This window comes from Sphingomonas aliaeris (genome assembly GCF_016743815.1).
Taxonomy (GTDB): domain Bacteria; phylum Pseudomonadota; class Alphaproteobacteria; order Sphingomonadales; family Sphingomonadaceae; genus Sphingomonas; species Sphingomonas aliaeris.
The window spans coordinates 57,672-113,406 of sequence record NZ_CP061037.1 but is presented as its reverse complement, the minus strand read 5'-3'; the positions used below and the strand labels follow the sequence as shown (position 1 = coordinate 113,406).

Annotated in this window: 55 protein-coding genes and 5 pseudogenes (2 of these 60 only partly in view); 34 read left to right on the top strand and 26 right to left on the bottom strand. The window is 64.7% G+C overall.

Going from position 1 to position 55,735, the window contains the following annotated elements:
* From H5J25_RS20300 to H5J25_RS20235, 14 genes and pseudogenes are all read left to right on the top strand, one after another.
* Positions 1-1,001: the 3' portion of a ParB/RepB/Spo0J family partition protein gene (locus H5J25_RS20300; RefSeq protein ID WP_202096685.1), read on the top strand. Its footprint begins 1,102 nt before the window's first position; only the last 1,001 of its 2,103 coding nucleotides appear in the window; its start codon lies beyond the left edge, outside the window; the stop codon is at positions 999-1,001.
* Positions 1,002-1,142: 141 nt separating this feature from the next.
* Entirely contained in the window at positions 1,143-2,066 is a 924-nt protein-coding gene (locus H5J25_RS20295) for an ArdC family protein (protein ID WP_202096684.1), read from the top strand.
* Positions 2,063-3,033, top strand: a pseudogene (locus H5J25_RS20290) (phosphoadenosine phosphosulfate reductase domain-containing protein). Before H5J25_RS20295 ends, H5J25_RS20290 begins: the two are co-directional and overlap by 4 nt.
* Complete coding sequence (locus tag H5J25_RS20285) at positions 3,030-3,239, top strand: hypothetical protein (RefSeq protein ID WP_202096683.1); 210 nt, start codon at positions 3,030-3,032, stop codon at positions 3,237-3,239. Before H5J25_RS20290 ends, H5J25_RS20285 begins: the two are co-directional and overlap by 4 nt.
* 73 nt (positions 3,240-3,312) lie before the next feature.
* Entirely contained in the window at positions 3,313-3,948 is a 636-nt protein-coding gene (locus H5J25_RS20280; RefSeq protein ID WP_202096682.1) for a hypothetical protein, read from the top strand.
* Positions 3,949-3,972: 24 nt separating this feature from the next.
* A complete protein-coding gene (locus tag H5J25_RS20275) occupies positions 3,973-4,584 on the top strand; it encodes a DUF6927 domain-containing protein (RefSeq protein ID WP_202096681.1) in 612 nt (203 codons plus the stop codon).
* Positions 4,577-5,683, top strand: coding sequence for a hypothetical protein (locus tag H5J25_RS20270; RefSeq protein WP_225883595.1), 1,107 nt, complete (start codon positions 4,577-4,579; stop codon positions 5,681-5,683). The genes H5J25_RS20275 and H5J25_RS20270 overlap by 8 nt, the downstream gene beginning before the upstream one ends.
* 224 nt (positions 5,684-5,907) lie before the next feature.
* Positions 5,908-6,066 (top strand): hypothetical protein, encoded by a 159-nt coding sequence (locus H5J25_RS20260; protein WP_202096679.1) that lies wholly within the window; start codon positions 5,908-5,910, stop codon positions 6,064-6,066.
* 50 nt (positions 6,067-6,116) lie between these two features.
* Positions 6,117-6,605, top strand: coding sequence for a hypothetical protein (locus H5J25_RS20255; RefSeq protein ID WP_202096678.1), 489 nt, complete (start codon positions 6,117-6,119; stop codon positions 6,603-6,605).
* A gap of 226 nt (positions 6,606-6,831) precedes the next feature.
* Positions 6,832-7,790, top strand: a pseudogene (locus tag H5J25_RS20250) (DUF2493 domain-containing protein).
* Between the two features lie 90 nt (positions 7,791-7,880).
* A complete protein-coding gene (locus H5J25_RS21040; RefSeq protein ID WP_225883594.1) occupies positions 7,881-8,105 on the top strand; it encodes a hypothetical protein in 225 nt (74 codons plus the stop codon).
* A gap of 58 nt (positions 8,106-8,163) precedes the next feature.
* Positions 8,164-8,364: a hypothetical protein gene (locus H5J25_RS20245; protein ID WP_225883593.1), complete on the top strand. Its 201-nt coding sequence runs from the start codon at positions 8,164-8,166 to the stop codon at positions 8,362-8,364.
* Positions 8,361-8,654, top strand: coding sequence for a hypothetical protein (locus H5J25_RS20240; protein WP_202096677.1), 294 nt, complete (start codon positions 8,361-8,363; stop codon positions 8,652-8,654). Before H5J25_RS20245 ends, H5J25_RS20240 begins: the two co-directional genes overlap by 4 nt.
* A 734-nt stretch (positions 8,655-9,388) precedes the next feature.
* On the top strand, positions 9,389-9,793 hold the full coding sequence (locus H5J25_RS20235) for a single-stranded DNA-binding protein (RefSeq protein WP_202096676.1): 405 nt from the start codon (positions 9,389-9,391) through the stop codon (positions 9,791-9,793).
* A 47-nt stretch (positions 9,794-9,840) separates the two neighbouring features.
* Here the strand turns inward: H5J25_RS20235 and H5J25_RS20230 are convergent, their stop codons facing one another.
* Together H5J25_RS20230 and H5J25_RS20225 are read right to left on the bottom strand one after the other, a co-directional pair.
* The gene (locus H5J25_RS20230; protein WP_225883592.1) at positions 9,841-10,863 is read right to left on the bottom strand and encodes an Abi family protein; all 1,023 of its coding nucleotides are present in this window, start codon (positions 10,861-10,863) and stop codon (positions 9,841-9,843) included.
* A 171-nt stretch (positions 10,864-11,034) separates the two neighbouring features.
* Entirely contained in the window at positions 11,035-14,649 is a 3,615-nt protein-coding gene (locus H5J25_RS20225; protein ID WP_225883591.1) for a type ISP restriction/modification enzyme, read from the bottom strand.
* 75 nt (positions 14,650-14,724) lie between these two features.
* Between H5J25_RS20225 and H5J25_RS20220 the strand changes: the two genes are divergently transcribed.
* Complete coding sequence (locus H5J25_RS20220; RefSeq protein WP_202096675.1) at positions 14,725-15,219, top strand: hypothetical protein; 495 nt, start codon at positions 14,725-14,727, stop codon at positions 15,217-15,219.
* A 169-nt stretch (positions 15,220-15,388) separates the two neighbouring features.
* Here the strand turns inward: H5J25_RS20220 and H5J25_RS20215 are convergent, their stop codons facing one another.
* On the bottom strand, positions 15,389-17,179 hold the full coding sequence (locus tag H5J25_RS20215) for a competence protein CoiA family protein (RefSeq protein WP_225883616.1): 1,791 nt from the start codon (positions 17,177-17,179) through the stop codon (positions 15,389-15,391).
* Here H5J25_RS20215 and H5J25_RS21035 point away from each other — a divergent pair.
* The gene (locus tag H5J25_RS21035) at positions 17,060-17,311 is read left to right on the top strand and encodes a hypothetical protein (RefSeq protein WP_225883617.1); all 252 of its coding nucleotides are present in this window, start codon (positions 17,060-17,062) and stop codon (positions 17,309-17,311) included. The genes H5J25_RS20215 and H5J25_RS21035 overlap by 120 nt on opposite strands.
* Positions 17,312-17,971: 660 nt before the next feature.
* Positions 17,972-18,136 (top strand): hypothetical protein, encoded by a 165-nt coding sequence (locus tag H5J25_RS20210; RefSeq protein WP_199743313.1) that lies wholly within the window; start codon positions 17,972-17,974, stop codon positions 18,134-18,136.
* 82 nt (positions 18,137-18,218) lie between these two features.
* Here the strand turns inward: H5J25_RS20210 and H5J25_RS20205 are convergent, their stop codons facing one another.
* Together H5J25_RS20205 and H5J25_RS20200 are read right to left on the bottom strand one after the other, a co-directional pair.
* Positions 18,219-18,761: an SOS response-associated peptidase family protein gene (locus H5J25_RS20205; RefSeq protein WP_263973992.1), complete on the bottom strand. Its 543-nt coding sequence runs from the start codon at positions 18,759-18,761 to the stop codon at positions 18,219-18,221.
* A gap of 135 nt (positions 18,762-18,896) precedes the next feature.
* Positions 18,897-19,223, bottom strand: coding sequence for a hypothetical protein (locus H5J25_RS20200; protein WP_202096673.1), 327 nt, complete (start codon positions 19,221-19,223; stop codon positions 18,897-18,899).
* Positions 19,224-19,477: 254 nt separating this feature from the next.
* Here H5J25_RS20200 and H5J25_RS20195 point away from each other — a divergent pair, with 254 nt between their 5' ends.
* Complete coding sequence (locus tag H5J25_RS20195) at positions 19,478-19,870, top strand: DUF3768 domain-containing protein (protein ID WP_202096672.1); 393 nt, start codon at positions 19,478-19,480, stop codon at positions 19,868-19,870.
* Positions 19,871-19,902: 32 nt separating this feature from the next.
* On the opposite strand, the gene H5J25_RS20190 is transcribed toward H5J25_RS20195, so the two are convergent.
* Positions 19,903-20,142, bottom strand: coding sequence for a hypothetical protein (locus H5J25_RS20190; RefSeq protein ID WP_202096671.1), 240 nt, complete (start codon positions 20,140-20,142; stop codon positions 19,903-19,905).
* Between the two features lie 1,328 nt (positions 20,143-21,470).
* Here H5J25_RS20190 and H5J25_RS21030 point away from each other — a divergent pair.
* The 3 genes from H5J25_RS21030 (at position 21,471) to H5J25_RS20180 (ending at position 22,480) form a co-directional block, all read left to right on the top strand.
* Positions 21,471-21,878, top strand: a complete 408-nt coding sequence (locus tag H5J25_RS21030; RefSeq protein WP_225883589.1) for a ParA family protein — start codon at positions 21,471-21,473, stop codon at positions 21,876-21,878.
* A 98-nt stretch (positions 21,879-21,976) separates the two neighbouring features.
* Positions 21,977-22,150: a hypothetical protein gene (locus H5J25_RS21025; RefSeq protein ID WP_225883588.1), complete on the top strand. Its 174-nt coding sequence runs from the start codon at positions 21,977-21,979 to the stop codon at positions 22,148-22,150.
* 42 nt (positions 22,151-22,192) lie between these two features.
* On the top strand, positions 22,193-22,480 hold the full coding sequence (locus H5J25_RS20180) for a hypothetical protein (protein WP_225883587.1): 288 nt from the start codon (positions 22,193-22,195) through the stop codon (positions 22,478-22,480).
* A 479-nt stretch (positions 22,481-22,959) separates the two neighbouring features.
* Here the strand turns inward: H5J25_RS20180 and H5J25_RS20175 are convergent, their stop codons facing one another.
* The 3 genes from H5J25_RS20175 to H5J25_RS20165 all read right to left on the bottom strand — a co-directional run bounded on the left by H5J25_RS20175 (position 22,960) and on the right by H5J25_RS20165 (position 24,914).
* Entirely contained in the window at positions 22,960-23,820 is an 861-nt protein-coding gene (locus tag H5J25_RS20175; RefSeq protein ID WP_202096670.1) for an NmrA family NAD(P)-binding protein, read from the bottom strand.
* A gap of 65 nt (positions 23,821-23,885) precedes the next feature.
* On the bottom strand, positions 23,886-24,569 hold the full coding sequence (locus H5J25_RS20170; protein WP_202096669.1) for a helix-turn-helix transcriptional regulator: 684 nt from the start codon (positions 24,567-24,569) through the stop codon (positions 23,886-23,888).
* Between the two features lie 63 nt (positions 24,570-24,632).
* Positions 24,633-24,914 carry a hypothetical protein gene (locus H5J25_RS20165; RefSeq protein WP_202096668.1) on the bottom strand — a complete coding sequence of 94 codons (282 nt, stop codon included), beginning with the start codon at positions 24,912-24,914 and terminating at the stop codon, positions 24,633-24,635.
* 297 nt (positions 24,915-25,211) lie between these two features.
* On the opposite strand from H5J25_RS20165, the gene H5J25_RS20160 reads away from it, so the two are divergent.
* From H5J25_RS20160 to H5J25_RS20145, 4 genes are all read left to right on the top strand, one after another.
* Positions 25,212-25,790 carry a ribbon-helix-helix protein, CopG family gene (locus H5J25_RS20160; RefSeq protein ID WP_202096758.1) on the top strand — a complete coding sequence of 193 codons (579 nt, stop codon included), beginning with the start codon at positions 25,212-25,214 and terminating at the stop codon, positions 25,788-25,790.
* On the top strand, positions 25,787-27,223 hold the full coding sequence (locus tag H5J25_RS20155) for a relaxase/mobilization nuclease domain-containing protein (RefSeq protein WP_202096667.1): 1,437 nt from the start codon (positions 25,787-25,789) through the stop codon (positions 27,221-27,223). The genes H5J25_RS20160 and H5J25_RS20155 overlap by 4 nt, the downstream gene beginning before the upstream one ends.
* Positions 27,220-28,014 (top strand): hypothetical protein, encoded by a 795-nt coding sequence (locus tag H5J25_RS20150; RefSeq protein ID WP_202096666.1) that lies wholly within the window; start codon positions 27,220-27,222, stop codon positions 28,012-28,014. Before H5J25_RS20155 ends, H5J25_RS20150 begins: the two co-directional genes overlap by 4 nt.
* A 305-nt stretch (positions 28,015-28,319) precedes the next feature.
* Positions 28,320-28,772, top strand: a complete 453-nt coding sequence (locus tag H5J25_RS20145) for a hypothetical protein (RefSeq protein ID WP_225883586.1) — start codon at positions 28,320-28,322, stop codon at positions 28,770-28,772.
* Positions 28,773-28,809: 37 nt separating this feature from the next.
* On the opposite strand, the gene H5J25_RS20140 is transcribed toward H5J25_RS20145, so the two are convergent.
* From H5J25_RS20140 to H5J25_RS20130, 3 genes are all read right to left on the bottom strand, one after another.
* On the bottom strand, positions 28,810-31,482 hold the full coding sequence (locus H5J25_RS20140) for a TrlF family AAA-like ATPase (protein ID WP_202096665.1): 2,673 nt from the start codon (positions 31,480-31,482) through the stop codon (positions 28,810-28,812).
* 71 nt (positions 31,483-31,553) lie between these two features.
* Positions 31,554-32,459, bottom strand: coding sequence for an antitoxin (locus H5J25_RS20135; RefSeq protein WP_202096664.1), 906 nt, complete (start codon positions 32,457-32,459; stop codon positions 31,554-31,556).
* Positions 32,459-33,550 (bottom strand): hypothetical protein, encoded by a 1,092-nt coding sequence (locus H5J25_RS20130; protein ID WP_202096663.1) that lies wholly within the window; start codon positions 33,548-33,550, stop codon positions 32,459-32,461. The genes H5J25_RS20135 and H5J25_RS20130 overlap by 1 nt, the downstream gene beginning before the upstream one ends.
* A 276-nt stretch (positions 33,551-33,826) precedes the next feature.
* On the opposite strand from H5J25_RS20130, the gene H5J25_RS20125 reads away from it, so the two are divergent.
* Positions 33,827-34,300, top strand: coding sequence for a hypothetical protein (locus H5J25_RS20125; protein WP_202096662.1), 474 nt, complete (start codon positions 33,827-33,829; stop codon positions 34,298-34,300).
* A gap of 169 nt (positions 34,301-34,469) precedes the next feature.
* Entirely contained in the window at positions 34,470-35,645 is a 1,176-nt protein-coding gene (locus H5J25_RS20120) for a PDDEXK family nuclease (RefSeq protein WP_202096661.1), read from the top strand.
* A 103-nt stretch (positions 35,646-35,748) separates the two neighbouring features.
* On the opposite strand, the gene H5J25_RS20115 is transcribed toward H5J25_RS20120, so the two are convergent.
* From H5J25_RS20115 to H5J25_RS20075, 8 genes and pseudogenes are all read right to left on the bottom strand, one after another.
* On the bottom strand, positions 35,749-37,221 hold the full coding sequence (locus tag H5J25_RS20115; protein ID WP_202096660.1) for a hypothetical protein: 1,473 nt from the start codon (positions 37,219-37,221) through the stop codon (positions 35,749-35,751).
* Positions 37,222-37,303: 82 nt separating this feature from the next.
* A pseudogene (locus H5J25_RS20110) lies at positions 37,304-37,707 on the bottom strand (integrase); the annotation flags it as partial.
* A 409-nt stretch (positions 37,708-38,116) separates the two neighbouring features.
* The gene (locus H5J25_RS20100; RefSeq protein WP_202096659.1) at positions 38,117-38,890 is read right to left on the bottom strand and encodes an alpha/beta fold hydrolase; all 774 of its coding nucleotides are present in this window, start codon (positions 38,888-38,890) and stop codon (positions 38,117-38,119) included.
* Between the two features lie 149 nt (positions 38,891-39,039).
* The gene (locus H5J25_RS20095; RefSeq protein WP_202096658.1) at positions 39,040-40,215 is read right to left on the bottom strand and encodes a zinc-dependent alcohol dehydrogenase; all 1,176 of its coding nucleotides are present in this window, start codon (positions 40,213-40,215) and stop codon (positions 39,040-39,042) included.
* 162 nt (positions 40,216-40,377) lie between these two features.
* Positions 40,378-41,011, bottom strand: a pseudogene (locus H5J25_RS20090) (tyrosine-type recombinase/integrase).
* 327 nt (positions 41,012-41,338) lie between these two features.
* Positions 41,339-42,232 (bottom strand): dihydrodipicolinate synthase family protein, encoded by an 894-nt coding sequence (locus tag H5J25_RS20085; protein WP_202096657.1) that lies wholly within the window; start codon positions 42,230-42,232, stop codon positions 41,339-41,341.
* 16 nt (positions 42,233-42,248) lie between these two features.
* Positions 42,249-42,862: pseudogene (locus H5J25_RS20080) on the bottom strand (LysE family translocator).
* Between the two features lie 10 nt (positions 42,863-42,872).
* Complete coding sequence (locus tag H5J25_RS20075) at positions 42,873-43,190, bottom strand: DMT family transporter (protein WP_202096747.1); 318 nt, start codon at positions 43,188-43,190, stop codon at positions 42,873-42,875.
* A 156-nt stretch (positions 43,191-43,346) separates the two neighbouring features.
* Here H5J25_RS20075 and H5J25_RS20070 point away from each other — a divergent pair, with 156 nt between their 5' ends.
* The 7 genes from H5J25_RS20070 to H5J25_RS20040 all read left to right on the top strand — a co-directional run bounded on the left by H5J25_RS20070 (position 43,347) and on the right by H5J25_RS20040 (position 50,597).
* On the top strand, positions 43,347-44,243 hold the full coding sequence (locus tag H5J25_RS20070) for a LysR family transcriptional regulator ArgP (protein WP_202096756.1): 897 nt from the start codon (positions 43,347-43,349) through the stop codon (positions 44,241-44,243).
* Between the two features lie 107 nt (positions 44,244-44,350).
* Entirely contained in the window at positions 44,351-44,521 is a 171-nt protein-coding gene (locus tag H5J25_RS20065; protein ID WP_202096746.1) for a hypothetical protein, read from the top strand.
* Positions 44,522-44,543: 22 nt separating this feature from the next.
* Complete coding sequence (locus tag H5J25_RS20060) at positions 44,544-45,227, top strand: B3/B4 domain-containing protein (RefSeq protein WP_202096755.1); 684 nt, start codon at positions 44,544-44,546, stop codon at positions 45,225-45,227.
* Between the two features lie 32 nt (positions 45,228-45,259).
* Entirely contained in the window at positions 45,260-46,405 is a 1,146-nt protein-coding gene (locus H5J25_RS20055) for a trans-sulfuration enzyme family protein (protein ID WP_202096745.1), read from the top strand.
* A gap of 11 nt (positions 46,406-46,416) precedes the next feature.
* Positions 46,417-47,511 (top strand): NAD(P)H-dependent flavin oxidoreductase, encoded by a 1,095-nt coding sequence (locus H5J25_RS20050; protein WP_202096744.1) that lies wholly within the window; start codon positions 46,417-46,419, stop codon positions 47,509-47,511.
* A gap of 474 nt (positions 47,512-47,985) precedes the next feature.
* Complete coding sequence (locus H5J25_RS20045) at positions 47,986-48,147, top strand: hypothetical protein (protein WP_202096743.1); 162 nt, start codon at positions 47,986-47,988, stop codon at positions 48,145-48,147.
* Entirely contained in the window at positions 48,144-50,597 is a 2,454-nt protein-coding gene (locus H5J25_RS20040) for an AAA family ATPase (protein ID WP_202096742.1), read from the top strand. The genes H5J25_RS20045 and H5J25_RS20040 overlap by 4 nt, the downstream gene beginning before the upstream one ends.
* 443 nt (positions 50,598-51,040) lie before the next feature.
* On the opposite strand, the gene H5J25_RS21020 is transcribed toward H5J25_RS20040, so the two are convergent.
* The 6 genes from H5J25_RS21020 to virB10 all read right to left on the bottom strand — a co-directional run.
* Positions 51,041-51,238 carry a DUF5818 domain-containing protein gene (locus H5J25_RS21020; RefSeq protein ID WP_404829631.1) on the bottom strand — a complete coding sequence of 66 codons (198 nt, stop codon included), beginning with the start codon at positions 51,236-51,238 and terminating at the stop codon, positions 51,041-51,043.
* Positions 51,239-51,257: 19 nt separating this feature from the next.
* The gene (gene rpsU / locus H5J25_RS20035) at positions 51,258-51,458 is read right to left on the bottom strand and encodes a 30S ribosomal protein S21 (protein ID WP_202096741.1); all 201 of its coding nucleotides are present in this window, start codon (positions 51,456-51,458) and stop codon (positions 51,258-51,260) included.
* A gap of 44 nt (positions 51,459-51,502) precedes the next feature.
* Positions 51,503-51,652, bottom strand: a complete 150-nt coding sequence (locus tag H5J25_RS20030) for a hypothetical protein (RefSeq protein ID WP_202096740.1) — start codon at positions 51,650-51,652, stop codon at positions 51,503-51,505.
* 221 nt (positions 51,653-51,873) lie between these two features.
* Positions 51,874-53,781, bottom strand: coding sequence for a type IV secretory system conjugative DNA transfer family protein (locus H5J25_RS20025; RefSeq protein ID WP_202096739.1), 1,908 nt, complete (start codon positions 53,779-53,781; stop codon positions 51,874-51,876).
* Positions 53,782-53,794: 13 nt separating this feature from the next.
* Positions 53,795-54,817 carry a P-type DNA transfer ATPase VirB11 gene (gene virB11 / locus H5J25_RS20020; protein WP_202096738.1) on the bottom strand — a complete coding sequence of 341 codons (1,023 nt, stop codon included), beginning with the start codon at positions 54,815-54,817 and terminating at the stop codon, positions 53,795-53,797.
* A 4-nt stretch (positions 54,818-54,821) separates the two neighbouring features.
* A protein-coding gene (gene virB10 / locus H5J25_RS20015) for a type IV secretion system protein VirB10 (RefSeq protein WP_202096737.1) crosses the window boundary here: on the bottom strand, positions 54,822-55,735 show its 3' portion. The gene runs 415 nt beyond the window's last position; the window shows 914 of its 1,329 coding nt (coding positions 416-1,329); its start codon lies beyond the right edge, outside the window; it ends in the stop codon at positions 54,822-54,824.

Below are 55,735 nucleotides of genomic sequence, written 5' to 3'. Positions count from 1 at the left end.
GCGGTGACGGCGAGCCCCGCGTTCACACCGGCCTGTTCAGCGAGAAGCCGGTTGTCGACCCCGACGCACCTCCCAAGGCGTCGGGCGGCGCAGCCGGTGACGGTGATGCCGGCGAATCCGATCAGGGGCCGAAGCTGAGCGCGACGCTGATCGACGAACTGGCGACCCAGCGCCGCCAGATCCTCGTTGCGCACCTCGCCAGCGATCCCTCGATGGCGCTCGACCTGACTATCTTCCTCATGGCCCAGAATGTCGTGTTCGAGCAGAGCTACATCCCCAATCACTCGACACTGAAGTCGGGTGCAGCCGCCTTCCCGATCTTCGCCTTCCGCGACGAGGGTTCGATGGCGTCGCAGACCATCGACGACCAGCGCCAGCGGCTCGACACAAGCTGGGCGGGCCACAAGACCATGACCGAACGGTTCGACGCCTTCCGGGCGCTCGATGACGAGGCCCGGGGCGCATGGGTTGCATACTCGATAGCACGAACTCTCGAACCGACGCTCAACGTCGCCGAGGGCTATCGCAGCAACGGCTTCCACGACCATCTCGGCCGCCTCCTCGACATCCAGGTCGAGAATTGGTGGCGCCCGACGGCCGAGAACTTCTTCGGCCGCGTCAAGAAGGGCGTCATGCTGGAAGCGCTCGAGGAGATTGGCGGGCCGATCCTGCGCGGCCGCTACAAGGACGCCAAGAAGGGCGACCTTGCCGCAACCTGCTCGTCGCTCTGCAACGGTCAGGGCATTGTCGAGGCCGAGATCCGCGAGAAGGCGACCGCCTGGTTGCCCGAGGCGATGCGCTTCGACGCGGTTGAGAAACCCGCCAGGACGGCGCTCCGCTCCAGCTTCGTCGACGACGAGAGCGGCACGGACCTCGACGAGGACGAGGACACCGACACCGACACTGACGTCGATGCCGACAGCGACGCCGGCGACGACATCGACGATGATGGCGCTGACCACGATCAGGAGGATGGCCAACATCTGAGCGAGGCGGCCTAGCTCCTCCCTCCCACGCAGTTCGAGGCGACTGGGGGCGGCACTCTTCGCGAATGTCGCCCCTCTTTTTGTGACCCGGCACCGCCCTTTCCAGAGGGGAGGAAGCTGACGCGGGTTGCCTCAACCAGATCAGGAGAACGTGTCATGGCACAGACCAACGACAAGCTGTCGCCTGCCGACATCATCACCAATACCATCATCGACAAGCTGGAATCGGGTGTGCGCCCTTGGGTCAAGCCATGGCGCCCCGGCCTTGGCGGCCGTCCGCTGCGCGCGACCGGCGAACCCTACAAGGGCATCAACTGCTTCTGGCTGTGGCTGTGCGCCGAGAGCGCTGGCTACAACTCGCGCACCTGGATGACGTACAAGCAGGCGCAGGCGCTTGGCGGCCAGGTCCGCGAGGGCGAGCGCTCGCAGATCGCCATCTTCTACAAATCCTACAGCAAGACCGTCGAGTCCGTCGTCACCGGCGATAGCACCGACGAGATGCGCCGCGTGCTGCGCTCCTACGCCGTGTTCAACTGCGACCAGATCGACGGTCTTTCGCCGGAATACCACCCGAGCCCGGTCAGCATCGTCCCTCCCGCTGACCAACTTCCCGACCGCGCGCAGCGCTTCATCGACGCGCTGCCGGCGAAGCTCCAGATGCGCGGCGATCGCGCGTTCTACGACCGCATCGCCGACAGCATCACCATGCCGCCCGTCGAGCTGTTCTCGACCCGCGCCTATTGGGCCTCGACGCTCGCTCATGAGGCGGGCCATTGGAGCGGCCATCCCGACCGCCTCGATCGCACCTTTGGGAAGCGTTTCGGCGACGACGCTTACGCGTTCGAGGAGCTGTGCGCCGAGATGACCTCCGCGCTGCTCGGTGCCGATCTCGGCCTACCGACCTCGCACATGGACGACCACGCCGCGTATATCGGCTCGTGGTTGAAGGTCCTGCGCAAGGACAGCCGCGCGATCATGACCGCAGCCGCCAAGGCCGAAGTCGCAGCCGGCTACCTGCTCCGCGCGACGGGCCTCGACGTCTCGGCCGAGCCCGAGGATCAAATTCGTGAAGCGGCATGACCGGGCAGGCCGCCCGCCCCGACCTTGGCGCCTACCGGCGCTTCGTCGTGGCGTTCAGTGGCGGCAAGGACAGCCTTGCCGTCCTCCTGCACCTCCTCAGCCTCGGCGTGCCCCCGCACGCCATCGAGCTGCACCATCATGATGTCGATGGCCACGGCCCGACCTTCATGGATTGGCCTTGCACGCCCGGCTATGTCCGCGCGATCGCCGAGCATTTCGGCATTGCGCTCTACGTCTCGTGGCGCGAGGGCGGCTTCGCGCGCGAACTGGCGCGCGACGACGCGCCGACCGCGCCGATCGCGTTTGAGACGCCGACCGGCATCGGCCGTGCCGGAGGTAACGGCCCTGCCGGCACGCGCGGGCTCTTTCCCCAGACGTCTCCCGATCTTCGGGTGCGCTGGTGCAGCCCCGCGCTGAAGATCGACGTCCTCGCGGCTGCGGTCCGCAATCAGTCACGCTTCCTTGACGGCCGCACGCTCGTCATAACCGGCGAGCGCGCCGAGGAAAGCCCGTCCCGCGCGCGCTATGCGGCCTTCGAGCCGCACCGCACGTCCACGCTCGCTCGCGCCGTCGACCATTGGCGTCCGGTCCACGACTGGACCGAGCGGCAGGTGTGGGATTTGATCGCGCGTTCGCGGATCCGGCCCCACCCGGCCTACGTCCTGGGATGGGGCCGGCTATCCTGCCGTGCGTGTATCTTCGGCTCCCCCGCCCAATGGGCGACGCTTCGCCTCGTCTTCCCAGCCGCTTTCCAGCGCGTCGCCACCTGCGAGGCGGCGAGCGGAAAGACCATCCATCGCTCGCTTAGCGTATCGCAGCTCGCCGAGCGCGGCACGCCCTTCCCGGCCGCGCTGATTAACCCGGACGAACTCGCCCAGGCGGACGATCCGACGTGGTGTCTTCCGATCCTTGCGGATCGTTGGACACCCCTGCCGGCGCCTTCGGCGACCATGCAGGTCCGCCATGAAGTCGCTGCGCCGCTTTGACCTCATGCGGCTCCTGGCTCCCGGCCCGGAAGATCCGCTGTGGGAAGCAGAGAAATCGGGATGGCGCTGCTTCGTCATGGGCAACGACCGTTGCCATTACCGCCGAGGGAGCAAGCTCCGCACGGCTTGGCAGAACGGATACGACGCAGCGTCACGCTCGACCGATCCTGCGGGCCTGATGCTGTGACCATCGGCCCTCCAAGAGAGGGGAGGAAGCCTTCGGCCTTTTGGGCGCGCCCTGGCGCTCAGGAGGTTCGGCCATGTTCTACGACACGCATTACCGCCACAACGAGGCGCTTTCGCCCGAGGCACTCACCACCCTCCCCGCGGCGCTCCACGCTCTGAACGCAGGCGTCGACGACTGCCGGCGCGCCGGCAAGCCGATCGACCGCGACGCGTCGATCATCCTGCTGATCCGCAACCTGGCCGCTGTCGCTGAACGCGACGCGCCCAGCACCAACGATCTGCGGCTCCGCTGCGCGGAAGACCGCATGACCGTCATCGCCGGCTCGGCTCTGCTCACCATCGCCGGCAACAGCGTCGCCGGCGACGCCGCGGCGAAGCGGACCTTCCATCGTCAGGCGCGCCTCGCTCTGGCTTCGCTCGCCGAGGCGATCGGGATCCCGGCACACGACGTCCGCATCAACACCGACGCAGGCGGTATCACCGACGACGGCACGACCGAACTGCGCCACGCCGATTTGTCGATCCGCGTGCGTCCGCACAGCTTTCTCCCCGACAGTGAAATCACCTTCAACCGCTGCCGAGGCGGCGAACACGCTGGCCCCGTCCAGCGCGCGCCGATCGCCGAGTTGCTGGACGCTGCCGCGTTTCTGCGCCGGCTCGCAGCCACCGTCGGCGACGTAGGCGCTCCGCGCCTCGCCGCTGCCGCCTGATCCTCTAATCCCGGGAGCATCGTCATGGGTTGGCTCTTCATGCGAGATATGGGCGGCCACGCCACCCCGCGCGCCTATCTCGACAACCAGTTCAGCTACTCGCACGAGGATCACCGTCTCACGGTCCTCGCCTCGTCCATGGTCGGGTCGACCTATTACGCCGCGTGTGAGCGCGTTGAAAGCAACAAGGATCGCGAGGTCTTCGCGGTCGTGTGCCTCACCAAGCACAACCCCCGCTCTACCGACGGTCACGTCTTTGGGTACAAAGACATGACCGAACATATGGGACCGTGCGAGAGCGACTGCCCCGCCTCGATCCTCGACGCGCTCACCGACACGCACAGCGAATACGCCGTCGATTGGCGCGCGCGCTGCCGCGCCAATCTCATCCAGCGCAAGCTGGAGCAGGCCAAGCCGACCCCGAAGCCGGGCCAGACCATCATCTTCGATGAGCCCATGCGCTTCAGCGACGGCAGCGACCGCGCCCGCTTCGAGATCGTCGCCAATCCCAAGGGCAAGACGCCACTTTTCCGCGACCCGGAGAGCCGCGCGATCTGCCGCATCCCGGCCTTCCGCAAGCGTGCCTACCGCATCGTCCACGCCGCGATCGTCGTCAGGGACGCGGCCAATGGCTGATCGCCCGCCCGTCATCGCCGCCTGGGGTGCCGGCGTCGATTCCACCGCGATGATCGTAGAGCTCGCCGAACGCGGCGAGCCCATAGATATGGTTCTCTTCGCCGATCTCGGCGCCGAGAAATCGAACACCTATGCCTTCATCCCGCTGTTCCGGGCGTGGATGGCAGAGCGCGGCATCGCGTCCGAAATCGTCCGCTACCAGCCCCGCAACTTCAAACACTGGCCACCCTATGCGGGCATAGCCGAGAACATGCTCACCAACGCCACGCTGCCCTCCGTGGTATTTGGTGGGGGGTCCTGCTCGCAGAAATGGAAGGCGGCCCCGCAAGATGCGTGGACCGCCAAGTGGGAGCCGGCGCGCCGCTGCTGGAACGCAGGCGGCCGCGTCGTGAAGCTGATCGGCTATGACGCATCGGGACGCGACACGCAGCGTTATCACCACGCGATCGGGTGCGAGGATCCTCGCTACGCCTATCGCTACCCTCTGCGGGAATGGGGTTGGTCTCGCGCCGACTGCGAGGCACGCATTGCGAGCGCCGGCCTGCCCGTCCCGCCCAAATCGAGCTGCTTCTTTTGCGGCAGCATCAAGCCCGACGAGGTGCTGGAGCTTTCGATTCCGGAGCTGCGCGTCATTGTGCTGATGGAGGCACGGGCCAAGCCGCGCCTCCGCAACGTCGACGGCCTTTGGCGCAAGCCGGTGCTTGGGCGTCGCGGTTCGACGCCGCGCCCCGGCAGCATCACCGAGTTCATCCGCGAACGCGGCCTCCTTCCCCGGCCGAGATCGACCACATCATCGAGACCGCGCCTTTGGCGCTGCTCGACTTCCATCGCGCGACCGACGCGCTCGAAAGGAACTGGCTCCATGCCTAGCGCCGTCATCAAGCAGTTCGTCGTGGAAGGCGCAGCCGACTTCCCACTCGCGATGTTGACGGCCGACGAGTGCTGGCCGGCGCGCGCCGCTGATGCGGCTGCGATCGCCGCCCTGCAGCTCGGTGTCGGTGCGGCTACGCCGCCCCGCAAGATCATCCTCGCGACGGTCTCGAAATATGCGCCCAACCGCCAGCGCTGGATCGCCGCTGGCTGGCGCGTGATCGCCTGAAACAGCCCCCGGAGGGGAGGCGTCGTTTGGAAAGATGAGCCTTCGGCTCCTGGTCGAGAAAGGATCATCATCATGCGCAGCGTTGCCGTTTACCTCACCCAACGGCTCTATGGCGGCCCCGAGGAAGGTGGCTGGTGGTACGACGCCGGTGAACTCTGCACCGACCCGGTGCTGACCGCCTTCGGCGTCACCTTCCCGACGGTCACGAGGACCGTGCTTGGCGAATGTCGAACGAGGTTCAGGCGCTTCTCGATCGCGACTGGAACACCGGCGACCACGCGCGGCCGATCAGCAGCGTCCTCTCCGCTGGACGCTTCGAGGCCCGCGTCCACGATGGCTGGCCCCCTCTCGCCTATCCGGCCGAGCGTCCCCGCTATGAATGACCCGAACCGCTTGGGTCTCCCATTTTGCCACCCTTCAGGAGTCCGGTTCCATGAAGACCTTCACCGTCCACTGCGAATACCCTGCCCATTACCGTGCGGAAATCACGGTCGAGGCGGAGGATGTCGTCAGCGCCTGCCGCTCCGCGATCGATGCGTCAAACACGACCGACGGGTGGACGAGCCTGGACACGGAGCATCCCACCTATGTCAGCGCAATCGCAGAAGGTGCCGACGTCGATCCTTGGCGCTTCGTCCCCGACGGAGGCGACGCCTCAGCCCTGCCCGTCCCGGGCGTGTTCTCTGGTGTGGCGGCCTGCGCGGGCTATGCCGCAACCCGGAGCGAGGATCTGGTGGACCAGCTCCGCATCATGATCGACGCGATCGACGCCAACGGAGAGTTGAGGATCACCCCAGCGGTTTTGGTACGTTTGTGCGGAACGGGGCAGACCATTCTCGACGACATCGCGCGGTGTGGGCTGAGCCCGACAGGTTCGAAGGCGGCAACGATTATGGTCCCGGCCGCGCCCGACGCCACCTGACGCCCGACAGCCTTCCGCCAGAGAGATGCGGCACATGGGCGACCGCGAGACCCCCGCAACCGCAAAAATCCGGGCCGAGTTGCCGCTCTGCGGCTGCCCGCACCACCCCGGTTTTTGCGGTTTCCCTGCGCTGCGCTTCGGTGCGGGCGGCTCTTATTCGGCCGCCCAGGAGGTGCGCATCCGGCGGATAGGCCGCCGGCCTCGATCAGATGAAGGGCTTGACCCCATGACCACTTCCCTCGCTGCCGCACTCTTTGCTCTGGAGCTGGGACACCTCGAACCCCGCGCCGAAGATGTCTCGGGCATGTGCCCTCCCTCGACCGAGGCACTCGAGCAGACCACCGCCGCTATCTGGAGCGACCTGTTCGCAACCCTCCAGAATACGTCGCTCGAGCGCGACATCGAGGAGATGGGCTGGGGCCTGGTCAATCTTTTCCACCGAGCGGCGGCGAAGAAGCACGCGACGATCGACCGTCTCACCGACGAGATCAGGCTCCTCCTGGCCGAGCAGGACGGATCGGAGATCAACACCTCCAATCTCGAGGACAAGATCGACCTTGCCAAGAAGATCGAGGAAGCCGCCACCTGTTACGAGGTCATGCGCGACACCGCAGCGGCGCACTACATCCGCGAGACCGGACGTTCATGGATCCCGTCGACCGGCAACCGCATTTCGCTCGGGGTCACGTCGGCCATCGTCGATGGCCGCGCCTTCCTCCAGGCTCGACGCGATCGGTTCCGCGACGCCAACACGGCACAGGGCACTCCCGTCGTGTTTGCCGGGGGACGGCTGACCTTCCGGACCGACGAGGACATGAAGGCGTTCGGCGACAACCTGCTGCGCACCCTCAATGCGGTTCGGGAGCGCGTCGGCGACATGTATCTCGTCCATGGCGGGGACATGAAGGGGATCGAGCGCATCGCGGCATCGTGGGCCGAACAGCATGGCGTCCAGCAAGTCCGCTTCGGTCTCGATCGCAAGCTCGGAGATCGCGCCGGCTTCCGTCGCAACGAGCAGATGCTCTCGCTGAAACCCCGCTACGTCATCGCCTTCCAGGGCAACGGCGTGACCGAGCGTCTGGTGATCGACGCCAAGAAGGCCGGCATCCGGGTCGTCGATCGCCGCGGCCCGCTCGGCACTCCCCCGCTGCACAGAACCCTCAGCGCGACCCCAAGGTCGCCTGAGTTTCGGCGAGGCTGCTGGCTGACGCCAGCGGTCTCGCCCTTGCGGCTTCGCCGCAGGGCTTACCCATTTCACCCTTCAAGGAGACCGTCATGCCATGCCCAAATCTTTTCCAGACTGCGGACCATTGCTGGCGCTTTGCTTGGCGCAGGGCGGCGGCTGACGGCGACACCTTTCACATTGTCACGACCGGCAATCCAGCCGCTCCGCGTGCAGTCCTATCCGATCGCGACCTGTTCGCGCGCGAGGATCTGACTCCCGAGGACATCGAGGCGTCCGTCGATCCCTTCTTGTCGGACATCGGAAACGCCGGTTAGTCGGAGACTCTGCGGCGAGGCCATTCGACGACCTTTCCCTGAATGGGAGAGATCAGCCATGAAACCGCTCCGTCATGCCACTGACATCATGGGCCTACCGATCGGCAGCAACACCCAGCGAGCGCCTGCTGGCCGCGCGACGCCGACCACTAGGCGGCGTCAATCGCAAGGCCGTTATCGGCAGGCATTGGATGGCGGAAACGTCCTTGGACCATTCCGCGACGGGCGCGGCAGCTTCATCGCCGAGACGCTCGAATGAGCCGCCAAGATTTTTCAAACGGTCAAGCCCGGGTATCGATCGGGTGGGATGCCCCGCTCGCCTCCTTCTTCCTCCAGGTCTGGACTGGCGACGGACGGGACGAGGACGAGAGCCCCGCCATCTGGCTCGGCGCATTCTATGGCGAGGTCCGCGTTCCCGATCCGCTGCTCGTCGTCGCACGCCGGCATATCCCCGACCTTCCAGCAACACTTCATCGCCAGCTTATCATCGATCAACTCGCCGCACCGGCGCGTCCGCGCCGTGCCGGCCTGACCGATCCTCCGCGATAGGCACTTCGTGGAAATCGCCAATCTATCAAGTCCCTCGTCCTGTAGGGCGGGTCGCGCCTGAATTCGCGGCACCGACGCGCCCGCATTGATCTGAGACGCGGAGCGGCTTCCCTATTTCGAGGCGCGGGAACCCGCCGTCCACCCTAGTCAGAGGGAGCGCGTCATAGCACCACCGATCGTCCGGGTGCGCAGCTCTCGCCCGTGCGGAAGCCCTGATCGGCATCACGACAGCCGCGCTCGATTCTCACAGTCCAGCGGCGTGGATCGCGTGGGACCGACCTGTCGGCCTATCGACATCGGGCACGCCACGCGCGCCGTAGGCAGGAAGGCGGTGCCTGGTCCTTCAAGGGTGGCGGTCATCCTTCGTGAAGCCCCGCGCGCCCAGCTTAAGGATGTGGCGCAACGGCAATCGAAGCCGCCCCGGCCTAGGGATCATGCGAATGGCAATGCCGGACGAAGACAGCGACGAGGGTGTCCTGCTCCTCGGATCCTCGGCGTTTGCGCGCCCGTGGGGTTCATCCCCTCTCTTTCCTGAACGACCTAAGCCGGCCGTCCACCCCTCCAACCCGCGATCATTCGGGCCGAGTTGCCGCTTACGCGGCTGCCCGCACCACCCCTCTGATCGGGGTTCCCCTCCGCGTCTTCGCGCTCCGGTGGAGAGGTCGTCCTGACCGTCTTTGACGGTGTTCAGTCGAGGGGACGATCCCCCGGCGAAGCAAAAAAGGAACCTCGAAATGCAGAACCTCGTCATCCTCGCCGGCAACGTCGGCGCCACGCCCGAGACCCGCTCCACCCAGGGCGGCACCAAGATCACTCAGTTCAGCCTCGCGACCTCGCGCCCGAAGCGCGACAGCGAGGGCAAGGTCCTCAAGGAGAACGGTCGCCGGGTCGAAAATACCGAGTGGCACCGGATCACCTGCTTCAACGGCGTCGCCAAGACGGTCGCCGAGTATGTCGAAAAGGGGCAGAAGGTGATGGTTCGCGGCCGCATCCACTATACCCGCTGGACCGACCAGGAGAACATCGAGCGCTACGGCGTCGAGATCATCGCCGACGAAGTGACGTTCCTCTCCTACGGCAAGTCCCGCCAGCAGCAGGACAATCGGCAGGACAACGACGACGACGACATTCCCTTCTGATCGAGGCGGATTGGCCCGGGAGCTTCGCTTCCGGGCCTTCGTTCGCGTTAGTAACCCACCTCGGCAGGCTGAACCTCCGGGAACCGCGCGAGGATGCGGCCGACATCAGCGACGATCCCCACTGGCGCGCCACGCTGGGTCAGAAGATGGTCGAGGCATTCGAGGATCGCCTTGAGCTTGTTTCGCGGCGCTGTCGGGACAGCTGCACGCCTGAGGCTCTGGGGCTGTTTCTGGAAGCTGCGATTGAACAGCCGGTCGTGGTGCGCGCAGATGTTGCGCACGTCGACGAGACACTCGAGCCAGCTGGTGAACACCTGATCGCTCGGCACCCCAAACTGTGTCGCGATATGCGTTCGGACCGAGCCCTCGAGACATTTGAAGATGCGCACCGAACGCCCGAAGGTGAGGAACTCCTTCATGGTCCAGATCGGGGGTAGAATGGGCGTCGCGTAGGTTTGCCGGTAATGTGCCACACGCTGGTCCTTGGACTGGCTATAGGCGGTCATGAAGCTCTGGAGTGCCTCGAGATTGGCGCCCGCGTCCTTGAACGCTGCCAGATCAAAGTACGGATGACTGCCAAAGCCGTCGCTCAACGCCTCCGACATGGCGTTGCGCAGCAGGAGTTCGAACTGTCCGACAGCGGCGAAGCACGCGTCGCGCAGCAGGCTGTCGCAGTCGTAGAGCCGCAGGATCTGCTGGTAGGTCGTTCCCGGGCGGAACGGTCTGTTGGCAACGCCGAGCTGGCGTCGGCTGAGGAAGTAGATCCGTAGCCGCTCGTATCCGACAAGGTCTATCTTGCGCGCGGCTACGTTGGGCCGCTTGACGATCAGCCCGCGGCTTCGCAGATGAGCGACGCGCTGGCCAGCCGTTGCATGCGGCTTGATATATGGTGGAAGCGTCATCTGAAAACGCGAAGGGCCGCCCTTTTGCACTCCTCGAAAGGACGTGTGGCGACCCGTGACGCGATCGATGTAGCGTGGTGTGGTGATTTTGGCAAGAGGCTTGCTCCAAGCTCCCGCCCGGCGAGATCCTAAAATGGCCTTCTCGCCTGCGACAAACAGCCGCGGCATCGGAGCCGATCGCTACGATGGAGATCTGTTCGCCGGTCCAAAGGACTTGGCCAATCTGTCCATGACCGCTCGAGCGCTTACGATCATGCACACCGACGAGCGCTGACCTACTGCTCAGCGTGCCGACGCTAGGCGTTGCCGACGGTCGCAGCGACCTTAGTGGGCGACGTTTCACCAGTCGAACGCCTGCGCGCGGATGGCAACGTAGCTGGCATCGAGCGCCGGCTGCAGGAGCACATAGGCACTTAGACGACGCACGATCCCGACGGCCTCGCGCACCTCCGCCACCGCAAGGGGACGACCGATGACTTCCTGATCTCGGTAGGAGAGCCATTTTTTCAACACTTGATATCCGCCGACAAGCTGCTCGTAGACCGCCGATGGAACGCCCTTGAGGTAGGCCGTGTCGTTCAGGTGCACGTCTACGGGATTGCCGAGACGGTGTACCAGCGCGTCGATATCTTCCTCCAGCCGCTCCGCCGCTGTCGTCAGCGCTTCCATTTCTTCGGCATCGTAGGCGGGACGGACCCGCGCATCGCCGTTCCCAGGCATGACCGCCGCCCCGCCACCGCCGCTTCCCCAGCCAAGAACGGCAAGATCCGCTGGACCCAGCGCTCCGCCGCCGACGCGCATCAGCCGACCGAGCATTCCGTACGGAGCATCGTAAGGGGGTATGGTCACGCCGGTATGGGTACGCTCGGTATCCAACAGCGCCGCCACTTGGCGCCCAAGCTGCGCCGAAGCCTGCAGCCGCGTTAGATCCGCCGGCAGCGGCACCTTGGGCCAGCCGCTCAGGATAGCGGCGTGGTTCTCCGTTAGCCACGCCGGTGAGGCCGAGGTGGCGAGCGCATGGTACCAAGGCGCATCGCCGAGATCATGGTCAGTGTCTGGATCGCCGGAAGTCAGCCCAATGAGCCAGGCACGTGCGCGGGCGGAGAGGTTCGCACGTACGCTCGACGTCGCCAGAAGATCGCCCTGGGGTCCGTCGACACCGAGCAGCCGCAGTGGAAAGGCGCGGATATTGGGGCGCAGAAGGTGATAATCCGGTAGCGCAGTGACTGGCAGGACCGGCAAACCCTCACGCGGCCGCTCGGCCATCATTCGACTGACGAGAAATGAATTACCATCCCGTGCCGCAGCTACGAGATCGGGACGTGGCTCATTCCAGATCGGTCGAGTAGAAGTGTAGTACGCGTAGCGGGTATCTAAAGGCAGCAGCGCGTATCGTACGATATTGTCCGGCTGAAACGTCTCTCGCGCCAACAGACGCGTTCTCGCCGGCTCAGGATCAAACCGGCCGGCCGGCCGAGTTGGCCCGGTTCCCTCTGCTGCTAAGGTTTCGAAGCTAACAGTCGGGTCCATGTATCGACTCATGCGCTCGGCCAGCTTGTCGCGATCTGAGTCGATCAAGCCGCCCCTACGCATTTCAGCAAGTCCACTGAATGGTTCTGCTTCGGCGAGCGCGAGGAAGTCCGGCCAATTGTCGTAAGCCGACGCAGGCCCGAGAGGGCGGAAGTTATACCGGTTTGCCGGCGTTGGCGCCGTTACCTCAAATCCCGCATCGAGGTCGCCATCATCTAGCGTCGCGAGGAGCTCCTCGCGCTTACTGCTGCCCCAGAACTGCCGATACCTCACCTCAGCCTGTTCCGTGGCTGGGCCTGTGCGCACGAACATGCCTACCGCCGTCCCCAGCTTGATCCCCTCACGGTTGAGCGGGGTCGAGAAGACGGACGGGTCGGGAGACCCATCGGGCGTCCGCTTGCCCGTTTCGCGGCTGTCGCCATTGAGGCTGTCGACCCAGATGCGCTGGAATCCCTCTAGAAGATGACGCCGCACCACCACGAACGACGGGTCGCTCAGATAGGAGTAACTCGAAATGAAACTGATGATCCCGCGTCCGGACCCCTCGACGATCCGTCGCTCCGCCACTCGCAGAAAGCGGGCATAAAGCTCGTCGAGGTTGAATTTCTTGATTTGCCAGTCGGACCGCAAACCCGCCTTGTACGGATCGACGAGCTGTTCCTCTTCGTCGGGGCTGACGCCGGCGAAAGCATTGTAGGGCGGATTGCCGATGATCACGAGGATCGGGTCTACCTGCTTGACCCGCTCGGCCGCATCGCGCTCCGGCTGCAGTTCGGGCAGCAAAAGCTGCTCGACCGGTCCTGTGGGTGGCGTCCAACCAGTCAGCGCGTTCGTCAGATAGATCGACGCGCGCTGATCGCCGGACAGCGGCGCGCCGGCCTGAGCGAGCAGCATCCCAATCTGCCAATGCGCGACGACGAAGGGCGCCGGCATCAGCTCGAAGCCGAACAGGCGGTTCCGCGCCGCGACGCTTAGGTCATGCGCAACAAGCGCGTCTTCGCCCTGATCCCGCAACCGCTGCTCAACGACGCGAAGCACCTCGACGAGAAACGATCCGGTGCCGCAACACGGGTCAAGAACGTGGACAGCCGGACTCGCCAAGCCTTCCGCAATGCCGAGTTCCTCGCGCAGCGCCAGGTCTACCCGTGCGACCATATAGCGGACGATCTCGGGGGGCGTATACCAGACGCCGAGCTGCTTGCGCAGCGCCGGATCGAAGTGAGCCAGAAACGGCTCGTAGAAATACTGGACGGCTTGTCCTTCGTCGAAGGCAGCAAAGAACTCCGTTCGGTCAACGCGGTTGAGCGCGTTGCCCGTCCAATCCAGCACCTCGACCAACCCCAATGGCCCGAGCCGGCTCGGCGTCGCCACCTGCTCGAAAAGAGTTCGAACCATCGGCACATGCAACGTCCAGCCGGCCGCGTGCCAATCGAAGCGCGCCACGGTGTTCGGTGGCTGCAGCCGGGCCCATTGCACCCACGCACTGAAGATGCCGTAGAAGATGGTCTGAACGAGTGTAGACCGGAAGAAGTGCTCGCCCTTGGCAGCCTCGAAGCGCAATCCGAGCGCCTGTTCGAGGCCCGAGCGAACGGTCTGAAGAGCGGGCAAGCCGGCACTTGCCTCGACGCGGCGCAGAGCGTCGCGAGCATATGAGGCGAGAAGCCACGCCAAATCGGACGCACGCGTCAACGGCGCCATATAGCTTAAGGCACGCCTCAAATAATCGATCAGCGCCTCCCCCAGCCCGTCGAGCACGCTATCGGCTGCGTAGCGAAGATCCCAAAAGTCAGTCTCGCTGGCGGCGAGACTGAACGGCTCCAGCCGAACCGGCTGACCCTGTGCGTCGCGTCCGATCAATAGGAAGGCTCGGTAGTTGGTAACGAGAACGAGACCGTAATGGTCCCAATATTGAGAAACCTGCGTCGTGCCGGCCGTGAACCATGTCTCCTCGGCTAAGCCCTTTACTTCGACTACGCCTCGCTCGGGTAAGGCCCCGCTGCCGCTCACCGGCTCCGACCCTCGGCATTGCGATTGACCGTAGAGGCCGAAATCGGGGTGGCCCGCCCCTTGATTGCGGATCTGACCGTTGGCGATGACTCGAGGCTTGAGCTGGCGTCCAACGCCGTTGAGCAACGTTTCGAGTGCGCCGTAGTAGGACGTCTCGTTGGTAGCGCCCCCAGTCGCCCTTATCTCACGCATCCGGTCAAGGTAGGCATCCAGCATCTCGCGAGACGTATCGGGCAATTGAGCGTTCCGTTCTAAAGCGCTTCTGTCATCAACACGTCCTAGCATGACAATCGTTGGAATCGGCGTCAAAATGGCCATCTGGGCAAGGCGACGTTCTTGCACGTCGAACCCGACGATCAGGCCGTTTGAAGCTACGCGCTGCTTCGCGCTACGAAGGTCGAATGGTGGTACCGGCATTATTGTCAGGAGTCCGGCGGACCTTACGAGAAGCACACTCCCACCGCGGCTGGAGGACGATCTTGATGGACTTGCATGCGTAGGCCGAGCCGCCGGGTTGAGCTCGACGACATCATCTCAAATCAGATCCTCGGCGATGATTCAGAGGTCATCGCCCTGGTAATGAAGATTCATCTCGCGCTGGAGGCCATCCTGCTCGAGTTTATCAGCACGGTTCGGGCCGACGACAAAATTTACAGATTGAGCTTCCCCGCAAAGACCGAGTTGCTTGAAAAGCATGGCTTGATCGATGCCTCAGATCGCGAGGCATTCGATCGGTTCAACGACTTCAGAAACGATTTCGCTCATATCTTTGGGCATCGCGTCTCCCTCGAAGACGCGCTTGACCTTGCGCGCGATCTCGAGGCCTGCGGAGTCGAATTCTCGGACTCGATCGGTCACTATTCGCCAGAAGAAGCCGCCCGAAACTACGGCGATATGATCGGCGTGCTGGAGGAAGTCGGCTGGTGCATTCTCTTCCATGCCGGTTATCTGCTGTTCGAGGCAGGCGGGCGCAGCGTCATCAGTTAAAATTTGTCGAGAAAGCAGCGGCGCAACGCCCACGGCGTGATCGTAACCGCCACCCAACCGCGTCCTTTGCGCTCCTGCGGACGACGATTGTAGCATTCGGGCTTGAAACAGGCCGCTCACTGAGACCGGTCTACAGCGTCCGGAGAGCAGCCCTAGCGAACCCGAACTATCAGCGTCGCCGTCGCGTCCCTGCCTGTAGGGTCAGCGTACGGATCGCGAGTTCGAGGCCATGATTGGTCCCGCAGGCCTCCCATGGCGAGCAGCCGAGTGCGGTCGCGTGATTCCTGACGGCGAATTCGCGCAACTCGGACGGGTAGAGTTTCGCCACCGCAACGCTCAGCTTCTCGCGTCGGGCGGCAATCGCTACGGCCTCAGCACGATCTGCCTCGCGACGCTCGCCGATCCTGGCGAGCGTCGCGATACACAGATTCAGACCGGCTTCCGCGCGGCTGCCTAATGCCAGCGGCGTGTCGTCCGATCCCTCGAGCGGTGTGAGCAGCCATGAGGCAGCCTCTGCCGCCAGTGTGCGTGTGGCCGCGCTGCGCAGTCGTTCCACCCGGTCTGCGGCCTCGCGTGCCCGCCGCGCCGTGCCCCGCTCGATCGCCCGGTAGCGGGCTCCCTCGAGCGGCAGGCCCAAAAGGTCATCGACTGCCTCCTCACCGCCGGCGACCATTGCGGCAAGCGCGCGCAACGTCGTCATCAGGTCGCTACAGGGAGTGCCGCCTGCCACCAGCAGATCGTCAGGCGAATGGACGTCGCCCGGGAGAGCGCGCTTCAGCCAATCCTGTGGCTCGAAATCGACCGTCTCCGCGATCGGCAGGTCGGCGAGCATTTCATCGATGAGCGAATGCGCGGTTTCGGTGCGCCGATCGATCTCGAGCAGACGGCGCTGCTCCCGCTTCAGCTCCTGCGAGAAGTCCTCGGGCAGGCCATAAACGCCGCTTCCTTCCGACTGCAGGGCACCGGCCATGCAAAGCGCCTCGAGATAGTCCTCCACCGCCTCGCGCGGGAGCCGAATCTCGGGATAATGCCTGCGAACCCACGCGTGTATCGACGCGTTTGGCGGTTCGACGAACGAAGGCGCGATCAACGGTTCGAGGTAGTCGATCGTACTGTCCAGCGAGAACGTCCGATCTTCGAATGTGCGCGGATCGGAGACGACGACGAATTGCTCCAGCAGCCTGGCCTGCCATTCCTCTCGCGTGACGGACCACCCCGCGCCAGCATCCGAGATCCCGATCAGCTCGCCGCCATCGTTCGCGATCAGCTGCGCAAGCGCGCTGTCCGCAACAGGCCGGACGTGCCGACGTGCGACCGCCACGGCGTCCAGCAGGTCCCTGCCCGCCGCTTCGATCGCCGCGGCCTCGCGGCGTTTCCGGTCGGCTTCCTGCGCTGCCCGGCGTTGCAGAGCCGATGCCCGTTTCGCGGCAGCAGCGGCCAACTCCGCGCGCAGCCTCTCCTCCGCCCGATCGCGCCTGGGGTTGCAGAGCCAAGTTCGCGGCGCTTCCTGCAGCAAGCCGCGCTCGATCGCCGTCATGTCCTGGCTCGTCCGCAAATGGCGCAGGTTGATCTCGATCGCGGGCCAGCCCCTGGACTGGATCAGCGCGATTTTGTCTTCGCCGCACGGATGCGTCACGCAGATCTCGACGATCAGCTCGCGCCCGTCGGCCAGGATCAGCACGATGTCCGGGACGATCCGCTCGAGACCACGCTCGGAGCGCACGTCGCTGAACTCCATCCATCTCGCCGCGCTTTCCTCTCGCGAGATCCCGTCGACGACCGCGGTCACCACCGGCGTCCAAATTCGCTTTCGTTCTATCAGGAGCTGCTTGGCCCAGAAATGCGCGTTGGTTTCTCGGCCGCTTCCGCAACCGGAGTTGAGGCCCTGATGCGCGAAGTGCGCGGCCTTCTTCGTTCCCTTGCGAGCGATCAGCTTGGCCTTGCAGGCAGGGCAGCTCAATCGACACTTCAATCCGCGTCGCGCGGCGCTGATGTGGACGACGTCGCCATTGTCATCGACGCCCCAGACAAGATCGACGCCGAAACCAGCAAAGGCGGCGTGATCGACGAAACCAAAGGGATTAGGACTTAACCGTCCATGCCGACCCGGCAGCTCCTCCATGGTTCGAACACTATACGATCGCCTGGATGTTTTCGAGAACTTCACACGTGGGTCCACGCGTAGCTCTTTGATGCCGGTTCTGAGCGATGTGTCACGTCCAAGCGAACGGACATGATGGCAAAGCAAGGTCACGGGGCGTCTCCCGGCCTGGCGGCCGGGACCGTCGCTCTACTCCGCTGACGCTCCGCCGAGCCCGCGGGCGGTCTCGGCCCATTCGGGTGACGATCGACTGACGAGAGCGCTCGTCTACGGAAATCTCTTTCCGAGAACCGGAAACATCTTTCCGCCAACGATGCCGCTGGGACCGGCCGTGCGGCGCGGTGCAATGCCTGATCGACAGAGACGCGGAAGGGCGCGCAGCCTGAGGTGGTGATCGATGCACCGGGTGGGGTGCGCGTGTCGGGCGGTCCAGCGCTGCCCAGGCGGCGTCCGGCCGTCGTGCTTCACCCCGCTCTTGGAGGCGCAATCCTTGGGCCGGGTCGGGGCCTTGTTCGATCAACCCGCAAGGGGTCCGGGCGCTTCGCTACGGCTTTCTTGCGTGCCGCAAGAAAGTGATCGCGGCCCCTCCCCGTCCTGTCGGGCGCCTGTCGAGCGGGGATGAACCCCGCCGGCTTCACAGGAGCCTCGAACATGTTCAACGACATCTGGATCGCCCGCAAGAACGCCCTCAACCTCGCCCGGAGCCTGATGGTCGCCACCATGGTGATCGCCGTCGGTACCCAATATGCGGTCATCACCGCCGAAGACCACGACAGCTCGCTTACGATCGTCAACGAGTACGATCCCTTCGCCTGATCTGCACGGGGGCCGAAAGGCCCCTCCCCTCTCGTCACCCTAGAGGCATCAGGGCGGGCATCGAACCCGCCCCGATGCCTTGTCAGGCGTCGACCTCGATCAGGTCTCCCCGCGGCGTCTCGACCTGGTGATGCATCGCCCCGTCATAGGGCCGCACCAGTGCCGACGCTTCTTCGGCACTGCCGTCGAGCCAGGTGAGCAGATCGCGAAGATGCAGGATCACCGGCATCGCCTTGGGATGCCAAGGCTTCACGGTCTCGTTGGGTTCGGTCGTGCCGAAGGCGAACGCCTCGCCGCGCTCGGTCGGCCGCCACAATCCGGCGAAGAACCCGATCGGCTGGTCCGGCAGCGAGAACCACATCTGTTTCGGTAGATTGTCATCCCCCTTGCCGCCGTCCGGATGCGGCTCCGCGAAATGCGTGAACGGCACGATGCAGCGTCTGTCGGGTGTTTTGAGCGACCGCGTCCACATAGTCGACGACAGGTTGCGCGCGTTGGTCACGTACTTGTCGAGCTTGACCTCTGGGTTTCGCTTGCTCGGTATCTTCGTCGGGAAACCCCATTCCATCAGAACGATCTCGAGCGGCCGGTTTCCGCCGGCCGCTCGCCGTACGACAGGGGCCATGTCGAGCGGTCTTCTTCCCCGTCGGGAAGATCTCTCGCGCCGGCGGGAACTCCTCATCCGGCGCATACGGGGCATCGAACCCGCACGCCCGCACGACGGCCGCCTGCTTTGCCGAGATGCGATACCGATTGCACATCAGCCCGTCGCCGTTTGCGAAGGAGGCAGCGCGCCCAGGCTCCCGATCAGAACCGGATCGCGCAGCAGCGTCGTCCAGTGGCCACCATAGGTTCTGGAGGCCAGGTAGATCGTCGAGCCGAGGCAGCCGACCATCCGACAGCGCTCCAGTCGGTCGACGAGCGAGTGGCCCGCCCCATGTCGCGCCACGACATCGGCAAGCTCGACGCGGAGAAGCGTCCCGCACTTCACGCAACGGCTCCGGACCAGCGCGTTCAACCGCAGCATCGCGCCCGCACTGTCCATCCAGCGAGGCCACAGGGCAATGATGTCGGCGCCGTTCTCCACGGGAGGCACGATAGTCCTACGGTGCGGCGGGCGTCCAGCATCCAGGATTCTCGGTCGGTCCCCCCTCCCCCCACCGTGCCCGGTGTATTTTTCGGGCTCCGATGTCCTCGCCGCGGCGCGCACCCAGGCAAGCCCGCGGGCGGGCTTCTCCACTCTCGTTGCGACCCTTCGGGTGCATGGGCGCGCTATGCCCCGGCGGTCCTGTCGCCTGTCGAAAGGCCCCGATCGGCGGGGTTGAAGGCAAGGAGACCATCATGGCCCAGGATACACCCCAGCCCGCGCGCGCACCGATCGATCACGCCGAGATCGCCCGGCTGAACGACTGGCTGCGCGCCAACATTACAAGCCCAGGAGCCAACCGCATCGTCATGACAGCGGGGGTCGCCAACCTGATCGGCGACGTGGCGCTGTTCCGGGGGTTCCGCAAGCGCGCGGAACTGCTGCGCACCGTCCGTGACCACGAGACCTTCGAGCGTAGCATCGACCCCCACGGACACCGCGATATGGGTGCGTTCGACTTCGAGGGGACGCCGTGCCTGTGGAAGATCGACTATTACGACCGCAACCTCGACAATGGCTCCGAGAACCCCGCTGACCCGTTCGAGACCGTGCGCGTCCTCACCATCCTGTGCGCCGACGAGTGGTAGCCTCGATGCCCCGGCGGCTAGCTGCCGGGGCCTTACTCCGCTCTCACATAGGGGTGCTCGCCGCGGAGCAGCTCGACCGCCTTCTCGATCACGTCGCGATCATCACCCTCGCCCCGCACCGCGACGCGCCAGTTGCTGCGCGGATTGAACACGATCGGAAGAATTTCGACCTCCCCGATCAGCTTGTCCCAGCGGCTTGTGCGGGTCTCGGTCGCGCCGGCAATCAACGTGACCAGTGTCGCGCGGAGTTCGGTCGGGGTCGGCGTACTCATCTTCCTCCCCTACCCTTTCAAGATTGAGATTATGCGTTCTCAGGTCCCGGACAGTCTGACGGCTGGTCGGAGCCGGCGTCAAGGATGCGCGGTCCCCCCCAAGTTGCGCATCCGTCCGCTTCGCTGCCTGACCCGCAATTCGGCACCCCCGCGCCCGGAGCCGCGTCTGCTACGCGGTCCTGTGACCCCGGACCTAGCCATCCGTCCCGCCCACTCCGTCCGAGACCTACCCCATGAGGTTCCCATGCTCAGTCCGACCGCGCGACCACCTTCATGACCCGTCGGTATCGCAGCGATCGACGCCGGAGTCGCCGCAGATAGCCCCCTGCCCTGCGGCCGACCCGGAAGCATGCGTGCACGCTCGGGTCTCTCTGGGTGGAGCTAGGGCGCGGGTTCGAGGTGACGGACGACATCGCCGGCTCTTTCTGGACGCATGCGGTGTTCGGGCTCGATAAGGCATCATTGCCTCTCCCGAGGGGAACGTTCGAATAGGCCAAAGTAGCCCTTCGCTCCCCGCGACCCGCCGTAACCGACGTCTCACATGTAACCGCTGCCTGTTGTCTGGCTCATTAACAGCTCTGGTACCATCGCTCAGGGTCTCGAGCACGCTCGTCCGGATGCACACGGGGCGGATCATCACTCTGAAGGCCTGAACCGCGGCAGTCTCCTAACGCCGATACATTCACGCACGAGCGACTGGTTACGTGTAACCGCTGTCTCGCAGGTGTTACGCGGGTTCGCCTGAGGTATGAGGCGTCCGCGTCGATAGAGGTCCCGTGGTGGGCGGCTTCCCGCTGGCGTCTCGGAAGCGAACCGCTGTATCCGTTGCGAGTGCTGTAACTGCGGAGAGCGTCGTAACCGCTGGGAGCGAGGCGTCCGCTGCGTCAGCTGCGTCCCCTACAACCGCCGTAACCGCTGAAGTGGCAGGGGTAGCGAGGTTCCGCAGCGCTTTCGGTCTCGTGGCCTCGACTGGTCCGTGCACGACTTAGTTACAGACGTTGAGGTCATCGAGGCTGCTTCTACGTGATAGCATGTAACCGCGCGATCCGCGCGAACCGTGCGACCCGCGCGGAGCGGTGGCGGCATAGTGGCTCGTTGACCCGCAACGCCTGACCCTGTCGATTGAAGTGTTACGCGATGCCGCGGGTGCCTGAGCGCTGCGTTGCTCCGTCACGAACGAGCTCCGCGTTAAGTACCTGACGGAGCGCTGTAACCGCTGCGCCGCATCGAACCGTTGTATCATTCATAACCGTTGTGACTTGCCGAACTGCGAGGAGCGTCTTAACCGAACGGTTCGTCACGCCTCACTCGCTCCATCGGAGACTCGAATGCCTGTTATCACGCTGCTGTCTCCGAAGGGGGGCGTGGGCAAAACCACGACAGCGCTCCTGCTCGCGACGGAGCTCGCCGCCCAAGACGCGAACGTGATCCTGATCGATGCCGATCCGAACTTCCCACTTTCGAAATGGGCGGCGCTACCCGGCAAGCCCGACAACATCGAGGTTATCGAGGAGGTCGACGAGGAGACGATCATCGATACGATCACGGAAGCGCGCAAGCGGGCCAAGTTCGTAATCGTCGACCTTGAGGGCAGGGCGTCCGGCCGCGTCACCAATGCTCTCCTCGTCTCCCATCTCGCACTGATCCCGATGCAAGGGTCGGCCTTGGACTCGAACGAGGCCGCTCGGGCGTTCAAGAACGTGCGTCAGGTCTCGAAGCATCGAGAAACCCCCTGAAGTTCGCCGCGGTACTCGCCAAGACACAGGCATCCGATCGTCTCTGGCCCCGTGACCTGAAGCAGATCATCGCCGGTCTTCAGGAAGCGGGCATTCCGGTGATCAACACGGCTCTAGCCGATCGCGGCGCCTTTCGGGCGCTCTTCAGCCTCGGGGGAACGCTCGCCAGCCTGAAGAATACCGATGTCGGCTCGCTGACCACGGCTCGCTCGAACGCGGCGGCTTTCACGCTCGATGTCCTCAACCTCCTGAATGAAAAGGTTCCGGCATGACCTCCGGCACTGGCCGCCCCGGGCTCGCAAGCTTCTCACTCGATGAGGACGACGACATCCCTGTGCCGACACCGCAGCAGCGTGCTGCGGCGAGGGCAGGGGGAGAAGCTGGGCTTCAAGTCGGAACCTGTAGAAGCGCCAAACAAGCGTCCGAGCGCTCCCGCGCGCGAGGCGGTCTACACCGCTAACTTCCATATCCGGACCACGCCGGAAGACCGTGAACGTTATGACGATTTTGCCTATCGGCATCGCATGAAGAAGGGCGAGGCCATGCGCCTGCTGCTCGATCTTGCAGAGGAAGCCGAGGCCGCGCGCGCCAAGAAGAAGTAGGGAACGTCTGTGGCTTGATCCATCCGCTTGATATCGAGGGGGCAGGGGAGGGGGGAAGACGCCGCACGGCGCCACCCCAGCTACGGAGCAAGCGGTTACAACGAACGCAGGTAACCGCACGCTCCCAGCCAGATCGTTCGTTCCGCCAGGGGGTAAGGTGATGGCACCACAAAGCCTCCAGGGATGCCTTGATAAGGCTTCCTGTCGGCGTCAGCCGTCGATGATGCCCACCTCGGCGTGCCGGCTGGGGTCACGGGCACGAGCCAACGCGCCGTATCGGCGCAGGGAAGCAGCCGACGTTTCCTCCAGCTTGGCTCGAGCGCCGCAGACACGCCTTGCGTAGACTTTCATGCTTTCGCTCAATGGGGCTGGGCTCGCCGAGATAAACCGGCCAGTTGATTTCAACGCGTACCGGATGGTCGGAAGAGCGCTCGCCCACATCGGCTGGCAGCTGCTCGTTCGAAGCCAGCTCGGCAGTCTCAAAGCTTCGAACAAAGAGCATCGACATACGCTTGCAGCGTTATCGTGCCGCGGATCGGATTGTCCGGCATCTCGAAGTTTCCATCGACGCTGACACCGGTCATGCGGGCATATGATTTGGCAGCAGGCTCGGAGAAGCCCAGTTGCCGATAGGTCGATTCCCACTGGCTACGCGGGGTTACGAGCGGGTTCACGGGCTTGCCGAGCGCGCTGGCAAACGCGTGGGCAACGTCGGTCGAGGAATAGCGCTCCGGCCCCTCGACAAAGCGGATACCGGTATGCCTTGCCGGTTCGACGAGCAGCCTGGCTGCTACCCTGCCGAGGTCCGCCGGTGCCACCATCGGGATCCTGAGGTCGGCCGGGAACATGGTCGGCAGTGTGCCGCTTTCGCGGGCCGACGCTGCCATCATGTCCCAGCTGCTCATGTAGTAGGCGGCTCGGATAACGCTGTGTGGGATCGGCTGCGCGCCCAGACCCTGCTCCAGTTCGTGGAGAGTGTTGAGGTCGCCGAGGTGGTCGCCGGCTTGTGCGCCGTAGGTGGATTCCGCGACGACCTTCTCGAGACCGGAGCCGTCGAGCGCGGCCAGCAGATGGCGCACTGTTTCCTTCTCGACGCAATCCGTGTCGGTGTCGGGCGCGGCCGGTGGATTGAGCAGGAACAGTCGCCTTCCGAGGCGAAAGACATCCCTTATTGTCGCGATGTCATGGACGTCAGCAACCGCGACCTCTGCGCCCAGCGCGCGAAGATTGCCGGCCTTCTCTGCGTCGCGGGTCACGACCGTGACGGCTTCACCTTGCTCCAGCAGCGTTCGAGCGGTTGCCGATCCGACATGCCCTGTCGCGCCCAATATAACGAACATTGCTCACTCCTCGATCCAGATCTTCCGGGATATGCCAACCGACTGACAATTCTTGTCAGGAGGCGTCACAGCGCGACATCAGGTTCGACTTCACGGCAGCGGGACATCAGACGATGGCTGCCGAGTGGAATGCGATGATCAGTGACCCGTGCATCACGCATCCGGTCGAGACGGAAGTGGCGGAATGCTTCCCGGTCTTCACACCAGCCGGCGAGCATCTCGAGATTGTCGAAGAAACCGAGAGCGACGGGCCACACCGTCCGTGATGATGATCGCTCCTCCGCATCGGTGTAGGCAAACGTCAGCTTGCGTCCACGGCGGATAGCGTTCCGGATTGTGGCCAGCACGTCGCCATGCGGCGACCCGGCCGGTCCCACTACCAGACCATTGGACCGCGCCTGGTTCGCTGCACCATCGGGCATGACGTCGGCAATTTTCGCCATCGCGCTACGGGCGCCATCGCTCAGGGCGGCATCTCCACGCCGCATAACGTAGCGCAGGCCGAGCACGATCGCGTCGGCTTCATCCGGGGCGAACGTCATTGGTGGGAGGAAGTTACCCGGCTTGAGTATGTACCCGTAGCCGGCTGCCCCCTCGATCACGACACCTCGGCTGATCAAGACACCGACATCGCGATAAATCGTGCGCTCGGATACATCGAAGTCGCTCGCCAATGCGGCGGCGGTGACCGGGGTATGTCGACCCCGCAGCGTCTGCACGATAGCCAGCAGGCGTTCCGCTCTCGTCATGACACCAGAACTGCCGAGATCGCCCTTCGTTCGGAAAGATACCAAACTTGCGACTGGCCTTCCTTAGCCGGGCTGCGCCGAGGCCGCCTGGAGCGAGGACAACTGCGCTGCGATCACCTTACCTCCATATTGCCCGATGGCGTTGGCGATGGACCGTGCTTCATGCTTGCTCATCGCGGCGATCTTAACGCGGTCCAGGGCTTCCAGGAGCGTCGATCGCCCGGCGTCTCGCGCGGCCTGTTCCGCCGCCTTCGCCCGCGTATCGAGGTCCGCCAACTCCGCACGCAGTACCTCGCGGCGTGCCTCGATGGATGCGAGATCATCGAGCCTTTGTGGTCGCGCCATTGTTCAACTCCAATCCAAGCACAGTGCGGTGACCTCCTTCGATGACGCGCTGCTGGACGAACGATGTCATGCGCTTCGAGTCCAGTTCGCGTGCAACCATCCGCACTGCGGGTTCCGGAGGCCATTGACGAGGTCGCACACTCCGCATCTTCCTTCTACTCCGCGTCTGGAGTGAATTTGCTCCATAGGAATGATTGTTCGAGGGAGGATGGGTTTTTACTAGGGATGGCAGGATATGCCATCTGGCACCAATGTAGACATTGGTTCTCGATAGCGCCGCTGCACGGGGCTTCGAAGATGATCGTGTCGGCCAGGGTGTCGAATGAATTATCAGCCGAGATCGACAGGGTAGCGGCTGCGCAAGGTCAATCGCGCGCGGCGTGGGTGGCCACGGTCATCGCACGGGCCGTGTTGCTGCCGGAGAACGATCACCTGCCGATCGCTGCAGCAGGCGAGGGCCATGCCAGCGACCTGGTCCGCGTCACCGTCCGTCTTTCCCGAAGCGAGATCGAGGCGATCGATCGCGTCGGTGCCCCGATGGGTCTGTCCCGCAACGAGTGGATCAAGCGAGCGCTGCGATGGCAGCTCTGGGACAAAGCCGCCCGGCTACGGCTTGCGCCGGCGACGAGCCTCGAACTCGGCCGATTGCGGAAGCAGGTCCTCGCGATCGGGCGCAACATCAACCAGGCGGTCCACGCTATGAACGCCGCGAACCAGCCGGACAGCACCCTTGACCTCGGTCGGATCGCCGAGCCGTTCCTCGAAACGTGCGCAGAGCTACGTGCGCTATTGGTGGCGACGAGACGTTCTCTCGCGAGCCACATCGGCGGCGAGGTAGCCTATTGGACCGGTGCCTATGCCGAGGCACGACGATGAGCTTCCATCTGTCTTCCGGGACGCTGGACTCGATGGCGGGCGTGTTCTCGCCAGCCAAGAAGGACCGGCTGGGAGCCGGGGGAGGGAAGAGTGGAGCGCTCAAAAGTGGCGGCGCCATGTTGGCACTCGCCGTGGCTTCCATGTTTCCCAAGGCTGCGAAAACAAGCGGAGCATATCGCGCTTCAGCCAAAACGAAGCAGGCGTTCGGCGGAAGTCATCAGGCAGCAGTGAGCCGGCGTGCGATCGCAACCATGGAGCGGACGGCGCGACGCGTACCCGAGGTCATGGTGCGCGTCACCGGTCGCCAGCATGGCGCCGGACACGTCCTCGCTAACTTCGCCTACATCAGCAGATTGGGGCATGGCTTGGAGAAGGAATTGGAACTTCACACCAGCGAGGGCGACGTCATCAACGATGGTCGCGAGATGCAGGAACTCGCGCGAGAGTGGCACGAATACGAGATGGGCGACGATGCCCGCCGAAAGGGTGCAACCTCGCTGTCGATGATCCTCTCGATGCCGGCCGGCACCGATCCGGAAAGGGTGCAGGCCGCGGCGTTAAACTTTGCCCGGGACGAATTCGCGAACCGATGTTGGGTCGCCGCGCTCCACATCGACCGCGATCATCCGCACGTTCATCTTACCATCGCGCGCAGAGACCACGACGGTCGTCGGTTCCATCCGAGCCGCGAGGACCTCTTCCGCTATCGCCAGCGGTTCGCGGAGAAGCTGCGGGATCGAGGCGTCGAGGCGAACGCTACGCCGGCCAAAGCAAGAGGACTCGATCCGACGCGCGAGCATATTGCCGCGCAAAAGGTGCGAGAGAAAGGGCAGGTTCCTCGCCTCGACCGGACGCGTGAGGCCCGGGCCGATCGCTATCGTTCCGCCGGCAGGATCGATCCAGTTGGCAGCGTGCTCGCCGAGCAGCGGGCCGTCGTCCGCGCCGCTTATGAGCAGTCGATCCTCGAGCTGTCCACGTCACCATCGCTCGTCAACAAGACGATCGCGCTGAGCCTGCAACGGTTCGTCGACGCGATGCCTGAACCAGAACCAAATTCGACCCGAACTGCGAGCCGCGTCGAAAAACAGCACGCCACAGGCAGCCGCGATCGCGCGCCGCTGGAGCGGGGAGAAGCGGTTGACCAGTCCGACGTCCTCGCCACCGCGATGACCAGATTGAGCGATGCAACCGCGCGGAGCAGGGGAGCTTTTGATCCATCCCGGACGAGGGGAACAGCGGTTGATGCGGATGGTGACCAGGCCCTTGCCGTGGACGGGAACAGACGGTCGCACCGCGCGACGGCTGAAGTCCCTCCTCAAACTGTGAGCGAACCGCCGCACAAAGTCGCAGCGCTTCTCCATGAGGTCGAAGAGCGCGACCGCGCCCGTCGTGATCGGGACCGCTCGCACGATCGTAGTGGACCTCGCCGATGACGGGGGATGCGAGTGCCACCGCGCTGGCGACTATCGCCGACGCGCTCGCGCGCATGCACGACCAGGTGGACGAGTTGACGCGCGCGAACCGGCGCATCGAGGCGAACCAGGACGAGATCCTGCGCCGCCTCGACCAGATCGGCGAGGGTCAGGCGACGATCGCGCAGATCGCCGCCTACGCCCATGCCGCCTCGATCGGCAACAGCGCGGCCCTGCCCACCGAAGTGATAAGCGATCCACTGTTGGAGCGCTTCGTCCTCAACCAGCCGGCAGACCGGCGATCGACCACTAGGGCGCTCGTAGATTGGCGCCGAACCGCGAGCAGCATCGGCTCGGCCGAACTGGCTCGTCTGCTGACTAGCCAATATCGACCGTCGCCCAGCGACACCTCGGAGACTCGCCTCCTGCGCTACCAGCTCGCAGCGATTGGACGCGAGGAGCTGCGGGGCAGGGGGGAGAACCCTCCCGCGCCTCCGTCGTCAACGTTGGCACAGGATCGGTCAACGGATGCGGTACAGGTGCGCTCGGCCGAACTCGCGATGCTTTGGCGGGCGGGCGGAAGCGCTGCGCTATATGCCGAGCCCGAGCTTGCCGGGGCGCTTGATCTGTTTGCGGCGGCCGAGCTTCGCGGTCTTGGTATTCCCGATGGCAATTTGTCGGTTGAACTCGCGCAGTTGCATCGCGTGCTGGGCGATCGCATTGCCGTTGGAGACCGACCCTCCGCATCTAAGTTAGCGACAAGTCTCTCTAAGGAGATTGTTGCGGCCCTCCAAGGAGAGAAGCCCCGGTAGATGACCTGTGTGAGATCCGGACGAGGCTGCTGGGAGGGTGCCTCCTGTCAAGGGATGTGGATAGCGGAATGTCCGCTTTGGAGCTCTAATTTGACTTAGCGGCCCTTTAAACACCCCTCCGATCGCCAAGCTGAGCGCTCGCGCGGAGATGGTCCAGCCCTTGCCCGGAGAGGGGCGGCGTCCCCCTCGTTCAGCGCGGCGGGCGCGGCGCTTCCGACGGCCTGGGCCGTAGGCCGTCAGCGAGTGTCGGCCGACGTTCAGCAGTGGATGTTACAAGACCGACGCTGCATGGTGTCGACAAGGGGGTGAGCTTTGTGATCAAAACGAAGAAATATTCTCGCATTCCGACCGCTGCTGAGCTCGCTGCATTCACTGGAATGCACTGTCGAATCCTTTTTCTCGAGGCGGTCCGCAGCAAATGGAGGTGCCCCTCGTGCAACCGTACTGCGCCGGAACTAGTCCGATGGACTGAAATCCGCGGGCCATCCTGGCGCGCCCGCTATGGCGACGAGCATGGCATGGGGTTCACCGTGACCCTGACTGGACATCATTGTCATGGGGCAGGGCGGTTTCCTCAGACGCTCATCTGCGGAAACTGTAACTCCGCAGATGGCGCCGCCAAGCGCAAGCTCGGGCTGCCGGAAAGCTGGTCGTTCACGCCGGCCGAAATCGGCTCGTTCGTCACGGTCGCACCCCATAGCGGCGCGACGAAGATCGACTACGACCGCGCGCGGCAGATCTACGATGCCGCCCGCTAGCCCGGCTCCAGCCTATTCGGCGGACGCCAGGCGGTCTCTAGCCTACGCCGTAAATCGCGGCGCGGCGCCTGAAAGCTTCGGCGGATCCTTCCAGGATGTCGCAGGCAAATTGCCGCGTCGCCCCATAATCGATTGATCCGCGCGAGACGATCTGGCCGTTGTCGTCCTGTGCCTTCAGGACGATGATCTGCTCGGCATCGCCGAGAACCGCGATATTCGCGTTATGCGTCACGATGATCACCTGCCGGCGCTCCTTCGCCCGGCGGAGGACCGGGACGAGCGTCTGGTAGATAAACTCGCTGTCGAGATGATCTTCCGGCTGGTCGATGATCAGCGGCCGGTTGGAATCGGCGGAGAGCATCAGCGCCAGCAGCACCGACTGCTTCTGCCCCAGGCTCAGCCGGCTGAAGTCGCGAACCATCGGACGGAGTTGACCTGTCACGGCTTTGGTCACGACCAGCTGGGGCAGGTCGCTGACCTCGACCGCCTGCAACTTATGCATCACCTCAGGTGCGGACAGATTGTCGATGATCGTCTGGGCATCGGCATCGGCGAACACCGTGGCACCGTCGCTTGCCTTCACCGCCTTAATCGTCGCCTTGTCCTTCTTGAGGACTGCCTGCACGAGGCCGGGCAGAGACAGCTTCTCGATGAGAAGCGGCGCCCTGGGAACCTGGGAGGTTCGCCAACCCATGGCTTCGGTTATCACCGCGCAACCCGATGGCGAATGGGCGCTGTGCAGGAACTTGAGCGACACGATCAGGTCGGTCAGCACCGACTTGAGCGTCCGACTCGCCTTCACGCCATAGGCGCTACGCTTGGTCGCGATGCGATCCCGGATATCCCAGCGCTTCCTGACGAGGTCGGCGCGTTCCTTGCGGCGACGCTCCAACCCAGGCTCCCACGTCTTCAGCTTGCGCAGATTTTCAGCCAAGCGGGCCTCGTCAGTCGAGAGGCTGTTGATGAAGACCATGTCCAGCCGCACACCGTTCGCCTCGAGGGCGGCGCGCTTCTGGTCGATGTCGGTCTTGGCGGCTGCCTCCTTGGCGCGCCACGCTGTCAGCTGCCGCTCGATCACGTCGCTGAGCAGCTTGGCCGCGGCCTGGAGATCGGTCTCCGCGACGGCAACCTTGCCCTTGAACGCCGCCGCCTGCTGCGCGATCGCCTGATATTCAGTGCCGCCGATCGTCAGAGCGGTCGGGTCGACCGACGTCTCGATGCTTTCGATGCGCTCGCGCAAGGCTTCGTTCGAGGTCAGGCCGAGCAGCTCCTGCAGGTCGCGGCGCAGCGACATCCGCACCTCCTTCTCCTGCTCCAGCTGGCGGATCAGTCCGATCACCTCCTTGCCGCGCTGCGCCTCAAGCGCGGCAAGCTGCGATCTCTTGTATTTGAGGTCGCGCTCTACCTGAGGGATCTTGGCCACGTTTTCGGCCGCTGTTTTGAGGTCGGCTTCGGACTCAAGGAGCGCCTGGCGCACCTCTCGCTCCTCCTTCAGATCGGCGGCGACGCCGATGAAGCGATCAAGGAAGCTCAGCAGGCCGGCGGGATCGCTCGTGGCATTCTGGCTGATCGTGGCCGCCTCGCTCTGGGCATAGCATTCGACCGGGAATTCCGGCAGCAGGGCGTCGGGGTCGTCCGCATCTTCAACCTCGCCGTTCATCCGGCGACGCAGCCTCAGCTCGTGCCCCGACTGATCTTCGGCAACAAGATCGATCAGTTCGGGCCAGACCTCGGAATCGACGACATCGCCGGTCCCCGATTGTCCGGTGAGGCACCGGATCGCCTCGAAGGTCGTCGACTTGCCCGTGCCGCGTCCGCCGATGATGCAGTTAAGGTTCGGGCTGAAATTGATGCCCTGACCGCTCAAGAAGCCGCCGTTCATCGCGAGGGCGCGAACAATGGGGACGCGGTTCGGCACTTCCTCCTCGATGCGAACACGCGCATCGCTGTCCTGCAGCGCGAGGCGCAATGCCTCGAAGGTTACCTCCTGCATTTTGTAGCGGGTCACCTTACGGTCACCTGCCGCATTTCGGCCGAGCGCTGCCAGCGTGTGCGAGTCCGAGTTCAGCAGGCGCGCGAGATACTGCTTCTTGCCTAGGCCCAGGACCTCGATCCGCTGGCGGCCGAGCAACTTGCGGTCGGCATCGGCGTCGAGATCCGAGTAGGACACATCGCTGTCGCCGCGCTTCAACTCGATGCCGAGAAGTGAAGGGTGGCAGATGATATCGCGCTTGTGCGGCGGACTGCCCGGCACCTCGGTTTCAAGGCCCTTGCCGCCGTCGACGTGCGCCAACACGGCAAAACCGCGGCCCTCACGGACGAGATTGAGGATATCGACCACGCCGTTCGAACACCGCGAATTTGCCTGTCCGCGATCGACCAGCGACAATCTGGCGTGGAAGCGCGTCAGCGCGTCCAACGTCGGCAGGTAGCAAAGGACATGCCCATGGGCGGTCGACAGCTCGACCGCCGGCACGACGAGCAGCGAGGTGCCCCTGGCGGCCTCGATCGCCGCGCCGATCCCGCTGATCTCATTGTGATCTGCGATGGCGATCAGATCGAGGCCTTCAGCCAGCGCGGTCCGCACGATCGCCTCGGGCGTGGCCGCCGCATCCGTGACATCGTGCGATCCGGCAATGCTGTGGATGTGCAGATCGCCCCGGAAGAACCGGGCGCCGCGATCAAGTCTGAGAGCCTCTGCCATGTCCATCGTGTCGGTCTCTCTTTTGCCACCCTACCGATGCTGGAGTAGGCCCGGTTTCTTTTACCTACCAGTCATCGTCATTCCAAGGGCGCCAGGAAGCGCTGCATCACGTCGGCCGTGCGGCGCTGGCGAAGGATCCGCCTGTCGCGGGCATCTTCATCTTCCTCAGCGTCGATATCATCTTCTTCGAACCGGGCGACCGCTGTCGGACCATCGCGCAGGTGGCTCTCGTCCGGATTGGAATCAACGAAGCGGACGCGCAGCTTCGCCAGCGCGTCGCGGATCACGCCCTCGTGGCTGCCCGAGAGGGCTTCCTTGAAAGCCGCCTGAAGGCCGTCCGCCCCACCTTCATAATGCTCGATGCAATAGACCAGATCGTGCGCATCCTTGGGTTCGGCACGGTGATCGAACGCAAACGCCTTGAGGCAGGTGAAGCTGACGATATCGGCGTAGCGCACAACCTCGGTCGCCCGGCCGCCCCCGTTTAGGAGCTCGGCTGTGATCTCGACTTTGTCGTGAAGATCGAAGACCATCGAGGCGTGGGGGATGTTGATCGCGGTGACATTGCCTTCGGTCGGAAGCTCGGTCACGCGGCCGCCGCTGAGCTCCGGCGCGTCTGCCAGGAACTCGATGATCATCGTCGCGCCGCCCTCGATCTGCGCCCGCCAACGCCAGGACTGCTTCTTACCGGCTTCGTTCTCGGCCCGCTCGAACCCCATTGCACGCAGATTTTCCTCAAGGGACTGATAGGCCTTGGTGTCGGTGAGCATCGCGATGTCGACGACGACATCAACGTCGCCGGTTCCAGCATGCCTTGGGATCGCGGGCGGTCGGGCGGTGATGATGTAGCGCGGCGCGAGGCCGCCAACGAGGAAGACCGAATCCTTCCAGGGTCCGAGTCCCCGCAAGAGCGTCACCAGGACGCGTTCGCAGCCTTCGGTGACGGCGGCGGCGTAGCCGCCGATGGTGCGCGGCTTACCCATCAGCGGTCGAGCCTTTCCTCGCGCAGATGCGCCGCCATCTCCTTGGCGCGCCCCGAGCCCTGCAGAAGATCGAGGTAAACCTGCAGCGGCTGGGCAAGTGCTACACCATCGATGCGCTCCCCGACGGTCACATCGCCGCGCGCCTTCGTCTCGATGACCCCGAGGTTCCAACCCTCCGTGACCCGGCGCGCGTCAAGCACCTCGAGCGCCCGATCCTGCGAGGGACCGGGCGCAATCCGGCAGCGCAGCTGCGAGATACTGGAAAGATAGGGCGCATAGGCCTGCGCCGCAGCCTCCCCGGTCACCGCATAAGCGGCATCGGCATCGCGGCACGCGCGGTCGAGCTTGCGGGCCAGTTCGTCCGTATTGGCGCACGAGACATAATAGCGGCGCACCTTAGGCGGCTTCTGGTCGACCAGGAACGCCGCCCAGGCATCAAGCACGGGAGTGGGCGCGCAGAGGCGGCGAAGCTTCGATGGCCCCGACCCCTCGACCTCGATCCATTCGCGGCGCTCCATATCGCGCAGCGTATCCGAGGCTGTCGCAGGCGACACCTCGGCGTCCTCGGCGATCTGCTTAACGCTGACCCATTCGGGGCGGCGCGCGAAGACTTCCTGAACGACCCGGGCCCGCTGACCCTGGAAGATCGAGCCGAGGGCCCTGGTGGTCTTCCGGGGAACAGGGCGGTCGATATAGACGAAGGCGCTGAGGGAGGGGATATAGAGCGTGCCCCCGAGGTCGTAGAAGCCGATCTTCTCTTCGCGCAGGATCTCGCGCGCGCCGGGTGAAATCGCGCGGGCGACGAAGAATGGCACGACTTCTCGATCGAGGCCGGTCTGGTGCGCGAGATGGTTGCGCAGCTGCCAGATCGCCTCGCGCACATCGCGCGGGAAGGCTTCGCGCTTGGCCTCAATTAAGAGCTGAAGCGACCGGCCAGCGATCATCGCCTCGACGATCGCATCGACCCTACCGCCCCGCGGCGCGACCGTAACCTCGCGGCCTTCGATCCATGCCTGACCCTCCGGCAGGCCACCGATGGCCTCAATGAGCCCCTCCAGAAGCTCCTGTTCGTCCTGTTCAAATTGCAACATATTTCCTGTCCAGCAAATAAGGTTCATCTATCGTATATTCGACAATATGTCAATATTCACTGACCAGCAGTTATTGCTACACAGCTGGCGGGGAGAGGATCTGCGGGTTACCGATAAGCTGCTCTAGCACCGCGTTGAGGCGTCAATCCGAATGAGTCTCACACCCGACACCTTGCCGTGGATAAAGCGAGTGCATCGGTCGGCCACGTCCCCCTATAGCCTCGCCGGAAGGATGGGATCTAGCGGCATGGTGCCGGGCAAAAAGGGAGGGGCCTCATGGATCTGCAGGCAAAGGACTGGCTCCCGCCGCTGATCGGGCTTGCCGGCGGAACGCTCGCCGGCCTGATCGCGGCCATGTCGGCCGTCATCGGCAAGGAGAATAAGATCAGCGAATTCCGCCAGGCCTGGATCGACGATCAGCGCGAGGATCTCGCAGCGGTCGCGGCGCAAGCCCTCGCCTATGTGGAAGAGCCTGACGTTGCCAAGAAGGTCGAGCGCCTCGCCGCCTTTGATGCGGCCCGAGCGAGGATCGAGCTGCGCGAAAATCCAAAGAAGGAAGAGTGGACCCAAATCCGGGCCGAAATCGGGACGCTGCGCGACCGCATGATCGCCACCGACGCGGCGGCGCTCGCCACGTCGGTCCCATCGATCCTCGCCGCTGCGCGCCTGCCCCTCAAGGCCAACTGGACGATCGTGAAGAATGGCGAGCCCTGGTATCGCCGCTTCAAAATGCGCTGGTCGTCGCGATGATCGCCGCGGTGACGCTGGGCGTGACCGCCGCTCTCTGGCTGGGCCCGACCGGCCCCTACATGCGACCGCGACCACCCGCGCCGGACACCAAGCCGGCACCGCTGCCACCACTGCCGACAACAGCGGCCGGAAACAGCGCGTCGGCGCCTCAGGCTGGCAAACCCACGCCATGAATCTTCATGCGCACGCGGATTATGCCCCGCCGCGCTCGTGGGAGCAGTTCGAAGAGCTGTGCGCCGATGTCTTTCAGTCGGCGTGGCGCGACCCCGCGCTCGTGCGTCACGGGCGCGCGGGCCAGCGTCAGAATGGCGTCGACATCGTCGCCAGAAACGGCGCGCTTTATCCGATCGGGCTCCAATGCAAGCGTCGCTCGCGCTGGCCCGTCAGCAAATTGTCGAAAGCCGATGTCGACATCGAGGTCGCGGAAGCCCTGAAATTCACCCCCGCCCTCAAGGCGTTCTATATCCTCACGACCGCACCGAGCGATGCTCCGATCCTGGCGCACGTCCGCACCCTCAACGAGCAGCACAAACGCAAGAAGCTCTTCGAAATCGTCGTTCTCGGCTGGGACGAGATCGTCCGGCGTGCCACGCTCGACACCGCCGTCGCCGACAAGCATTTCGGGCCAGCCGGTGGCGGGGCCCCACGCTCGCCCCTCCTCGCGACCTGGATGCTGAAGGGCGGTCTGCTGGAAAAGAGCGGTAAAGACCTCGAACTGAGTGTGCGCGAGCTCGTCCATGATCTGAACGACTGGCCGAGCGGGCACATCGTCGTCCGGCAACACGAAAGCGACGCCCTCCTCGAGCAACTGCGCGCAACGGAGGGGCGCAAGCTCTCGACGCGCGATCGCAAGGCTCGGCTCGCGCTTCGCGACGCGCTTCGCCGGCGGACCGACACCGAAAAAGCGGCGTCCCGGGGCCTCGAGCTGCTGCTTCGCGACCCCGACATTTCGATGTGGACGCTCCAGCTTTGGGACAAACAGCTCCCGCTTACCATCGAGGCCTATCTTAACCACCAGCTCTACCCCCGGAACGAGCGGCCGGATTTTAGCGGCCAATACCTCCGCATGTCGCCCGCCGGCGATCCGGACCGCCGCTGTTCGGAGCGGCTTTCGAAAGCCGACCTGGGCGCGATCCAGGCCATCATGAAAGAGCGCACGCACCGATACGGCCAGCCGCTAACCGATACGGTCAGCGAGCTACCGGATGCGGTTCGCGCGACGATCGCGATTCCCCGCCTGATCCGCGGCCTCCTCGAATTTGTGGATGAAGACCGGCTGACCTGGGACCAGGTGCGCCACATGAAAGCACTCGATTTGCCGTCGTGGAAGGTCTCCATCGGATAGCGGGGGCGCAAGACACGCGAAACGGGTCAACGAGCAGCGAGGCTACTCCACCAGCTGCGTGGACGTGTCCGTGAGGTTGCGCGGATCGATTACGATGCTGAGGTCATGTGCATTGGCTTGTTCCGCCGCATAGGCTTCCAGGTCGGCGACGGCTGCCCGGATGTCGAGCAGCTCGAACCGCGATGACACGAAGCGCGACGATCTTGCATCGGGGCGGACCAATCTCACCTTCACGGCGAAGGTGAAGGACGCCCCACCGAAGGAAAGCGTGTTGAAGAAGAGCGCGTCCGCCCCCGATTGCAGATCGAGGCCGTCGATCGCGTCGAACTCGAGGGTCGCGATCGGGTGCGGGTTGCACAATATGTCGAGGCCGCTCTGCTCCGACTTCGCGTCCCAAACGGCGCTCAGCGCCACGTCGTCGCCCATGCTCACGCCGGCGAGCAACAGTGCCTCTTTCCAGCGTTCGAAGAACCGCAGGAGGCGTGGCAGGTTTTCGGCGTCCGGACCGCGCAGGCCAGCGGCGGGGTGTGCTGATCCGAACGCCTTTGAACTCGAGCTCGATCGATCCCTTGTCTGAGGCGAGATAGGTCAGCGCGCGGAGCAGCAGGATCCATTCGTTGACGCTGTGACGATCCTCGTAGAAGTGCCCCACGGTTTCGACCTCGAGGCCGTCCTCATTGAACACAGCCGTCATCATCGAGTGGCGGATCACCATCAGCGGCGCCCCATCGATCGGCGGCGGCGCGAACGCTTCACACACGAACAGGGCTGCCGGATCACGCGGGCCGCCGCGGACGACGATCTCACAGGCGCCGACCATCGGAAGCTGGATCGGAAACTCGTCGACGCCGTCGAAGAGCGAACCAGTGTAGGGCAGAAGAATATCGAAGCGCCGCTCATACGCGTCGAGTTTGATCGGCTTAAGCGGCGCGAGCCCTGAGATCATCCTCATGAGATGATCCTGGCTCTCGATCCAGACGAGTGCGTTCGCCTCGATACCGCCATCGTCGTCGAAGCCGAGCGTGGCGAGCTGATGCCGCTTCTTGTCGCTATAAGCGGCAACGTCGGAGGGGCTCGTGACCTTTAAAGCCTCCCGCAGACCAGTCGGCGTCGGCTTGAAGGCGCGACCCTTGCGATAATCGAAGGTGATCTTGATCCGGTTGGTGTCGGTGCGGCCGGCTTTATCGACACTCCGCAACCGCTGAAGGATACGCGCGAGTTCATCGTCGATCAGATCGACCACATATCCCATCAGCGGCGTGCCGTCGGCTCGCATACGGAAAATGACGATCGCCGCAGGGGCTGTGTCCTTTGCAAGGCGATCCACCGCCGACAAGGGTGCGGTCACGACGCCGCTGCTCCCGGCAGTCGCCTTGATCTGAACCTGGCACACGCGCGGTAAGCGCTTGTCGAGCGTCGTCGCTGTAGCGTCGCCCATGGGAAACTCGACACGAAAATCCCAACCTGTCCGATCGCGTATGCTTGGGTTCGGAATTAGCTGGGCTTGCGAGCAAAGAAGCTTGAAGAGATCCTCGCCGGCATCGCCAAGTTGCTCAGGAGTCAACTTCGTCATCATGTCCTGGCCAACCCCTCCCACGACCCGCCATCGCGCAGCTTGCCTGCCGCTCGAATAACAAAAGCGTCCTTTTAGCCGCGTGTCACCGTCTAACCTTTGAAAGGACGCGGGACGCCGCATTGCTCCGCACGGCCAGCTTGCGGCGATAGCGCAACGCCGTCGCCGGCGACGACCATCGGAGGGTCAGCGCGATGCCCGCGCCATCCTCACCCGCAGCGAACAGATCCTGGGTCAACTCGACCCGCAGCGAGTGGGTTGAGAGTGCCGCGATCGCCTCGAACAGCTCGCGCCCGAGATGTCGACCAGCCCGGCGTCGGCCGCGACCAGCGCGATCCGCCGACAGACCCCGCATACCCCCTGGCGGGTGAGGCGTGTCTCGCCGATCGTGTAAGTCACTTGTCCTAGCACTGCCGGCGTACCGCGTAGCCGCTCCTGCCAATTCCGCGTATTGCCTGGGATCGCGTGATATGCCTGCGGCGGCATAGCGAGGAGGATGACGAGCATCGCATCATGCTGCCTGCTCCTTTGAAGGCCCGCAAGCGAGGGCGTACCACCGAGCATCTCGGCGAGGTCAGCTACGCCGCGCGTGAGGCGAGCTACGGCTGGGGCTGCGTGCTAGTCGCGAACAGCATCGCTGCGCATGGTTCACTACGTCGCTGTTTCCTAGGGACGGCGGCTATCTCCTGCCGCTGAAGGCGGTGGTACGGGCGCAGGTCGGGATCGCGCCCAGGACGGCATCTGCGTTGGCATGCGCGTCGTCCGCGCCGGCGCCTGACGGTCAGGGCGGGAGGGCGGCCGTGGCATCAACAAACCGCATGAACGAGTGACCGTTGTTGGGGAGCCAATAAGGTGCCGTGAATGGCGGGAAATGGGTCGGCGTTACAGCCCGCTAAGTTCACAGCGTAGCTGTGAGGATGACCTCGACCGTCTCGTCCGGCATGTCCCACATTGGAAAGTGACCGCTGGACTCGAACCAGTGCAGCTCTGCGGACGGGAACGCAGTTTTTGCGCGCGCCGCCTGCCGCGGCAGGCATAGCCTGTCATGCCTGCCCCATCCGATCACGATCCGGCCAGTGCTGTCGGCAGCAGGACCGGTCTGCTCGGGCCCGGCCGCAAGGTCATGCACAAGCGCATCGAACGTCTGTGTCGTACTGAGATCGGTGAGCTCGGTCGCCACCATCTGCGGATCAAGCGCCCATGGATGCGCGGACAATTGGGCGAGCAGGGCGGTGCGCGAGGCCGCGTGACGGCTCAACATCGGTAGGGCGGGCCGGATCGCCCGCAACAAGCGGCCCGAGACACCGATCGTGGTCTTGAAGAAGGTGCGTTCCCAACCACGCCAGAACCCGCCCGGGTCAAGTGCGACGACGTTGCCGACGACGCCACGCCTGGCAAGTTCGAGCACTATCCGCGCACCCATCGAGCTGCCCACGACGTCGATCCCGGTCAGCTCGTTCTCAACGATGAAGCGCTGCACGCTGCCGACTAGGCCGTCGAACGTCCCACTATCGTGCTCTGCCGGGGTCGCGCCATGTCCGGGCAGGTCGATCGCTATCACCGTTCGGCTGACGCCAAGCGAGTCTAGAATGGGGCTCCATGATCGCGAGCTTCCGCCCAGCCCGTGGACAAGCAGCAGTTTGCGACCAGAGCCGCGGTTGATCTCGTGCATCTCGTTCCATTCAGTAATCTGGGACGGCTCAACGAACACAGCCCGTGCATGGCACCACTTTATCTGTCAGCGGCCGGGCGCCGGTCGTTGCGGCGCTCGATCCTCAAAAAGGGGATCGCACGCCGCCACGACAATGAGGGATGCGCAACTCAGCCGTGCGGGCGCATGACCACCTTGATGACGCCGTCCTCCTTGTCGCGGAACCTGGCGTACATCTCGGGCGCGTCCTCGAGGCTGGCCGGGTGCGTGATGACGAAGCTCGGGTCTATTTCCCCGGCCACGATCTTTTCCAGCAGTGGCTTGGTGTAGCGCTGAACGTGGGTCTGGCCGAGCTTGATGGTCAGCCCCTTGTTCATCGCCGCCCCGATCGGCAGCTTGTCGCCCATGCCGACGTAGACGCCGGGTACCGACACCGTGCCGCCCTTGCGGCAGCTCATGATCGCCTGTCGCAGCACGTGGACGCGATCGGTGGCGAGCATCATGCTGGCCTTGACCTTGTCCATGACGGCATCGGCCGCGCCGTGTCCGGCCGCCTCGCAACCCACTGCATCGATGCAGCTGTCGGGTCCTCGTCCCTTCGTCCGCGCCTGCAGCTCGTCGAACACGTCCGTCTCGGCGAAGTTGATCGTTTCGGCACCGCCGGCCTCGGCCATGGCGAGACGCTCGGGCACCTCGTCGATCGCGATCACCCGGCCTGCACCCATCATCAGCGCCGAGCGGATGGCGAACTGGCCGACCGGGCCACAGCCCCAGATCGCCACGGTATCACCGGGCTCGATCTGGGCGTTTTCGGCGGCCATGTAGCCGGTCGGGAAGATGTCCGACAGGAACAGCGCCTGATCGTCGGTGACGCTATCAGGGATCTTGATGGGTCCGATGTCCGCCATCGGCACGCGCAGATACTCGGCCTGACCGCCGCAATAGCCACCCAGCATGTGGCTAAAGCCGAACAGGCCGGCGGGCGAGTGTCCCATCGCCTTGGCGGCCATCTCGGCATTGGGATTGGTGCGGTCGCAGGCGGCGAACAGACCCTTGCGGCAGAACCAGCAGTCCCCGCAGCTGATCGTGAACGGCACCACCACGCGGTCGCCGATCTTCAGGTTGGTCACCTCGGAGCCGAGGGCCACGACCTCGCCCATGTTCTCGTGACCGAGAATGTCACCGGCCTCCATGGTGGGCTGGTAGCCGTCGAGCAGGTGGAGGTCCGACCCGCAGATCGCGCAGGCGGTAACCTTGATAATCGCATCGCGCGGATGCTTGATTTCGGGGTCCGCGACGGTGTCGACGCGGACGTCGCCCTTACCGTGCCAGCATAGTGCGCGCATGTGTCTTCTCCGTCGGGGCAGGGGCTCCGCCAGGATCGGAAAAGCGACTGAACCAACTCAACGTCTCTGAGCACGGAACGGGCTCGTACTTATTCGTCTATATTAACAAACTTCCGGTTTGAGCAGCGATCGGCGACGCCGGAGCGCCCGCAATTGGCTCGCTCAGACCTCTGTGCGTTCGGCCAGTTCCAGAGCGTCCTCCACGTCTACGCCTAAGTAGCGCACCGTACTGTCGATCTTTGCATGGCCGAGAAGAATCTGAACGGCGCGGAGGTTGCCAGTCGCCTTGTAGATGATCGGTGCTTTTGTGCGCCGAAGGGAGTGCGTCCCATAATCCTGAGCCGGAAGGCCGATGCCGACCACCCACTCGTGCACGAGGCGGGCATATTGCCGCGTACTCATGTGAGCCATATAGTCGTTTCGGCTCGGGAAGATGAAGTCGTTCATCGTCCCGCCGCGTCTTTCCAACCATGCCCGCATCGTCTTACGTGCGGTGTCCATCAGCTCGAACTGAACCGGTCGTTTGGTCTTCTGCTGAACCACGACGGCGCGGTCACGTACGCGCCCGCCGGAAACTACATCGCCGATCCGCACCCTGACCACATCACAGCCGCGCAGCTTTGCTGTCGATGGCAAGATCGAACAGCGCTCGGTCGCGCAGTCGTCTATGCTGGTCGAGCCAGAAGCGAATGGCCCAGACCTGTTTCTGTTTCAGCGCCCGCTTCGCACCGATAAGCCGGCCTTCGTTCCAAGGTCGAAGTTCGTGAAAGGCGGGGTCCATCGGCGAGTGACCCATCGATCGTCTCCATCGGGCCGGATCGGCCGATCGAGCGTACGTGGGCGCAGTAAACCTGCGGTTCGTAAATGTGGTTGGTCGGCCGTCGGTGATGCTGAACAAGCGGCCGGTTTCGGGTGGCGTTTGGTAGTCCCTGAGCGACCGGAAGTGGGTCAGTGCAGCAGCGAGTGGCTGATCAGCAAGTGTCACAACCGTTCGGTTGTGACACCATACGGCACTGCGGCTTCTGACCAATCCTTATCATTTTAGCTGCACGCACCGCGGAGGCCCCTTCTTCTTGGCTGTCCCGCTAAAGGCTCGCTTGTAAGAAGACGGTCGGTCAGCCCGTCACACCCCCAAATGGTCAAGAGCCGTGCCGACATCCGCCACGACGTCAGCTCCGACGCGCATGATCGGTAGGGGCGGATCGCCGATCTGCAGCGAGAGCAGGTCTGCGATGGCGTACATGAGGCGGAGACTGCCGTGCGCCTTGAACAGGGACCACAGCGGCGCGAACGCCGCATTGATGGCGGCCGCTTCGTCGAAAACGCCGTCCTGCGCCGCACGGGTCAGGCGCAACGCCGGTTCGGGCAGCAGGCCGGCGACGACGCTGTACCAGGCATCGCCGCCCGCCAGCAGTGACGGGGCCGCGCCCCAATCGCCGCTATAGCCGATCGCGAACGTCTCGGGCGTGGTGGCGCGCAACCGCGCCAGCTCGCCGGCATAGCCGTCGTCCGCCGGCAGCGGCATCTTGATCGCGGCGATCCCCGGCACCGCCGCCAGCTCGGCGATGAGCGCGTCGGAGAAGGTGAAGTTGGTGGTGCCGGGATTGTTGTAGACGCACAGCGGCAACGCCGTGGTGCCGGCGACGGCGCGATAATGAGCTGCTGCTTCGCCATCGGTCAGTGAAGCGTAGGATACCGGCGCCAGCAGCAACCCCGATGCGCCCGCGCGCTCCGCGTCGCGGGCGAGGTCGATCGCCCAGCTCGTTCGCAGCGCGCCGACACCGACGATCAGCGGCACGTGACCGCTCGCGGCTTCCACCGCCGCGGCTACCGCCCGCTTGCGCTGGTGCCGATCGAGATAGGCGTAGATGCCTGTGCTGCCGAGCAGCCCGATCGAGTCCACGCCTGCCGTGACAAGGCGGTCGATCAGCAGACCGAGCGCGGCGGTATCGACGACGCCATCAGTATTGGCAGGGGTGAGCGGGAAGGCCGACAGGCCTGTGAAGAGCTTAGACATGCGCGTCCCTTTCGGATCAGCGGGCAGTTAGGAGCTTGAGGCCGGCACCGGCGAACACCACTGCCAGCGTCCCCTCGATCCAGCGCCGAGCGCGGGCATAGCCGCGTACCATCGGCGCGGTGGAGAAGAGGAGCGCATAGCCGCCGAACAGCACCACGCCGAGCGCGACGCAGCCGAAGAAGGCCGCGGCGACCTGGGCCATCGAGGCCTGCATGCCGACCCCCAGCGTCATGATCGCGAGCCACGACAGCACCGATTTCGGATTGCCGAGGTGCATCAGCACGCCGCGCCGGTAAAGCGCGCCCGCGCTCGGCTGCTCGCGCGGGGCGGTAACCACCGCCGCATCGCTGCGCAGCGCCGACCGCGCCGACTTGAACGCCAGCCACAGCAGATAGAGCCCGCCGGCGATCTTCAGGATGACGAGCGTCTGTGCGTAGCGTGTCAGCAGCGCGGAGAGGCCGGTCGCCGCGACCAGCCCCCACACGAAAGACATGGTGATGACGCCAGCCGCCAGCGCCAGCGCGGGGCGACGTCCTTGTCCCATCGCGACCGACATGATCGCCATTGTGCTCGGGCCGGGACTCCGGCCGCGATCACATAGGCGACATAGACCAGCAGCAGCTCCTTCATCACTCCCCCCTTACGGCGTCGCCAGCTTCATCATGACGAGGCCGCTCAGGATCAACAACGCAGCCATGAGCCGCATGGCGTTGGCGGGCTCGCCGAGGATCAGGATGCCAACCGCGAACGCGCCGACCGCGCCGATCCCGGTCCAGACCATGTAGGCGGTGCCGAGCGGCAGGGTCCGCATCGACCAGGACAGGAGCCCGAGGCTCAAGATCACGCCGACAACCGCGATCGTACTCGGCCAGAGCCGGGTGAAGCCGTGCGACTGCTTCATCGCATAGGCCCACACAACCTCAAACAACCCGCCGACGACAAGCACGATCCACGCCACAGCAGCCTCCACACACGATGCGAGCTGCCGGGCCGTCCCGGTCTTGAAACTCCCTGTTCGGAGGCGGGAACGTGGTCGCCGCTGCCGCGACTCTAACCGAGGACGTCGATGTAAGTGAAGGTTGTTCATCTTAACCCGATGAAGCATAGCTTCATCATGCTCGACTATGCTTCCATCGCCGCGGTCGCCGCCATCATCCGCGAGGGTACTTTCGAGCGCGGTGCCGCCTCGCTCGGCATCACCCCGTCCGCGATCTCGCAGCGGGTCCGCGGGCTCGAGGAGCGGCTCGGCGCGATCCTGATCGTCCGCGGCCAACCCTGCGAGCCGACCGAGCTGGGGCGTACGCTGTGCGCCCACCTCGATCGCGTCCGGCTCCTCGAACATGACCTCGCCCCCTCACTTGGCACTGCCGCCCCTGTGGCCGACGCGCCGATCACGCTGCGCCTGGCAGTCAACTCCGACAGCCTGCCAACCTGGTTCCCGGCCGCCATCGCTGCGTTCGATCCTGGGCCGAACGTTACCCTCGACCTGACGCTCGACGACGAGGCGCGCACTGCCGATCGGCTGCGCGCGAACGAGGTGCTGGCTGCCGTTACCGACGATCCCGAACCGGTGCAGGGGTGCAAGACCATTCCGCTTGGCGCGCTCTGCTACGCTGCGTGCGCGACACCCGCGTTCGTCGAGCGCTACTTTGCCGACGGCGTGACGGCCGACAGCTTGGCGTTGGCGCCGCACATCCGCTTCGATCGGCACGACACCATGCAGGCGCGCTGGGCGCGCGAGGCACATGGCGTCGACCTCACCGGGCCGGTTCATTGGGTGCCCTCAACCCACGGCCTGCTCGACTTCATCCTCGCGGGCGTCGGATGGGGCATGAAACCCGTCCAGCTCGTTACCGATCATCTGGCGTCGGGACGACTTGTTGAACTGCCGCCCGCGCTCCGCCTCGACGTGAAGCTCTACTGGACAGTTGCCCGCCTCCACGCGGCCACGCTGCGCCATCTCACAGACGCCGTCTGCCAAGCAGCGGCGCGCCAGCTCGTACAGCGATGAAGCGCAGCTTCACTCAGCTAAGGTAGTTGAATTTCACTAACCGATGTCCGGTCGCTAAATCGGTGATGCCCGATCTGGGCTGCCTGTCATCGATCCGGAGTGTATCCATGTTCGCCTACCTGTCTCGCGCCACCAGCGCGTTGAGTGCATCCAGCAGCGCTCCATCGCGTTCGAAGGCGCGACCGCGTACCGGCCTGTGCAAGATGATGCTGGCAACGTCGGAAGTAGCGATCCGCCACCATTACGCGGCGCCGTGGCTCCACGACATCAAGCGCTGAACTCCTGAGCATGATCGTCCACATGTTCCCACGCCCCATCATCGACCCCGCCATCGCGACCATCGCTCCCGGCTTCCATGCCGTCAGCCTGTTCGCCGATGCGCGCGGCACCACCCCGGTTGCGATCGATCCGAGCGTTCTCGCCGACGCTTGTCGGTTCGTCGCCGAGGGTGGCCCGGTCTGGGCCGAGGCGCACCTTGCGAGCTGGGCGGAAACCTACACCCGCTTCGGCGCCAAGCCGAACCGCACGCCCTGTTCGGCGCAGGCGCTCCGAAAGCGCGTGCTGAAGGACGGCACGCTGCCGGCCATCAACCCCGTGGTCGACCTCTACAACGCCGCGTCCTTGCGCTTTGCGGTGCCGGTGGGCGGCGAGAACATCGAAGCCTATGCGGGCGCGCCCCGCCTGACGATCGCCGACGGCAGCGAGCCGTTCGACACGATCGCCAATGGCGAGCCGGCGATTGAGTATGCGACCCTCGGCGAGGTGATCTGGCGCGACGACGTGGGCGTGACATGCCGGCGCTGGAACTGGCGACAGGGATCGCGCACCCGCCTCGACACTTTCACCGGACGGATGTGGTTCGTCCTCGAAAGCCTCGACACCATGCCGCTCGCGGCGCTCGACGAGGCGGCGACCTTCCTCGAACTGGGGCTGCGCACGCTGATCCCCGGCTGCTTCATCGCCCGCGAACCGCTCGCCGCGTGATCGCCAACAACCAGAACCACAGGAGAGACCTCATGCAGATCGAGACGATCGCAGTCCACTCGGGCCGCCAGGTAGACCCCGCGACGGGTGCGGTCAGCGCGCCTATCCACCTCGCCACCACCTTCGAGCGCGACGCCGATGGCGGCTTCTCTCGCGGGTTCGAGTATAGCCGCGACGACAACCCCAACCGCCGCTCGCTCGAAACCTGCCTCGCCGCGCTCGAAGGTGGCGAGGCCGCGGTTGCCTATTCGTCGGGCATGGCGGCGATCTCCGCATCGATCGAGGCGCTGCGCCTCCATCGCCCCGGCCGTCTCGTGCTGCCGCAGGACATATATTTCGGCGTTCGCTCCTTCCTCACCGATACCGCCTTCGGTCGCTCGCTGGAGACGATCGTGGTCGACATGGCCGATCAGGCCGCCATCGAGACGGCGTGCCGTGAGGGCGAGCCCGGGATCGTCTGGATCGAGACGCCCTCCAATCCCCTCGTTAGCATCGTCGACGTCGCCGCGGTGACTGCGATCGCCAAGGCCGCGGGCTTCGCCACGGTCGCCGACAACACGTGGGCGACGCCCATCCTGCAACGCCCCTTCGAGCAGGGCGTGGACGTGATCGTCCATTCGCTCACCAAGTATATCGGCGGGCACAGCGACGTCATGGCCGGTGCGGCGATCGTCCGCGTGGGCGGACCGCACCTGGACGAGCTGCGCGCGATCCAGCGTCATCGGGGCGTGCTGGCGTCCGCCTTCGATAGCTGGCTCGCGCTGCGCGGCATCGCGACGCTGCCGGCGCGGATGCGCGTCCACAGCGCGACCGCGCTCGTCGTCGCCCGCTTCCTGGAGGATCACCCGGCCGTCGCCAAGGTCCACTATCCCGGTCTCCCCTCGCATCCGGGCCATGCGGTCGCGAGCCGGCAGATGCACGATTTTGGCGGCATGATCTCGTTTGAGGTGCAGGGTGGCCGCGACGAGGCGATGGCGGTCGCCGCGGCGCTCACCATCTTCACCCGTGCGACGAGCCTCGGGGGCAATCACAGCCTAGTTGAGCATCGCGCGTCGGTCGAAGGGCCGGCGACCACCGCGCCGGAATCGCTGCTGCGCGTGTCGATCGGCCTCGAACATGGCGACGACCTGATCGCCGACCTGGACCAGGCGCTGCGTTCCATCGGTTCGTCCGTCTGAAAGGAACCAGGATGCTCGATCGGATCGGAATGATGCTGCCGCTGATCCAGGCGCCGATGGCCGGCGTGTCGACGCCTGCGCTGGCCGCCGCGGTGTCCGACGCCGGCGGACTCGGCTCGATCGGTGTCGGCGCGACGGATGCCGGAGGCGCGCGCGCGATGATCGACGAGCTGCACGCGCGGACGGCGCGCCCCTTCAACGTCAATTTCTTCGTTCATGCGACCGCCAAGTCCGATCCTGTGCGCGAGGCGGCGTGGCTGGATGGGCTCGCCCCGTCGTTTGCCGAGTTCGGCGCGGCACCGCCCGCGGCCTTGCGCACGATCTACACGAGCTTCGCCGACGATCGCGCTATGCTGGCGATGCTGCTGGAGACACGGCCGAAGGTCGTCAGCTTCCATTTCGGCCTACCGTCTGCCGACGCTCTGGCAGCCTTGCGCGAATGTGGGATCGTCCTGCTCGCCACCGCCACCAGCCTTGACGAGGCACGAGCGATTGAGGCGGCGGGGATCGATGCGATTGTCGCGCAGGGGATCGAGGCGGGCGGACATCGCGGCCTGTTCGATCCCGCCGCCCCCGACGACGCGCTCGGCACCGTGGCGCTCACGCGCCTGCTAGTGCGCGAGACACGAGTGCCGGTGATCGCGGCGGGCGGGATCATGGACGGCGCCGGCATCGCCGCGGCGCTGGCGCTGGGTGCTATCGCCGCTCAGCTCGGCACCGCGTTCATCACCTGCCCGGAATCCGCCGCGGACGACGGCTACCGGACCGCCCTCGCCGGCCCCGGCGCGCACCACACGTCACTCACCCCGCTGATCTCGGGACGACCGGCACGTGCGCTCGCCAACCGCTTCACGCAGCTCGCCGCGCACCTCGCCGGCCATACGCCGCCCGACTATCCGATCGCCTACGACGCCGGAAAAGCCCTCCACGCTGCCGCCAAGGCACATGGCGAGCATGGCTACGGCGCGCATTGGGCGGGGCAAGGGGCACCGATGGCACGTGCGATGCCGGCCGCCGCGCTCGTCGCGACGCTCGCGGAGGAACTTGCTGCTGCGCGCTCCAGTTTCGGTAGCGTTGTGGCAGGTGTCACAACCGTCCAGTTGTGACACCAACACGCAAACGTCCGTTTTCCGCGAGGTTCGCGGTGTCAGAAGTCCGCGTCAGATCGCCTGCGCGAGGAATGACGGGCCATCTGGTGCGGACGCACCATCTGCACTCATTTCGTACCTGCCGAGATGAACAAGCGTCCGCTTCCAGGAAGGGAAAGATGCCTCTGAACGACTGGAAGTGGGTCCTCGCGACGGCGAGGCCATCGGCGGGTGTCGACCAAAATATGTCGGTCCGATCGGGCAGCAGGAATGTCGTTTTACGTCGGAACCGGCCATTCGAAGGGGCAGGGCCCGGACTAAATTCACATTCTCGGTAAGGTTGAATCTGTGCTCGCTTGGCCGATCAGGTATTTCGAAGTTACATTCCCTGGGAGGCTGATCTTGCGGACTACTCCAGCGGGGCGGCGACGGGGGGATTGAGACAGGATGGAGCCTTCTGATCAGCTTGAACCTGGGGGCGAGCAGATTCGCGTGACGACCGTCGCCGGCGCGGTCCTGTCTTCCTTCTTCGACGAACTCGCGCGGGTCGACGACTTCGGTGAGTGCGCGGAGCAGCTCAGAAAGCTCGTGCTGGTCGACGGCGTGTTCGCCGAGCCGGCTGTACGAAACGCTCTCTTCCCGGACTCGCAATGATCCGCATCCAGCAGATCTCAATTCGCGAGTTCCGCGGCATCCGCGACCTAACGTTGACGCTCAACGGTGAGAACTTCGCCGCCTGCGGGCCGAACGGGACAGGCAAGAGCGGGATCGTCGACGCGATCGAGTTTGGTCTCACCGGGAACATCTCCCGCCTGTCGGGTCGGGGCACCGGCAACCTCTCGGTAAAACAGCACGGTCCGCACGTGGACTCGCAGAACGAGCCCGACCTCGCGACGGTCACAATCGACGTCACCATTCCTTCACTCAACGGCAAGAAGGCATCGATCCACCGGTCGGTGAAGGGTCTCAACGCCCCGACGATCACGCCGGGCGATCCCGACGTCCTCGCGGTCTTCGAGCAGGTGAAGGCGCGTCCCGAGTTCGTGCTGTCGAGACGCGAGCTCATACGGTTCGTGCTGTCCGAGCCGGGCGACCGCGCCAAGGAGGTCCAAGCCCTTCTCCAGCTCGGCGACGTCGAGAAGATGCGGGTGGTGCTGCAGAAGATCGCGAACGCCTATGCAAGGGAGGTGAAGCCGCTCGAACGGTACGAGGCCGAGGCGACTCAGCTTCTCAGAACCGCGCTGGGGCTGACCCAGGTCGGCAAGGCCGCGATACTCGATGCGGTCAACCCAAGGCGCGCGATACTGGGGCTCGGTCCGCTCGACGACCTCCTCGCCACCACGTCGCTCGTCGACGGACTCGCGACCATCGGGACGGGTGGCGTCCGTTCGCGCGTCATCAAGGTCCAGGCCGTCGAGAACATCGCCGCACTGCAGGCGGCGCTCGCGGCCCTGACCGCCTCGTCGGTGTCCGCGGAGTGCGCGGCGATCGCAGGATCGCTGACGGAGCTGGTCGCCGATCCGTCGACGGTGAGCGGCGTGAAGGAGGAGGGTTTGCTCACGACGGCGCTCGACCTCTACGATGGCGAGCATTGCCCGGTGTGCGACAAGGCGTTCGACGAGGACGCCTTCGTCGCCCACCTTCGTGGCAAACTGTCCCACCTTGCGAACATCTCCGCGCGGAAGCGCGCCATTCAGGAGCGCATGGCGCCCGTCCTGGACCTGATCCGGGAGGCCGGGACGGCGATTGCCGCCACGATCACGGACTCGCAGGGGCTCACGCCGCCATTGGACGTGAAGGCGCTGGGCGACTTCAAGCAGGTGCTTCTGGGTCGCTACCGGCAGCTGGAGGCGTTCCTTCCGATCGAGGACACGGTGGCGGTGCTGGGCGTCGCCAGCAGCGTGCCTGATCTGGATGCGGCGATCGGGACGGTGTCCGCGGCGGTGGCGGCCCTGCCGGAACCCAGCGTGCAGGACGCGGCCCGCGACTTCCTGACGGTCGGGCAGGAGCGGCTCGACCAGTTCCGCAGGGCCCGTCAGGCGCTCGCCGTCGGCAGGGCGAGGGCCGAGCGCTCCGCCACAGCCTTCGAGATATTCGGCGACACGACGACGAAGGCGCTGGAGAGGATCTACGAGGAGGTCCAGGACGAGTTCGCCGAGTGCTACCGCGTCATCAACAGTGACGACGAGTCCGACTTCACCGCCGCCCTGCTCCCGTCGATCGGCAAGCTGGCGTTCGACGTCGACTTTTACGGCCGCGGCAAGTTCCCGCCTGGCGCCTATCACAGCGAGGGTCACCAGGACGGAATGGGGCTGTGTCTATACCTCTCGTTGATGAAGCATCTGCTGGGTACCGGTTTTACGTTCGCGGTGCTCGACGACGTTCTCATGTCGGTCGACAAGGGCCACCGCCGCGAGGTCTGCACGCTGCTCAAGGACCGGTTTCCGGATACGCAGTTCATCTTCACGACGCACGACGACGTGTGGCTGCGGCACATGCGGGCCGAGGGCATCATCAAGTCGAAGGGACTGGCCCACTTTCGGACCTGGACAGTCGAGACCGGACCTACGGAATGGACGAACGCGTCGGTGTGGGAGGAGATTGACGCCCATCTTGCGCTGAACGAGGTCAGCAAGGCCGCAGGCATGCTGCGGCGTTTCCTGGAATACTACGCGGCGGAGACCTGCCATCGGCTGCGCGCGTCGGTGGAGTTCAGGGGTGACGCCCAGTTCATGCTCGGCGACACGATGCCCGCGGCGATCGGCGAGTTCGGAAAGCTGCTTAGGAAGGCGAAGGACGTCGCAAACTCGTGGGGGCAAAGCGACGTCGTCGCGGCCATCGTCGCACGCGAGGCAGATTTCACGGCGGCCAAGCAGGCGACGAACGTCGATCAGTGGCAGGTGAACACCGGCGTGCACTACAACGCTTGGGCGGACCTTGGGAAAGGCGACTTCGCTCCGGTCGTCACGGCCTTCCGCGCGCTCGTCTCCTCCCTCGAGTGCCCGACTTGCGAGCAGATGTATTCAGTCACGCCCGAGCGCGGTCCCAAGGGCGGCGTCCGGTGCCAGTGCGGGGCGCTGAACCTCAATCTGGTCGCGAAGTGATTTGTGCGGGATCGGTCGGGGCATGCCGGCGCAGCGCCGCTCGGAACGTCGGCGCAGTTTAGGCTGCAGCCGGCTGCGGTGTCCGTCGTCCGGACCGGTTTCGGACCTCGGGTCGTTCTAGCTTCGTTCGCATGAGCGACGGCCGAATTGTCGACGGCGCGGGTGAGCCCGCGGTCGAACGCCCGACGCCTGCGGGATTCATGCGCAAGCTGCGGCCGGAGCTGTATTCCGACACGGCGGATCGGCCGCTCTATGTCCTCGACCGCGTTAAATGTCGTCTCTTAGTACAAGCCGACTTCTGGCGACGCCGACGGGAACGACGGCTTCGTCCCACTTTTTGTCATTCCACGGCCGCTCGTCGAGGCATCGAACGGACATGAACGGATGTCTGAAGTTGGGGAGCGGGCAACGACGGCTGAATGTCGTCTTTTGGGTCCTCGCGCCTACGCCGGCGCGACCCCGTCGGCTGCGACGATGCCGGCGCCGACCAAGGTGCCCACAAGCCGCACGCGCTTTTCTACGAGATCAACCGGCGTGCGCTGGAGCTCGAGTTGATACCTGCCGCCGAGATCACGACGGAGGTAGAAGGCCCCACCGTCACGGATCAGCGTCCCCGTTTCACTTATTCGAGTACCTATCATAGTCATACCGCCTCGGCGCTCACCGATCGCGTTCGGCGCGCTTTCGATCAGCTTTGCGCGCGCGACTGACCGCCGCGGCGTGCTCACGGGCACGGCGCTCCGATGGCTTCTCGTAATGGCGGCGGAGCTTCATCTCGCGGTACACACCTTCCCGCTGTAGTTTCTTCTTTAGGGCACGAAGGGCCTGGTCAACATTGTTGTCGCGAACGATGATCTGCATGACGGTGACTTTCAGGATTGAAGTACGCTCGGGTCAGAGCCTCGTTAAAGGCTGATGCCGCGTCGTGCCATCTCGGCGAATGCGATCTCGCCCAACGGGGTGCGGGGCTCAGACTTGTAGATGTCGGCGAGGTCTAGAAGATCCTCGTTCCCCAAGGTCACGATCGAGGTCTCGATCTCGTTCAGGCGCTCCATTGCCGCCTCTCCTCGCCGATCGAGGCGCTTTCGTCGTGTCTTGAGCATAAATCCCCCTAACAGCCGGCATCCGGCAGCGGCAGATACAATCCGCTCCTCTCCCGCTGCGACCGGTACGACCGACGCCGACCGGCTGACAGGGTAGGAGTAGCACGGACCGCCAGATTTTCACGACTAGGCGTCGGTCTGACTGTCTTCGTGTGAGGTGGCGGGACTGCTACTCAGGTCAGTGTGACGAGCTGCCCAAACAACGTGGACGTGCGCTGATCATGCGGCGCGGCACGTGCCGCATCGATCGCAGCCCTGTTCAAGCGGCTCGCTGGCGTAGCGGCGATCCAAACAGGGGCTGCCGCTCCGGAGCTGTTAGCGGCCTGATGGTCTGCGGAGGCGCACCGCTCGCTCTCGGCTTCAGCCGCCTGGATCACGCGAAGGCTGTTGGAGGCGACGGTTGGGTCGACGCGGATCGCCGGCATCGCCGGCGCCGGAATCTGCGTTCGGGCCTTCAGCTGCTTTTCGGCATAGTAGCGCACCTTCCTGCCGTAGGTTGCGTACATGCCGCGGCGGAAGACGATCAGGTCATTCTCGGGCAGCATCTCGACCTCCTGCGGTAGCAGGAGTGGCCGGCGCTGTTCGGACTCCGATGTCGAGCCGCCCCCGCCACCCCAGGTTCCCATGCTCCGGGAGCGGGCCTTGAACGTATAGGTGCCGAGCTGGTCGGAGATCTTCTTGGCATCGGAGAGCCCGGCCGGACGCAAGACGAGCCGTACGGCGCAGTTCCGTTCGATATCGGCCGCTACCTTGTCGCCATACACGCCCTGGATCTGCTCGATCGACTGAAAGGCGGGCAGAAGCCGCAGACCGTAGCCAGCGACATAGCTGAACGCCTGTGCGAGGACGGAGCATTTGCCGAGACTGGCGAACTCGTCGAGCGCCACCAGCACCTTCACCTGGTGACGATCACCCTTCGGCAGCTCGCGAACATTGCGATCGATCAACTGTTGAAACAGGAGACCGTAAATCGGCGCGACACGCTCGAGATCGTCGGGCGATACGCCCAGATAGAGCGATATCCGCTTGTCGCGAAACTCGCTCAAGTCGAAGTCGCTCTGGGACGTCGCTGCGTCGACATACGGATTGAGCCACGCGTTGATCTTGGCCGTGACGGACTGGCGGATCGATGTGAACGTGTTCGGCGAGGCGGTGGTGAAGTCGCGAAGCGCAGAGACGCAGCCGCCCGAGAGTGGCTTACCCGCCTGCTCTCGCCTGCTGATGATCTTTGGAAAGCGTTTCGCCGCATCTCCCGCGGCGAACTGGCGATAGACCTCGCCCATCGTAAAGGGCAGGGCATCGTCATCATCGTCCACCGTCGCTGCGACATAGGCAGCCACACCGAGAAAGGCGGTTCGAGCACTTTCCGCCCAGAAGTTTTCCCCCGATACCGGATCGGGAAAGAGCATTTGACCGATCTTCTGCAGCTCGTTGATGACCTCCACGGGATCGTCCCGCGTGATGTAGCTCAGCGGGTTGTAGCGGGCCGTGTTGCCCTTCGGGTCGAGCGGGTTGAACAGTACCACGCGCTGTCCGAGAACCTTCAGCCGATAGCCCGCCGTATTTTCGAAATTCTCCTGCTTGATGTCGAGCACCACCAGCGAATCCGGCCATTCGAGCAGGTTGGGGATGATCACGCCGACGCCCTTGCCGGCGCGTGTCGGAGCCTCGAGCAGGACGTGCTCCGGCCCGCCGAAACGCATGACCTTACCCCCCAGCTTACCAAGCACGATGCCCGAGCTCTCGAGTAGTTTGCCTCGGCGGGCCTCGCCGATCCGCGCCCAACGGGCTTCCCCGTGGAGCCGCTGGCGCCTGAACAGGCTGGAGATCATCATGAGGATCGTCAGCACCATGCCGATCGCGAAACCCACGAGGAACGGCCCGTAGACGATAGGGTACGCCTTCATCGTCCAGAGTGCGCCCGGCACCCTCGACCATGGCGTGCGGCCGGTGAGAAGGTGGGCCTTGAACAGCACGGCGACGGCACCGAAGGCCGCGCTCACGGCGGTCCCCATAAGAGCTAGGAAGACGATCGCCGCGGGTTGGGAGCCCTCGGCGCTGCGCACCCATTTGCCGCTCACGCTTCCGTTCCTCTCATTCACGGAGTTTGCCTGCGGGATCGAACCACACCTCGGTCATTCGATAGCGGGCGGGCCGCCCTTCACCCGGTGGCAATCGGTCCATCTGTACGACGATGTCGACCAGAGAGCGCAGCAGTGCCCGGATGTCGTGCCGGTCGAGGTCGTTGCCGCCTTCGGACTCCTTCACCAGAAGAGTAAGCTGCTCCAGTGCGCCTTCGGCAGTGTTGGCGTGAACGGTCGTGATCGAGCCGGGGTGGCCGCTGTTGACGTTGCGCAGATAGAAGAAGGCCGTCCCGTCGCGGAGTTCCTGCAAGAGAATGCGATCAGGCCGCATGCGCAGCGCCGACTCGAGGAGTTCCTTTGCGCCCGCCTTCTGGAGGCCCTTGCCATCCTTTGCGTACATCATGTGGACGCGGTTGCGCTGAGGCACGACGAGCTCGCGCGTGTCCTCGATCGTCAGGATGCGTTCGTATTCCGGGATCAGCTTGATGAGCCCTTTGGAAAAGCTCGTCTTGCCCGACCCCGTGGCGCCCGAGATCAGGATGTTCTTTCGCGATTCCACGGCAAGCCGAAAAAATGTCTTCCAGTCGTTGGCATCCCGTAGGGCGAGAAGCCGCGCATCGACCTCTTCGTTCACACCGTGTGCGCGGACCTCGCTGAAAAGACCCGTGCGTTCGAAATCGTCGAGGTCCATCGTCACACCGGACGCCTTGCGGATCGTGAGCGAGATGAACCCCCGCTCGACGGCGGGCGGCACCACGACCTGCGCCCGCTCGCCGCCTGGGAGCACCGAGGAGCAGATCGGGTATTCGGCATTCACGTCCTGCTTGGTCAGTCCCGCGATCAGCTTCGCGAGTGTCATGAGGGCGGCATTGTCGAGCGCGGGTTCCTCGTGCCACTCCCAACCGCCACGTGTTTCCAGGCCGATCACACCCGGCTCGTTGATAACGAGTTCGGTCACGTCATCGCGTTCGAGGTGTCGGCTGATCGGTTCGGCATTGTGCGTGTAGAGCAGCGACGCGGTTTGCGAGGACATCGTTCTATCGTCGCAGCCGCACCGCGTAGACCGAGCGGAAGTCGAAATCCTTCGCCACGAAAATGGCCGCGGTGTCGCCCTGATTCTTCTTCAGGATTGGCTTGATGGTCATGGTGTTCTGAAGGACCGTCTGCGCCGTCGTACCGGGGACCTGCGTCGTATAGGTCCCTTGGCCGGCGACTGCCCGGCTCGCGATGTTGGAGGCATCTTCCAATACGGATATGACCAGTCCGACGCCGAAGCGCGCCCAGAACTGCGTATCGACACCGCCCGGAAGACCAGCGCGGCCCAGGCTGTCAGCCGCCGGCGAGCCAAGGTCGATGGCGACGCCGCGCGGGGTCAGGGCACGGGTCCAGAGAACGAACAGACGCGCCTGACCCTGCGCAATGCCGCCGGAATATTGGCCCAGGACCTTCGTGCCCTTGTCGAGCAGCACGACCCTGCCATTCTCCGAGTAGACGTCATGGTTGATGACGCACGAGACGAAGCCCGCCTGGGTGGAGTTGATGGCGGTCTGTAGCGTGCAGGGAATGACGGTACCCGCGCTCAGCAGCAAGTTGCGATCGGCGACCATGGTCGCGCGCACCGTCTGGATCGCAGTGTGGGCGAGTTGATCGTTAAAATCGGTCGTGCCCTTGCCCTGCACGCCGGTTTCTTCGCCCGGTGCCCCGAACCCGCTCGCACCGACGCTCTGTCCACTCGAGGTCGCGACCATCGACCGTCCGGAAGGACGTCCGTCTGCATCGATCTGCCCGGTGCCTTGTCCGGGAGCCTGACCCATGCCGTCCCCGCCGCCGGCCGCGGTCGCGGCCACCGACGTGGGGCCGGCTCCGAATGCCATGATTGGCGAGCGCCGCGACGCATCCGCCATTAACCTTGCCTGCTCGACTCGCCGCTGGGCGGGGGTTTGCTGCCCGC

Bases quoted from the DNA above. Each gene is read 5' to 3' on its own strand.
- H5J25_RS20295 (WP_202096684.1), top strand. From the start codon at position 1,143: ATGGCACAGACCAACGACAAGCTGTCGCCTGCCGACATCATCACCAAT.
- H5J25_RS20285 (WP_202096683.1), top strand. From the start codon at position 3,030: ATGAAGTCGCTGCGCCGCTTTGACCTCATGCGGCTCCTGGCTCCCGGC.
- H5J25_RS20280 (WP_202096682.1), top strand. From the start codon at position 3,313: ATGTTCTACGACACGCATTACCGCCACAACGAGGCGCTTTCGCCCGAG.
- H5J25_RS20275 (WP_202096681.1), top strand. From the start codon at position 3,973: ATGGGTTGGCTCTTCATGCGAGATATGGGCGGCCACGCCACCCCGCGC.
- H5J25_RS20270 (WP_225883595.1), top strand. From the start codon at position 4,577: ATGGCTGATCGCCCGCCCGTCATCGCCGCCTGGGGTGCCGGCGTCGAT.
- H5J25_RS20260 (WP_202096679.1), top strand. From the start codon at position 5,908: ATGTCGAACGAGGTTCAGGCGCTTCTCGATCGCGACTGGAACACCGGC.
- H5J25_RS20255 (WP_202096678.1), top strand. From the start codon at position 6,117: ATGAAGACCTTCACCGTCCACTGCGAATACCCTGCCCATTACCGTGCG.
- H5J25_RS21040 (WP_225883594.1), top strand. From the start codon at position 7,881: ATGCCATGCCCAAATCTTTTCCAGACTGCGGACCATTGCTGGCGCTTT.
- H5J25_RS20245 (WP_225883593.1), top strand. From the start codon at position 8,164: ATGAAACCGCTCCGTCATGCCACTGACATCATGGGCCTACCGATCGGC.
- H5J25_RS20240 (WP_202096677.1), top strand. From the start codon at position 8,361: ATGAGCCGCCAAGATTTTTCAAACGGTCAAGCCCGGGTATCGATCGGG.
- H5J25_RS20235 (WP_202096676.1), top strand. From the start codon at position 9,389: ATGCAGAACCTCGTCATCCTCGCCGGCAACGTCGGCGCCACGCCCGAG.
- H5J25_RS20230 (WP_225883592.1), bottom strand. From the start codon at position 10,863: ATGCCGCGGCTGTTTGTCGCAGGCGAGAAGGCCATTTTAGGATCTCGC.
- H5J25_RS20225 (WP_225883591.1), bottom strand. From the start codon at position 14,649: ATGCCGGTACCACCATTCGACCTTCGTAGCGCGAAGCAGCGCGTAGCT.
- H5J25_RS20220 (WP_202096675.1), top strand. From the start codon at position 14,725: ATGCGTAGGCCGAGCCGCCGGGTTGAGCTCGACGACATCATCTCAAAT.
- H5J25_RS21035 (WP_225883617.1), top strand. From the start codon at position 17,060: ATGCGCGTTGGTTTCTCGGCCGCTTCCGCAACCGGAGTTGAGGCCCTG.
- H5J25_RS20210 (WP_199743313.1), top strand. From the start codon at position 17,972: ATGTTCAACGACATCTGGATCGCCCGCAAGAACGCCCTCAACCTCGCC.
- H5J25_RS20205 (WP_263973992.1), bottom strand. From the start codon at position 18,761: ATGGCCCCTGTCGTACGGCGAGCGGCCGGCGGAAACCGGCCGCTCGAG.
- H5J25_RS20195 (WP_202096672.1), top strand. From the start codon at position 19,478: ATGGCCCAGGATACACCCCAGCCCGCGCGCGCACCGATCGATCACGCC.
- H5J25_RS20190 (WP_202096671.1), bottom strand. From the start codon at position 20,142: ATGAGTACGCCGACCCCGACCGAACTCCGCGCGACACTGGTCACGTTG.
- H5J25_RS21030 (WP_225883589.1), top strand. From the start codon at position 21,471: ATGCCTGTTATCACGCTGCTGTCTCCGAAGGGGGGCGTGGGCAAAACC.
- H5J25_RS20180 (WP_225883587.1), top strand. From the start codon at position 22,193: ATGAGGACGACGACATCCCTGTGCCGACACCGCAGCAGCGTGCTGCGG.
- H5J25_RS20175 (WP_202096670.1), bottom strand. From the start codon at position 23,820: ATGTTCGTTATATTGGGCGCGACAGGGCATGTCGGATCGGCAACCGCT.
- H5J25_RS20170 (WP_202096669.1), bottom strand. From the start codon at position 24,569: ATGACGAGAGCGGAACGCCTGCTGGCTATCGTGCAGACGCTGCGGGGT.
- H5J25_RS20165 (WP_202096668.1), bottom strand. From the start codon at position 24,914: ATGGCGCGACCACAAAGGCTCGATGATCTCGCATCCATCGAGGCACGC.
- H5J25_RS20160 (WP_202096758.1), top strand. From the start codon at position 25,212: ATGATCGTGTCGGCCAGGGTGTCGAATGAATTATCAGCCGAGATCGAC.
- H5J25_RS20155 (WP_202096667.1), top strand. From the start codon at position 25,787: ATGAGCTTCCATCTGTCTTCCGGGACGCTGGACTCGATGGCGGGCGTG.
- H5J25_RS20150 (WP_202096666.1), top strand. From the start codon at position 27,220: ATGACGGGGGATGCGAGTGCCACCGCGCTGGCGACTATCGCCGACGCG.
- H5J25_RS20140 (WP_202096665.1), bottom strand. From the start codon at position 31,482: ATGGACATGGCAGAGGCTCTCAGACTTGATCGCGGCGCCCGGTTCTTC.
- H5J25_RS20135 (WP_202096664.1), bottom strand. From the start codon at position 32,459: ATGGGTAAGCCGCGCACCATCGGCGGCTACGCCGCCGCCGTCACCGAA.
- H5J25_RS20130 (WP_202096663.1), bottom strand. From the start codon at position 33,550: ATGTTGCAATTTGAACAGGACGAACAGGAGCTTCTGGAGGGGCTCATT.
- H5J25_RS20125 (WP_202096662.1), top strand. From the start codon at position 33,827: ATGGATCTGCAGGCAAAGGACTGGCTCCCGCCGCTGATCGGGCTTGCC.
- H5J25_RS20120 (WP_202096661.1), top strand. From the start codon at position 34,470: ATGAATCTTCATGCGCACGCGGATTATGCCCCGCCGCGCTCGTGGGAG.
- H5J25_RS20115 (WP_202096660.1), bottom strand. From the start codon at position 37,221: ATGATGACGAAGTTGACTCCTGAGCAACTTGGCGATGCCGGCGAGGAT.
- H5J25_RS20100 (WP_202096659.1), bottom strand. From the start codon at position 38,890: ATGCACGAGATCAACCGCGGCTCTGGTCGCAAACTGCTGCTTGTCCAC.
- H5J25_RS20095 (WP_202096658.1), bottom strand. From the start codon at position 40,215: ATGCGCGCACTATGCTGGCACGGTAAGGGCGACGTCCGCGTCGACACC.
- H5J25_RS20085 (WP_202096657.1), bottom strand. From the start codon at position 42,232: ATGTCTAAGCTCTTCACAGGCCTGTCGGCCTTCCCGCTCACCCCTGCC.
- H5J25_RS20070 (WP_202096756.1), top strand. From the start codon at position 43,347: ATGCTCGACTATGCTTCCATCGCCGCGGTCGCCGCCATCATCCGCGAG.
- H5J25_RS20065 (WP_202096746.1), top strand. From the start codon at position 44,351: ATGTTCGCCTACCTGTCTCGCGCCACCAGCGCGTTGAGTGCATCCAGC.
- H5J25_RS20060 (WP_202096755.1), top strand. From the start codon at position 44,544: ATGTTCCCACGCCCCATCATCGACCCCGCCATCGCGACCATCGCTCCC.
- H5J25_RS20055 (WP_202096745.1), top strand. From the start codon at position 45,260: ATGCAGATCGAGACGATCGCAGTCCACTCGGGCCGCCAGGTAGACCCC.
- H5J25_RS20050 (WP_202096744.1), top strand. From the start codon at position 46,417: ATGCTCGATCGGATCGGAATGATGCTGCCGCTGATCCAGGCGCCGATG.
- H5J25_RS20040 (WP_202096742.1), top strand. From the start codon at position 48,144: ATGATCCGCATCCAGCAGATCTCAATTCGCGAGTTCCGCGGCATCCGC.
- H5J25_RS21020 (WP_404829631.1), bottom strand. From the start codon at position 51,238: ATGATAGGTACTCGAATAAGTGAAACGGGGACGCTGATCCGTGACGGT.
- rpsU (WP_202096741.1), bottom strand. From the start codon at position 51,458: ATGCAGATCATCGTTCGCGACAACAATGTTGACCAGGCCCTTCGTGCC.
- H5J25_RS20030 (WP_202096740.1), bottom strand. From the start codon at position 51,652: ATGGAGCGCCTGAACGAGATCGAGACCTCGATCGTGACCTTGGGGAAC.
- virB11 (WP_202096738.1), bottom strand. From the start codon at position 54,817: ATGTCCTCGCAAACCGCGTCGCTGCTCTACACGCACAATGCCGAACCG.